A 57,136-nucleotide genomic window follows, 5' to 3' on the forward strand; every position below is an offset into this window, starting at 1 on the left:
CAGCATACCCGCGCGCTTTGTCGTGCTGTCCCGCCGCGCGGAATTTGTCCAATGTCACCGCGGACGTGGTCGCGATGTCGGTGTAGAGGCCGGTCCAGACGATGGGGAAGGCGGCGTTGGGTGGCTGGTAGGCGGGTTTGCGCAACCTCGTGTACCACGCGGGCACGCGTCGCGGGCTGGCAATGCCTCCGGTACCTGCGGCCACGGCCACGGCGAACGTCGTTGCGGCGAGAGTCGAGAGCTTCACAGCCTGCTCCGTTCTTGTTGTAATGGGTTACATTGCAGCTCAACGTCTTTAGTGTCGACCGGGCTGGCCGGCCACCAGATGCGATCGCCGATCAGGGCGAACAGCGCGGGGATGACAAGGGTGCGCACCACGAAGGTGTCGAGCAGGATTCCCAGGCCGACGATGATCCCGAGTTGGGTCATCACGATGAGCGGCAAGACGCCCAGCACGCAGAAGACCGCCGCCAGAACGATTCCCGCACTGGTGATCACACCGCCGGTCGCCGACACCGCACGGATCATGCCGTCGCGGGCCCCGTGCCGCGCCGCCTCTTCGCGGGCGCGGGTGACCAGGAAGATGGTGTAGTCCACGCCGAGCGCGGCCAGGAACAGGAACGCGAACAACGGAGTGCTGTTGTCTAATGCCGGGAATCCGAAGACGTGCAGGCTCGTCCAACCGCCGAGACCGAGCGCGGCCAGCGCGCCGAGAATCGTCGCGGACAGCAGGTTAGGTGGTGCGAGTACCGAGCGGAGCAGCACGAACAAGACGATGAGTATCACGGCAAAGATCGCCGGGATCAACGTCACCCGGTCGCGCACGGCGGCGTCGCGGACGTCGAGGGCTTGGGCGTCGGGTCCGCCGACCAGCGCGTCGGGTGAGGCGGATTTCGTCGAATTACGCAGTGCGGCAATGGTGGTGAATGCTCGGTCCGACGAAGGCGCGGCGCTGGTTACGACCGACCATTTCGTCTGGCCGGTGGCCGACTGACCTGCATCGGCCACCGAGACCACGCCGGGAGTAGCGACAATCGCCGCGCGCACCTGCGATGCCTGCGCGCTCGGCGCGACGACCAGGGTGGGGTTTGCCATGCCGGCCGGAAAGTGCGCGGCCACCACGTCGTAGCCCGACACCGAGTCCGCCTGCACCCGGAATTGTTCGGTCTGCGACAAGCCGATTCGAGTCCCCAGCAGGCCGCACGCCAGTGCCGCCAGCACCGCGATCGAGACCGTGGCGACGACGGCGGGATGACGGGCGACCCCGGTGGCGACGCGGCGCCATACTCCGGAATCCAGGGGGGCGGCGCCGTCGGGCTCAGGCACCAGCGGCCAGAACAGTCGCCGCCCGCACAAGGCGAGCAGTGGCGGCAGCACCACCAAGACGGACATCGCGGCGATCACCAGGCCACAGGCCGCCAGCGCGCCCAGGCTGCGAGTGCTGGGCGTCGATGCGAAGAGCAGGGTGAGCAGCGCCAGCACCACGGTGGCATTGCTGGCGACGATCGCCGGTCCGGCCCGGCGCACCGCGAGACGCAACGCGTCGCGGTGGTCGGGGTGGCTCCGAAGTTCTTGCCGGTAGCGGGAAATCAGCAGCAACGCGTAATTGGTGCCGGCTCCGAACACCAGCACACTGGTGATCCCCGAGGTCGCACCGTCGAAGCTCAATCCGGTCAGCGACGCGACCGCGGTACCCGCCGCAGCCGCGACGCGGTCGGCGAAGCCGATCACCAGCAGCGGTGCCAGCCAGAGCACCGGTGAGCGGTAGGTGGCGATCAGCAGCAGCGCCACCACGGATGCGGTGACTGCCAGCAGGGTGACGTTGGCGTTGGTGAACGCGTTGGCGATGTCGGCACCGAAGGCCGGGCCGCCGGTGACGTGTGCCCGCAGATCCGCGGGCAGGCCGGCGTCGGCTGCGGTGCGCAGCGCGGCAACTGCCTCGTTGAGCACCATGCCGGACAGGTCGGCACGGATAGGCACCACGCCGATGGCGGCCTTGCCGTCCGCCGACACTATCGGCGGCTGCATGTTGGCCGCCGCGAACGGTGCGACGACGCGCTGCATCCGCTCGCGGGCCGCCTGGGTTGCGCTCACGTCTGCGGAATCCAGCCGCGCGCCGTCGGCGCGACTGACCACCAGCAGCAGCGGGACCTGATCGCCCCCGGGAAATTGGCGGGCCACAGCGTCGAGTTTCGCGGAGTCCGAGTCAGTGGGCAGCGACAGCGGCGCCTGCCCGCCCGACGAGTTTGCGCCGATCAGCACGATGAAGCCGACACCCAGCAGCACAGTGGCCAATCCGATGCGCCACGAGCCCCGGCCGGTCACCAGAGCAGCCAGACGGTCGCACGACACGATCCCAAGCATTTCACTGACTTAACCATTAATCAAGTTAACAAGATGCGGTATGCTGCCAATCTGATGAACCCGAATCGGGGCTCCGACGAACGTGTGCGGCTTGAAGCGCTGATCGCGGCCGACGCACGTACCCTCAGCGCCGAATCCGATCAGATGGGTCGTGTGTTCGCGGCGGTACATGGGTTGTACCCCAGTGACTTTCGCGCCTTGTTGCATATCCTGGTCGCCGAAAGTTCCGGTGCACCGCTGACATCGGGCGAGTTGGGCCAAAAGATGGGCTTGTCCGCGGCGGCCATAACCTACCTCGTCGAGCGCATGATCAACTCCGGCCACATCACCCGCGATTCGGACGCCCAGGACCGTCGCAAGGTCATCCTGCGCTACTCCGATCCCGGTCTGGCGACCGCCGGCTCCTTCTTCAGCCCGTTGGGCATGCACACTCGTGCGGCGCTCGACGACTTACCCGACGCGGACTTGGCTGCGGCGCATCGGGTCTTCGTCGCACTTGTCGCCGCAATGCGCCACTTCCAGGCCGAGTTGAGCTCACCGGAGCCGTAGCTGCGTCGCATGGTCTCCAAGGGTTCGATGGTGCCATCGTGCCAGCGAAGCGGGCGCCCACCAGTTCAGGCCGCCCAGCACATGCATGAAGGCCGGCACCAGCAGCATGCGGACCACCGTCGCATCCATCAAGACGGCGATGGTCAGGCCTAAACCGAACATCCGCATGAACGACACCCCGGCCGAGATCAGTGCCGCGAACGAGATCGACATCAGCAGCGCCGCCGCGGTGATGATCCTGCCCGTACGGGCGAGGCCCCGCGCAATGCTTTCATCGTTGTCCGCCCGCGTCCGTGGTGAGTAGAGCCAATATTCGCGGACCCGGGCAAGCAGAAAGACCTCGTAGTCCATCGACAAGCCGAATGCGATGCAAAACATCAGCACCGGGACGTTCACCGGCAGCGTGCCGGTTGATGTTGTCCCTGCCGCGCCCAGGTGACCGTCCTGGAAGATCCACACCAGGGCGCCGAACGTCGCGGTCAGTGACAGCATATTGAGTAATAACGCCTTGACCGGAAGTATCACGCTGCCCGTGAGGAGGAAGAGCAGCACCATCGTGACGACGGCGATGAAGGCGAACACGAACGGCAACCGGGAGGTGATGCCCTTGATGCAATCACGATTCGTTTGTGCCAGCCCGGCGATCTGGACTGTTCGGTGTTGCGGCGGTGCGACCGCGTGTATGCGGGCCAATTGCGTCTCGGACGCGCGTGTGAAAAGCGGCGCCGTGCTTTCAACCGTCAGGTAGGCGCTGCCTGCCGCCATCCCGGCCGGCGCCGTGGGCGGCCCGGTGGGTTCACCGGCGACGAAGGTGGCGGTCGGTGAGGACACGGCAGAGACATCGATGACACGGGACAGCCGCATGGCGTAGTTGTCCAGATCGCTGGTGGTCAGACCGGCGGATTCGGGAAGGACGACCTTCACTCGGGTCTCAGAATTAGTGCCGAATTCGCTACGAACTCGGTCGTTGACGACGCGGGCTGACGACGATGTCGGCAGTACCCGGTCGTCGGGATAGCCCCATCTGACACCGAGGAATGGCGCCCCCAGTACAAGCAGGAATGCCGTGAGCACCATGGCGACCGGGATCGCTTGACGCATAACCAGTTTCGCCGTCCGATACCAGAAGCTCTGCTCCACGGACCGTTGTGCGGGCGTGCGGCGGCGGACGAACCGACCGCCGAATCGCCAGACGTTCAGCGCGTCGAGCCGGTCTCCGAGCAGCGCAATCGCTGCCGGCGCCACCAACACCGCTGCCACCGCGGCGAACCCGACCACTGCCGTCCCGGCGTACGCGAAGGACTTCAGGAAGTACATCGGGAACAGTGCCGTTGCGGCCAGTGCCAGGGCCACCGTGATCGCCGAAAACAACACCGTCCGGCCGGCCGTGGTCACAGTTTTCACCAACGCCTCGTCGCGGCCCTTCCCGTCGGCCCGCTCGTCGCGGTAGCGACTGATGATCAGCAACGTGTAGTCGATGGCCAGGGCGAACGCCAATGCCACGGTCACGTTGAGGGCGAAGACCGACACGTTGGTGACCAACGCGATCGCACGCAACACCGCCAGTGAACCCGCGATTGCCAGTGCGCCCACGGCCATGGGTAGTGCCGCCGCGGCTATCCCGCCGAACACCCAGACCAATGCGATAAAACTCAGCGGTATCGCTATGACCTCCATTCGCAGCAGGTCTTTTCCGGTCTGCTGGTTGATCTGTTCGAACACCATTCCCGATCCGCCCGCCCGCACGGTCACCCCTTGGAAGTCACGTGCGTACCGCTCTGCCAGTGTCTGGGCATGCTTGGGGGCGCTGTTTTCATCACCCTTGAGCGCGACGAGGATCATCGCGGTTTTTCCGTCGGCACTCACCAGGCCCGGCGCTGGACGGGTATCCCATGGGGATGCCACGGCGGACACGAAAGGAGATTGCGCAAGCTGCGCGACGATGTCGGAACCCACGACTCGCGCGGGACCGTTGCTGGCCCCGCTGGGCGAACTCACCAGCAGAATCAGTTCCAGCTCGCCCTGATTGAACTTTCCGGCGAGTATCGCGGCGGCGCGCGCCGATTCGGAGGTTGGATCCATGAATCCGCCTGCCGACAGGCTGGTGGCAGCGGATACGCCGAATATGCTCGTGCCAATTAGCACCAGAAGTGCTGCTGCAATAACCTGTTTCGGATACTGGACACAGAGTCGGGCCGCTTGTGCCAGGGGGCGACAGCCGGAGTCGATCCGCGGTCGGCGCCGACGGGCGGGCGCGCGCCGGATGCCCAATTGCTTCATCCGGCAACGCTTAACCGATTTCTTGCGCGGACGGGATGCGGATCCCACGGCGGGTGCGACCTCCAACCGTTGGTTCCCGCGGCTTCGGCGCCGACGATCGGTCTCCAGAATACTTTAAGTATCTGAACCATTCAAGGATTTAACTAAATCGGGGTTTTCGGTTAGGCTGGCGAGCAGATCGCCAAGGAATGAGGTACTTGTGTTGGGGTCGATTGCAAGAATTTTCGGGCAGGTACTCGAAGCGGCGGGTTCGGTTGTCGGTTACCGCCACGGCACCGAGGAGCCCGCCCATAGCGCCGAGAAGCTGACCAACAACGTGGAGATCCGCCGATATGGTGCGCGGATCGCCGCCGAGACGACGGTGTCCGCGGACGAAGAGGCTGCCAGGAACGCCGGCTTTCGGCGCCTTGCCCGCTACATATTCGGCGCCAATCGTGGCAGTCAAAAGATCGCCATGACGGCACCGGTGGCACAGCGCAGCGGCAAGGGCGAGAAGATCGCCATGACGGCACCGGTCGCGCAAAACCCAGCCGGTAAGGATGAATGGGTGATCCGGTTCTTCATGCCGGCCGACAAGACACTGGAGTCGTTGCCGGTGCCCGACGACGCGCAAGTCAGGCTGGTCACCGTGCCGCCGGAGACGATCGCAGTGCGCCGGTTCTCCGGCAGCCGCAGTGCCCGCGCTGTTGCCGCGCAGACCGCTGAGTTGTTAGAGACGTTGCGCGACAATGGATTCAAGCCCATGGATGCGCCGGCGGCGTGGTTTTACGATCCCCCGTGGACAGTTCCGCCGCTGCGTCGCAACGAAATTGCGGTGCCTGTCGAGCCGGCTGGATAACCGTGACGGCCGACCGCGCTGCGTTGAGGACCCGCAAACGCCGGCACATCGACGTTTGTCTGGACGGTGACGTGGGGTACCGGGGCATAACGACAGGGCTGGAACGCTACACGTTGCCCTACAACGCCTTGACCCAGACCAATCTCGGCGACATCGACTTGTCCACCGAATTTTTCGGGGTGCGGCTGCGGGCGCCCGTGCTGGTGGGTGCGATGACCGGCGGGGCGCAGTTATCGGGCACCATCAACCGAAATCTGGCCGCCGCCGCCCAGAAACTCGGCATCGGAATGATGCTGGGGTCCCAGCGGATCATGCTTGACAGCGCATTGGGCGAGCGAGCCGCTCCAAGCTTTACCGTGCGCGACGTCGCGCCCGATGTGTTGCTGTTCGGCAACATCGGGCTATCGCAGTTCACCAAGGATGCGATAGCCGACATCGCGCAAGCGCTTGACCGAGTGGGGGCGGACGTGCTTGCCGTGCACACCAATCCGCTGCAAGAGGCGCTGCAGTGCAACGGCGACACCGACTTCGCCGGAACTCTGGACCGGCTGCATGACCTCACCGACAAGCTGGGTTACCCGGTGCTGTTGAAAGAGGTCGGCCACGGGATCGGCGCCACAGCCGTCGCCGAACTGCTAAGGCTGACCGGTGAGGCGCCGGTGGCGGCCATCGATGTGGCCGGCGCGGGCGGCACATCGTGGGCGCGCGTGGAGCAGTTGGTCCGCTACGGCGAACTGCGCCACCCGGACTTGGCCGACTGGGGAATACCTACCGCGCAAGCCATTTTGGAAGTGCGGGCGGCACTGCCCGCCATCCCGTTAGTCGCGTCCGGGGGAATCCGTACCGGCATGGACGCGGCCAAAGCGCTGGCGTTAGGTGCCGACGTGGTGGCGATCGCCCGGCCGCTGTTGCGGGCGGCCATCGATTCCGCGGACGCGGCAACCGCCTGGTTGCAACAATTCATTGACGAACTGCGCATCTGTCTGCATGTCTGCGGCACGGCCGATCTGCGAGCCCTGCACGACGCGGGCGCGGCTCCCTTATAGGGGCCGGCCCGATGGCAGTAATCCTGGCTTACGGGTCGCCGGCGCTCGGCCACCTGTATCCGCTCGGCGCGCTGTTGCGGGAACTGGCCTCGCGCAAACACCAGATCCACCTGCGCACCATGGCTTCCGAAGTAGCCGCCATGCGCAGTCTCGGTATCCGCACCGAACCCGTCGATCCGCGGATCGAGGCCATCGCCGGGCAGGATTGGCTGGCGCGCAATGCGTTAGGAGTTCTCAGAACCACGGTGGACGTGTTGTGCCGGCGCGCGGTGATCGAAGTCGGCGACCTGCAGCGCGCGATAGCAGCGGCCAAGCCCGACGTGATCATCGTGGATGCCAACTGCTGGGGGGCTATGGCGATCGCCGAGGCCAGTAATCTGCCCTGGCTCGTGTTTTCGCCGTTTACCCCCTACTTGAGGTCGCGCTCCGCGCCGCCGTTCGGTCCCGGCCTGCGGCCACTGCCCGGCCTTGCCGGAACAGTGCGCGATGCGTCGATGCGCCCTTTCGTGAGCTTTCTCTTCGATCGCCGGATAGTGCCGCGGCTCAACGCTATTCGTGCGGACGTTGGAGTTCCCGCCGTCGCGTCGGTGGACGCGCTGATGCGCCGCGCACCGCTGGTGTTGTCGGTCGGCGGTGAGCCGTTCGAATATCCGCATCCGGATTGGGACGACTTGGTGCACTTCATCGGGGCGTGTGAGTTCGAGCCGTCGCCCGTGAGCGCGCCCGACTGGATAGGCGACATCGAAAGACCCATCGTGCTGGTGACCACATCCTCGATCGCCCAGGCAGATGCCGGTTTGGGCCGTATTGCCTTGCAGGCGTTGGCGGCAGAGCCCGTCCATGTGGTGGCGACATTTCCGGCGGGCGTGCCCCGCGGGCTGATGTCGACACCCAATGCCACAGTGTGCCGATTCGTGAATCATGGTGCGGTGCTTGACCGTGCGGTCTGTGCCATCACCCACGGGGGCATGGGCGCCACCGTAAAGGCGCTCAACCGCGGTGTCCCGGTTTGCGCGGTGCCGTACGCCCGCGATCAGGCCGAGGTCGCGCGTCGCGTGCAGGTCGCCGGCTGTGGCACGCGTCTGCCCGCGCGAAGGCTGACCCCCTCCCGGCTGCGCGCCGCGGTACTCATGACGACGGCCATGGCCGACGGCGCCCGGCGGGTAGCGGCTGGTTTCGCCGCAACCGGCGGGGTAGCGCGCGGTGCGGACCTGATCGAGCAGCGACTACTGCTGCGGGTTCTGGCGCCGCGCCTGTTGCCGCCGGGCTGCTGAGGCGCCGCGCCCAACACCGGCCGGCAATGGGCTGGGCTGGTTCGCGAGCTCGTCCTCGAACGTCGCCATTGCGTCGATCATCGCCAGGAACACTCGGTGCGCCGCGTCAAGGTCCTCGTCGCTGAGATCGGCCATCGCGGCGCTGAGATGAGCGCCCAGCGGCCTGAAGAAGGCGTGCGCCATCGTCATACCGCTCTGTTCGTAGCGCAGCAGCCACTTTCGTCGGTCATCGGGATCGGGCTCACGACGTATGTGTCCCGCCTCGATCATCCGATCGACCAGATAGGTGATCGCCGCCGGCGAGACATCCATGCGCTGCCGCAACTGGGCCAAAGTCAACGGTGCGCCGGCGGTTTCGCTGACCATGATATGCAGCAGGGCGTGGAAATCGCTGCTGGTGACGTCGTTCAGTCGCGCAAAGTATCGGCCGACCCGATCGGAGCGCGCCGTAATCGCTCGTATGTCGGCCGACAGCTGCCGTTCCAGCTCAGCGCGGTCCGGCGGTGAGCCGTTGCGGCGCTTGGTCACCTGCCTGCATCCTTCATGAGACACCAGGGTATCCGCGCACTCGGCAAAAGACCTACTAGACCCCGCCGCGCCGCGACGTGCAACTCATCGATCCGCCCGAATCACTCCCCGGTAGCGAGATTCGACCTAATGTCGCTCGTCACGATGACGCAGGTGGCAAATCCGCGTCAGCCACCCGCGCGGAGTCGATACCGGCGTTCGGCGTAGGCCAGATCGTCACGCCACAGCCGGTTGGCGGCATAGCGCATCAGCGGTGCGATCAGTGGGCCGGCGCGAAGGGCATTCTTGAAGCCGGGTCGCGGTGAAAACGCGATGACGGCTTCGATCACGGCGACACGCGGTCGTCCGTCCGGCCCGGGAGTCGTTGGTGTGGCGTGGGTTTCGACGACGCTTCCGGCTCCCTCCCCTTCGACGATGCGCATCACGACGGTGCGCGCATCGGGGGTAGTGAATTCGGCGATTACGGGCACTCCTAAGCGGCTCATCCGGAAGGTGACCGCGACCAGGAAGCGGTCGTCGTCCTCGGTCGGCGTGGTCAGCACCTCGAGCCGGGTGAACGAGTAAGGATGAAACCATGCGCCGTGCCAAGGGTCGAGCCGGTTGGCGATGATGTCAGACGTTTCGCAATTGCCGACCAAGCGGGTGACCGCCGTGACGGTGTCGCCGTCGGGCCGGGGCCCGAGCACCGGCACCTCTAGTGCAACTTCTTTGCCGACCGCGTCGAGACGTACCCATGCCAACACGCCGTCGTCGTAACAGGGCAGCGGCCTGAAGGGCAATTCGCATGTGTCGCCGTCGAAAGCCAGTCCGTGCCATCGGCAGTACAGCACCCCACGGCGCACGACTCCGGTCGCGAGGTCTGCACCCAAATGTGGGCAGGCTGCCGGAGCGACTCGCAGCCCGCGGTGCCTATCGCGCCAGGCGACCAGATCGACGCCGGCGACGCACGTCCCGAACGGGCGGTCCGTGCGCACGTCGCTGCTCGCGGCGAACACATACCAATTTCCGGTCGGTCGCCGTTGGGACCGATCCAGTGCGGCGTTGATGATGCCCGGCTGCGCGTCGCGGTAGGTCGGGCGCTGTTGCGTCCAGGGGACGCGCGGGATTGCACCGACAGGCCAGTCTTTCGGCCAGCGGCGGTGCAACGGATCGCCCAGGCTCATCGCCGGCGCCGCCCTTGCCGCTCGGCCAGAGATCGCAGGAGTGCGGATCGCCCACGGATGGGAACGGTGACCAACTCGTGCCCGGCGATGCCCCACGACCTCAGCAGGTGGTTAGCGGCCGAGAAGCCGGTGGTGGCCGCGCGTTCCATCAGCGCGACCGGCAGGTCGATGCGGATTCCGTCACCGGCCAGCACCAGCCCGTGCTGCGGAGTTGCCACCGTCGGTCGCCGTGCGTACATGCCAGGGGCGAACAGCGGGCAGTCACTTCGACGCAGCAAGCGCTCGTGAGCCACGCCCGCAGTGCCGGTCTCCTGGTAGAGCTGATGCAACTGTTCGATCGCCGCTTCCCGGCTTGTCTCGGAACTGGTTGCGTAAGAATGCAATTCGATGACCGAACCGTGATTTCGCCGCGCCCAACTGGCAGCTTCACGTTCGTAACGTTCGAGCACACTGATGTTGTCGAGGGGCTCGTGCCCGGCCGTGCCGAGGAAGGCGGGCCGACTCGAGTCCACGGGCCGGTCCAGCCACATCCGATGAACCACAAACGCCGGCGCGGTGCGCAGCTGTCGTATCCGGTCGCGCCACGGATCGTCTCCAAGACCGGGGGAGGCCGCCACCACCTGCTGCAGACCACCGACGTCGAGCGCCAGCACGACGCCGTCACCGTCCAGCACTTCGCCCGACTCGGTCTCTACGTGAAAGGTCTTGCTGGTGGGATCCGTTGCGATACGACGTGCGCTGGTGCCGAGGTGCACCCGGACACCATGGTCAATCAAGTACTGCCGCAACGGATTCCACAGGCTGACATCGAAATTCGCGGTGGCGACGTCGAAGATGAGGCCCTCGCTGGAGCCGAGGAAATAGATGTGAAACATCGTCGCCAGTTCCGCCGCGGACAGTTGTGCCGGCTCGGCGAAGAAGCTGCGCGAGAACACTTCGAACGCAAGGTGGCGCGCCGAGTCTGGGAAATTGAGGCTTTTGAGAAAGGTTTCGGCATCCATGTGGTCGAGCCGTCGATAGATGTCGGGCACCGATACCGCCGCCAGCGGCGCGGCGGCCAGGGCGTCGATGCGGGCGAGATCACCCAGCCGAAACGTGGGGCTGCGCAGAGCGAACGCCAGTGCGTTCCACGGTGGGGTGCGGGGCAATCCGCGGAAGCTGTCGCGCCGGCCGGCACCGTCGATCAGTGGGTAGTCCTCGACCGGCGCAAGCATGCGCAGCTCCGGATCGACCCGCCGCAGGAGCGCCCGCAGGTTGTAGTACTGACGAAAGAAGGCATGAAAGCCCCGATTCATCGCCAGCTCGGCGCCCCCCTCGCGTTCGGTCCAGCCGCCCACCCGGCCGCCGAGGTAATCCTCACGTTCCACCAGGTCCACGGCGATCCCGCGTTCGGCGAGTCCGGTCGCGGCGCTCAGGCCGGCGATCCCGCCCCCGATGACGACGGCGCGGGGCCGCGACGACAGCGCGGCGGCTTCGGGCAAACCCGGCGGAGCCGGGTGGACGTGGCGGCGGCGGTCGATCATTGCGGTGCTTCCCCTAGAAAGGTGTGGACAATGTTACGTTCCCAGCCGGACATGGTTTCGCCGCGCACCGCGTTGAAACCGGCGTCTTGCATCCGGCGCCGAAACCGCGCTGCCCCGTCGAAGGTCAGGGCGCTACGCCACAGATGCCGGTACAGCGTGCTGTCACGGGTCCGCCACCAGCCGGCCGGGATGATGATGCCCCAGCACACCGCATGCCAGATCAGGGTCGCGGCGCGGGAGTCCCGTACTGAGTACTCGTGTACCGCGAGGGTGCCACCGGGTCGAAGCAGCTCGCGGAAGTTGCGCAGCTGCGCCTCGGGGTCCGTGAGGTTGCGCAGCAGGTAGGCAGCCAGGATGGCGTCGAACGGTCCGGTGACGCCGTGCTCGTCCAGGTCCTCGACGCGGGCGTGCACGAACCGCACCGACGGCGGCCACGGTTTTGCCCGTGCGGCGTCGAGCATCCCGCGCGCGGCGTCGACGGCGATGATCTCGGCGTGGGGAGCCACCGCCAACAACGCGGCGGTGGACGCACCGGTGCCGCAACCGGCGTCGAGCAACCGCAGACCCCGGCCACCCCCGGGCAGGCGCATGCGGCGCGCCGACCGCCCGAGGTTTGTGTGGTAACCCGGGTTGGCGCCGACCAGCCGGTCGTATGCCGCGGCGCCGACGTCGAAGGCGTCGGGCACGTCGCGGCGGGGCAGGCCTGCTTTATCCATGGCTACCGATCCGCACGCTGTCGCTCCCAGAGCAGCAGCACGGCGGTAGCGAGAGCGAACCCGAACAAGAAATCCTCGACGGGGATGTCGAACGGAAAGCGGACACCGCTGGTCTGCTGCTCATCGTAGATGACGATCGGGGCGCTGCGTTTGGTCAGCCATCCATCGACCGGTATCTGGAAACCCAGGATGATCACCATCGACAGCCAGTAGGCGGGCCGCCGCAACAGCCCGGTGTGCAGCAGCGTGAATTCCAGCGCGCACACCACCACCACGGCCAGAATCGCCGGCACGGTGTAGCCGAGGCCGGTCATCGGCGCCGGGCCCGATCGAGGATGGCGGTCACCGCGTTGTAGGTCAGCAAGGCGCACAACGGAATCACCAGAAAGAACAGCGCCTCCTCGACCGGCACGCCGAACGGGAGGTCGATGCCGGTGATGTAGTCGCCGTTGTAGCCCCACACGCGGGCCGCGATGGCCACCGCATCCCAGACCAGGAACACCGCCGCGACCGGGATCACCGCGCCGATCACCCGCCGCGGCTGGCGGTACACACCTGCGCCGAACAACTCCAGCGGCGCGGTGATGGCCAGGCACAGGCCGAGCAGAATCAGATATTGCCACCGCTCACTCATGTGGCGGCGGCCCTTCGCGACTCGGATCTGGCCGTGCGCAGCCACCAGGAACGCAGCAGCCCGGCGCCGGCGACCTGAAGTCGCCGGGCTGTGCCGACGGTGGCGCGCCGGCTGAACACCGAGAAATCGCAGTCCTCGATGCGATCCAGGATGTCGGAGTAAAGCGTCAACGCCGTCGCTACGCACGGCCGTGAGCGCGGCTGCAGCAAGGCGATCCCGTCGGCGGCGAAACGGTAGATTTCCCGGGTGATTTCGTGCTGAGCTGCCAGCGCGTCACGCACGCGAGGGTCGGTGCGCCGATGAACATGGCACCACGTCATCAGGTCTCGGTCTACGCCGAAGGCAGCCAGTTCGTCGGCGGGCAGGTAGATCCTGTTGCGGGTCAGATCCTCGCCGACGTCGCGCAGAAAATTGGTCAGCTGAAATGCGCGGCCCAGCGCTGCCGCGTACGGGGCGGCATCTTCGGTGACGCCTACCGTGCCAAGTATCGGAAGCATTTGCAGACCAATGACTTCCGCTGAACCACGCATGTATCGATTGAGCGTCGCGCGATCGGGATAGTCGGTGACGGTGAGGTCCATGCGCATTGAAGCGAGAAAGTCCTCGAACAAGTCCGCGGCGATCCCGTAGCGACGAATGGTGTCGTCGACCGCGGCAAGGACGGGTTCGTCGCGATGGTCACCGCCGGCAAAGAAGCGGTCGGACAGGTTCTGAAGTCGTTCGGCCCGCGTGCGGACGTCCAGTGCCGGATTGAGCTCGTCGATGATGTCATCGGCGTGACGGGCGAAACCGTATAGCGCGTGCACCGCCGGGCGCTGGTCCGGCGCAAGCAGGCGGGTGGCCAGAAAATAGGTGCGCCCGTTCTCGGCGGCGATCTGCCGGCAGTGCCGATATGCCGCGCGCAGGCCCGGATCCGCGATTCCGGCGGCGTCCAATTCTGTGCGGATCATCGCGGGCCGGCTTTCAGGTCGAGGGTCGTGATCGTCTGGTCGACGCACCCGGTGATCCGGTCGGCGGCCAGCCGCCCGGAGATCAACGTTGTGGGCACGCCCACTCCGGGCAGGGTCGACGATCCGGCCAGCACCGCGTTGTCGATTCCGCGCACGGTGTTGGCCGGCCGAAAGGGTCCGGTCTGAGCGAAGTTGTGCGCCAAGGCAAACGGTGTGCCGGCCAGCATGCCCTGACGCGCCCAGTCGGCGGGCGTGTCCAGATGCAGCAGCTGCAGGTCGTCGCGGACGTCGGGTAACAACCTTTCCTGTACGACATCGAGCAGGGATTCGGCGTACGTATCACCGATGCGCGACCAGTCGATCTCACAGCCGGTCAGGTTCGGGGCGGGTGCCAGCACGTAGAGCAGGTCGCGTCCGGCAGGCGCCAGGTTGGGGTCACTGGCGGTCGGTCGGGTGACCAACAGTGAGGGGTCCGCCATGAGCCGGCGGTCGCGGATGATGTCGGTAAAAGTCCGATCCCACGAGTCTCCGAAAAGGATTGTGTGATGGGCGTTTCCCGACGGCACGGCGCGACAGCCCGCGTGCAGCACCACGGCCGAGGGCGCCGCGCGCAGCGGGATCACCCGGCGGGGTCGGCGTCCCAGCAGTCGGTACGTCTGGGGTAACTCGGTGGTCAGCACCACCGCGTCGCAAGCGATCCGCCCTTGTGCGTCGGTTCGCACCGCGGTGATCCGCTCGCCGGCGCGGTCGAGCGCAGTCACAGTCGACCCGTAATGGAAGCGCACTCCGGCGTCGGCGGCAGCCGCCGCCAACGCTTCCGGCAGTGCGCGCACGCCGCCGCGGGGAAAGAACACGCCCGAGACGGTGTCCATGTAAGCGATCACCGCGTAGACCGCCAGGGCGTCTTGCGGCGCGACGCCGGCGTAGAGCGACTGGAAGGTGAACACGCGTCGCAACCGGGGGTCGCTGATATGGCGCTTGACCATGGTTTCCCATCGGCGAAATCCGCCGAGCATGGCCAGTCTGACCAGCCCACCGTTTAGCAGGGACAGCGGGGAGTCGAAGTTCGACGCGATGAAGCCGTCGAATTCGGTGCGGTACAGCAGATTCAGCCACTCGCGCAGTCGCCGGTACCCGGCCTCTTGTTGCGGGCCGCCGAATTCCCGCACCGCGGCTGCCATCCGATCCGCGTCAGTGTGGACGTCGATTGAGCTGCCGTCGGCGAACACCGCCCGGTAAGCCGGGTCCACCGCGAGCAATTCGACTCGCCGGCTAAGGGTTTCACCCACCGCAGCGAACGCCTCGTCGATCAGGTCCGGCATGGTCAGCACGGTCGGACCGGTGTCGATCCGGTAGCCGCCGGAGTCGTGTCGTCCCGCACGGCCACCCGGCCACGCATGCCGTTCGACCACCGTTACCTGCCGGCCGCGCCCGGCCAAGTGCAACGCCGCGGCAAGACCCGCGAATCCCGCGCCGACCACGACGACGTGATCGGTTCGCCCCGGTACCGTACGGATGCTCATGCAGCACGCTGGGTGCACAGGCCGGCCATGTCGATCAGCGCGGCGGTCAGTGAATGATCGACCATGGAGCGATCCAGCGCCTTTCGCGCTTCCTCGACGCGGCTGCGAATCAGTTCTTCGATCCACTGCACCGCCCCGGTGGCGACAATCAGGGTCCGCCAGTGCTCAAGTGCAGCGTCGTCGAGCCGATCGCCGGTCATCAGCTGGCGCAGTTGCCGCCGGGTCGGCGCGTCGGCCAGCTCGTGCGCTGCCACCACCACACTGGTGGCCTTCCGCTCGATCAGATCCCCACTGTTGGGTTTGCCGGTCTGCGCGGGAGATCCGAAAATGCCGAGAATATCGTCGCGCAACTGAAACGCCTCACCGACGGCGCAACCGTATTCGCCGAGCGCGGCCAGCACCTGCTCGTCGCATCCGGCCATCGCGGCGCCGATCTCCAAAGGCCGGCGCACCGTGTAGTTCCCTGACTTGCGCCGCGCCACCTCGAGCACGGCCTCCAGCGAGGGCAGGTGGCGCACATCGATTGCCAGATCAGCGAATTGGCCCACCGCGAGCTCGGTACGCATGGCGTCGTAGCGTGGCCATGCCCGCGCCAGGTGGTGGCGCGGCAGGCCACAGTCGCGCAACATCTGTTCGGCCCAGATCAGGCACAGGTCGCCGAGCAGAATGGCAGCCGATTCACCGAATCGACGTGAGGACCCGGACAGCCCACGCTGTCGATGCCAGCGCTCGAATTGGATATGCGCCGCGGGGCGGCCCCGTCGCGACGCCGATTCATCCATCACGTCGTCGTGGAGCAGTGCGAACGCGTGCAACAGCTCCAGGCTCGCGGTGGCCGACAGCGCGGCATCGCTGGCCGGCGCTGCGCATAACCAGCCCAGGTACATGAACGTCGACCGCAGGCATTTACCGCCGTCGACGAACTTCACCAAGATGTCGCCGGCGACGTCGACGCCGCAGGGACCCAGTTCTGCGGCGCACCTTCCGGCGACGAATGTCGCAAGGCGTGCGAGAACCGACTCCCGCAGTTCGGCGTGCCAGATCGGAAATTGGTCCGCATCCGGTGGAAGTAAAACTGGGCTATCGGCGGCTCCGTCGAGGCGCAAGCCCGTGAACGTGTGCACGGTTGCCGCCTGAGGTTCAATCGCAATGTTGCTCAGCCGCTGGCTAGAACGCCTCAGATTCACGCGGTGGTACCCCTTTAACGAGAAAACAAGCTTAACGAGAAAACAAGCGCTATGCAGTAGCGGACGTGCTTCCGCAGTTCGCTCAGGTCAACGTGTAGCTCAGTTAAATTATTGAAACATTAATTTACTGAATGATCGAGCGATGCGCCAGCGGTATCGGCTGACGGCCGCCCGTAGTGGTGCGCACGGCAGGATCCGACCAGCTCACCGGCCGTGATGGATGGCGACAGCGCCGGCTAACAATCGGCAGGCGCGCCCGAACTCAACGGTTACGTCCGAGCAGGTGACGAAGAGCCGCGTCCAGGTCGGGCTGGCGGAACCGGTGCCCCGCTTCGACGAGCCGCTGCGGTGCCACGCGCTGACTCGCACAGGCCAGTTCGCGCGCGCCCTGTTCGCCGAGTAACAGCCGCGGCCCCACCGGCGGAACGGGAAGCACCGCGGGTCGGCGCAGTACGTGGGCCAGCGTTCGGGTGTATTCGGTGTTGCGAACCGGTTGCGGGGCAACGGCATTCACCGGACCGGACATCGTCGTGTCCCACAGCGCCCGGTGATAGATGTCGATCAGGTCGTCGATCCCTATCCAGGACAACCACTGTCGGCCATTGCCGAGCCGGCCACCCAGCCCGGCGGCGAACAGCGGTCGCATCAATTTCAGGGTGCCGCCGCGCGGGGATTGCACGATCCCGGTGCGCACCTGCACCACCCGCACTCCGGACTGCGCGGCCGGCGCGGTCGCGTCCTCCCAGTCGGCGACGACGTCGGCCAGGAAGCCGTCGCCACGATCGCTTGCCTCGGTGAGTTCTTCGTCGCCGCGGTCGTATCCGTAGTAGCCGATCGCCGAGGCCGAGATCAGGATGCCGGTCTTGGTGCGCGCCGCCAATTCGGCCAGCTGACGGGTCGGGCCGATCCGGCTGTCGCGCACCGCTTTGCGGTGCCCTTCGGTGAACCGGCCAGCGATCGATGCGCCCGCCAGGTGGATGACGGCGTCAACGCCGGCCAGCAGATCCGGATCCGGGTCGTCGGGATTCCATTGTCGTTCGTCGCTGCCGCGCGCGCTGTGGCGGACGAGTTGGACGACGCGATGCCCGCCGGTTCGCAAGAACGCCGACAGCGCAGAACCGACGAGTCCCGACGACCCGGTGACCGCCACGGTCAGGGCGGTCAGGCCGTTCCGGGCGGCCAGCTGGTGGGCGGCCAAATCGTCGGCCAACTGGCGATGCCGATAGATGAACATCGGGCGCAAGGCCGCGCCGGGCACAGGTGTCTGGACGCGGTCGATCACCACGGTCCGGTTGTCGCCGAGGTCCTCGAATTCGTGGATGTGTCGCCACCGCACCGCGATGCGGGCCGGCAGCGACGCCAGCCCGTCGCTGCCGATGGTGTCGACGAAGCGGCGCGGCGGGTCGTAGCCCTCGGCCCGGTGCTCGGCCACCCACCGCAGCCCGCCCGGCAGGGCGAGTTCGGCCCGCCCGTCTCGTAGCGACGAGGCTTCCGAGACCAGCCGCATCGGCGACCATGGCGGCGACAGCCGCTCGAAAGCACCCGGGCGTGCATACCAGGCGAACACGTCGTCGCGCGGCGCATCGACCACGCTCCTAAATTCCAGTCCCATCGTTCGATATGTACCCCATGACGACGAGAGCATGCCTCGCGCCGTGGTGGGTACCTACAGGCGCATGAGTATCAACACCCGCCTGCGGTCCCTGCTGGACACCGCTCTGGACCGGTCGATCGTCGCAGGCTATACCCGCGTCGGCTATCAACTGCGCAGCTGGGGATGGCCCGACGACCCGCAGCCGCACGCGCTGAAGGGAAAAACGGCGCTCGTCACCGGTGCGAACCGGGGCATCGGCAAGGCCATTGCGAAAGGTCTGGCGGAGTTGGGCGCGAGCGTGCTGTTGACGGTGCGCGACGAGGCGAGCGGCGAAGCGGCGCGCAAAGAGATCGTCGACGCCGATCCCGAGGCCGACGTGCAGGTGGAGGTGTGCGACGTCGCCGACCTCTCCGCGGTGCGCGCCTTCGCGGCCGACCTGTCCGCCCGGGTGTGGGAATTGGATGTGCTGATCCACAATGCCGGGGTGTTGCCCCCGGAGCGGGCCGAGACCGCCGATCGGCATGAGGTGACCCTGGCCACCCACGTACTGGGGCCGGTGCTGTTGACCGAGTGCTTGCTTCCCGTCCTGCGCGGCGCCGAGAACCCGCGGGTGATCTTCATGTCCTCGGGCGGGATGTACACGCAGTCGCTGCCCACCGACGACCCTGAGTACGTCGACGAGCCGTACAGCGGGGTCACCGCGTACGCGCGGACCAAACGCATGCAGGTGGCGTTGACGCCGATCCTGTGCCGCCACTGGGCCGACGACGGCATCCATGTCTACGCCATGCATCCCGGATGGGCCGATACTCCCGGGGTGGCCACGTCGCTTCCCGGTTTCCGGGCCCTCACCGGCCCGCTGCTGCGCACGCCTGAACAGGGCGCCGACACCGCGATCTGGCTGGCCGCCACCGAACCGGCGCCGCCCAGCGGGGGCTTCTGGCATGACCGGCGGCAACGCCCGGAGCATTACTTGCCGTTGACCAGACACGGCGAGCGTGAGCGGGAACGCCTGTGGCGCTATTGCGCCTATTCGGTCGGCATCGACAACGCGTGAGGCTCAGCGGTCGGGCAGCGCGTGCTCGGTGATCGGCAGCCTTGGCAACTGCTGACGCTCCCCGCGCTTGGCCGCCACATACACCTGCGCGGTCTGCCCGGCGACCGTGCGCCAATCGAAGTCCGAGGTGAGCCGCTCGCGGGCGGCGCGGGCGCGCAGCTGCGCAGCGTCAGGATCGTCGAGCACGGTGCGCACCGCCGCGGCCAGTCCGGCCACGTCGCGCGGCGGGCACGACACCCCGGTCTGCCCGTTGATCACCGCTTCGCCGAGGCCGCCGATGTTGGACGTCACCAGCGGAGCGCCGGCCGCGGCTGCCTCCAAGGCGACGAGCCCGAACGGTTCGTAGTGGCTGGGGAACACCGCGGCGTCGGCCCGGTGCAGCGCCGCCAACAGTTCGTCGTGATGCAGGTGCCCGACGAAGCGAGTTGCCTTGATTACCCGGTGTTTACGGGCCTGCTCGACGAGCCAGTCCTGCTGGGTTCCGTCGCCGGCGATGGTCAGGGTGGTGCCCGGGTTGGTGCGCCTGATCCGCGGCAGCGCGGCGATCAGGTCGTGCACCCCCTTCTCGTACTCCAGCCGCCCGACGTAGAGGAGTTCGGCGGGCCCGCCGCGGGGGCGCCGCGGCGCGAACGGCCAACGGGCCGCGTCGATTCCGTTGCGGATCACGGTGGTTTCGGCCAGGCCTGGACCGAACAGTTCGGTGATCTCGTCGCTCATCGACGCCGAACATGTGATCAGCGAATCAGATTCACGCACCAGCCACGATTCGACCGCGTGCACCTGACGGCTGATCGGTCCGGAGACCCAGCCCGAATGTCTGCCGGCCTCGGTCGCGTGGATCGTGGAAACCATTGGTACGTCGTAGTATTGGGCTAGTGTGATGGCGGGATGGGCAACCAGCCAATCGTGGGCGTGCACGACGTCGGGACGCCACAGTCGCTCAACGCCCGGTTTCTTAAGCGTGAGTCCGGCGCGAATCATCGCGTGCCCCATCGCCAGGGTCCAGGCCATCATGTCTGTGCCGAACGTGAATTCGTGCGGATCGTGGGCGGCGGCGATCACCCGCACGCCCTCGCTGATCTCGTCTGACGACGGGTGGGTGCTGGGGTCGGTGCCGGTGGGACGGCGAGACAGCACCACCACGTCGTGGCCGGCGGCGGCCAGCGCGGTCGACAGGTGATGCACGTGGCGCCCCAGCCCGCCGATCACGACTGGCGGGTACTCCCACGACACCATCAGGATTTTCATCGGGGCAGCCTTCGGGCATCCAGCGCGCCGAACAGACCGTCGGCGCGGTTCCACCCGTCGGCCAGCCGCTGTGCGGTGTCGCGGCGGCCCGAGGCCAGCGCCCCGGCGATCTCGCGGGTGGCGTGCGCGTGCAGGTGTGCGCGGTAGCGGGCGTAGTCGGCGGCGGAGTCCTTGCTGACCATGAACGGCCAGTCGCTGGACACGGTCAGCAGCGTCTCGCGCAGGATCTGGTCGGCGACGCGATCGCGCGGCGGCGAGCCGTTCAGGGAGGACGTGGCGTGTGACAGCGCCTTGTCCACGGTGCTCAGCGCGGTGTCGACGACCTCGGTGTTGAGCTGGACCAGGTCGGCCACCTGCTCGCCGGCCCACACCTGCCAGTCCTTGCCCGAGCCCCACGAACTGGGCGGCAGCGCCACCGACTCGCCGACGAATCCGCCGTCCAGCGCGTCGCTGAGCGTGCCGATCCGCACGCCGGCGGCGGGCAACGCCCGCAGCACCCGGGCCAGCCACGTCGGGCCCTCGTACCACCAGTGGCCGAACAGCTCGGTGTCGAAGGCGGCGATGACGTGAGCCGGGCGCCCGATGCGCTCGGACTCGCTCGCCAGCCGGTTGCGCACGACGTCGACGAAGTCGGCGACATGGACGTCGACCGCGCGGTCGGCGCGCTCGGGGTCGTACGGCGCCTTGGCGTCCGAGGACACGTTGCGCCCGGTGACCCGTGCCGGCTTGAGCCCGGTCAGGTGGTCGTAGGTGTGGAAGTCGCGGTACGCGGCATGTCCGGGGTAGCCGGATTTCGGCGACCACACCCGGTAGCTGACCTGCAGGTCGCGCCCGAACGCCACGACATTCGTGTCGCCGACGGGGCGTCCCAGCGCGGTGTCACCGTGCAGTGCGGGACCGTCGACCATGAAATGGGTGATCCCCGCGCCGGCGTAGTCGTGCTCCAGCCCCGGGGCGTAGGCGCACTCGGGCGCCCAGATGCCGCCGGGGCGATGCGCCAGCCGCAGCTGCGCGTCGGCCAGGCCCTCGCGCAGCGCGAATTCCCGCAACCGCGGGGCGAGCAACGGCTGGAAGGGGTGCGCCAGCGGGCCGCCGAGCAACTCCACGGTCCCGGCATCGATCAGGCTGCGCAGCAGCGGGCTGCCACCGTGCTGCCACAGCGTGGCGAAGTCCTCGAGCGACTGGTCCGCCTCGGCGCATTCGCGAATCCCGAACTCCCGCAACGCTTCCGGCGTGCAGGATTGGTAGCCGGCCGACTTCGACTTGGGGATCGACCGCACGCTGGCGGCCTCGGCCGCCCGCAGCCGCCAGTTCGCCAGCCAGTGGTGCATGCCGTCGAGGCAGTAGGGGTCGTCCAGTTGGGCATTGACGACCGGGGTGACGCCAAGGGTGATCAACCGGTGCCGATCCTCGTCCGCCAGCGCGCGCAGCACCTTGATCAGCGGCAGGTAAGCGGCCGCCCACGACTGGTAGAGCCATTCCTCACCGACCGGCCAGCGGCCGTGGTGGGCCAGCCACGGCAGATGGGTGTGCAACACCAGCGTGAACATGCCGGGTACCGGGGTCGCGGAATTGCTCACGGCCGCACCGCGATCGCGATCAGATCCAGGCTGTCCTCAATAGGATGCGTGTCGCGATCGCCGGCCGCGATCAGGTCGAAGTCGTCGGTCGTGACCGCGGCGACGTCCGCGGCCAGCTGCGGCGGCCACGGCACTGCCTCGTCGCCGGCCACCGCCAGTGCGATCTGCGCGTCGATGATCGAACCGCCGTGGCGGGCATCCATTTCACGCAGGCGCGGGCCGTGGAACAGGCCACTGACGGCGACGTCGGTGAAACCGGCGCCCACCAGCAGCTCGGTCAGCTCGTCGGCGTTCAATTCCCGGGTGTGAAACGGGTTGATCGGGGTGTCGCGGCCAGGAGAGAAGGTGATGCGGTTGGGCGTGGACATCATCAGCAGCCCCGAAGGACGCAGTACCCGCGCGCATTCCTTGACGAATTGGGTCTGATCCCACAGGTGCTCGATGACCTGGAAGTTCACCACGACGTCCATCGAGGCGTCCGGCAGCGGCAGCTCGGCCAGGTTGGCCCGCATGACTTCCACTCTCGGGTAGCGGCTGCGGACATGGGCCACCGCCGCCGCGTCGTAATCCACCGCGACCACCCGCCGGGCGTCCGCGGCGATCAAATCGGCGCCGTAACCTTCGCCACATCCGGCCTCGAGCACATCACGGCCCACACAGTGGGTTGCCAGTCGCTGGTACACCACTTGGTGGCGGCGGAACCAGTAGTTCTCGATGTCCAGGTCGGGGATCGTGCGCTCGCCCGTCAGCGTCAACACCGCTGGGACTGCCCGGGAGACCGCCGGTGACGTGCCGTCGGGGCTGCGGTGGGGAACGTCGGGGACGAATGTGCTCATTGCATAGGGAGGCTAACGCGAAGTGTCGGATTCGCGAACCGCTCAGCGGGTGGGCCCCGGTCGCGGGGGGAGGCGGGCCTGCAAGAACCTGCAGTATGACCCGCTATGGTGTGAAGGCAGGCCGCACAAAGTTACCGAGTAGTAACACGACCGTGCGCTGCAAAACGCGTACTGAAAGTCTTGTAGCCGACTGCTGCGAGACTCCTTCGAGGAGGACGAACCACACTCATGACGAACATCGTGGTCCTGATCAAGCAGGTCCCAGACACCTGGTCGGAGCGCAAGCTGACCGACGGCGATTTCACGCTGGATCGGGAGGCCGCCGACGCGGTGCTGGACGAGATCAACGAGCGCGCCGTCGAAGAGGCCCTGCAAATCCGTGAGCGCGAAGGCGGCGAGGGGTCGGTGACCGTGTTGACCGCCGGACCGGAGCGCGCCACCGAGGCCATCCGCAAGGCCCTGTCGATGGGCGCCGACAAGGCGGTCCACCTCAAGGACGACGGCCTGCACGGCTCGGACGTGATCCAGACCGGATGGGCGCTGGCGCGTGCCCTGGGCACCATCGAGGGCACCGAGCTGGTCATCGCCGGCAACGAGGCCACCGACGGCACCGGCGGTGCGGTCCCGGCCGTCATCGCCGAATACCTGGGTCTGCCGCAGCTGACCCACCTGCGCAAGCTGTCCATCGAGGGCGACAAGGTCACCGGCGAGCGCGAGACCGACGAGGGTGTCTTCACCTTGGAAGCGACCCTGCCCGCGGTCGTCAGCGTCACCGAGAAGATCAACGAGCCGCGCTTCCCGTCGTTCAAGGGCATCATGGCCGCCAAGAAGAAAGAGGTCACGGTGCTGACCCTGGCCGAGATCGGCGTAGAGCCTGACGAGGTCGGTCTGGCCAATGCCGGGTCGACCGTGCTGTCGTCGACACCGAAACCCCCGAAGACCGCGGGTGAGAAGGTCACCGACGAGGGTGAAGGCGGCAATGAGATCGCCAAGTACCTGGTCGGCCAGAAGATCATCTAAGACGAGCACAAACCCCATCCACGAGAAGAGCGATATAACCCATGGCTGAAGTATTGGTGCTCGTCGAGCACGCCGAAGGTGCGGTGAAGAAAGTCACCGCCGAATTGATCACTGCCGCCCGTGCTTTGGGCGAGCCGTCCGCCGTCGTGGTCGGTGCGCCGGGCACGGCCGCGCCGCTGGCCGACGCACTGAAGGAAGCCGGTGCCGCCAAGATCTACGTCGCCGAGTCCGACGACGTCGACAAGTACCTGATCACCCCCGTCGTCGATGTGCTGGCGTCGCTGGTCGAATCCGCTTCTCCGGCAGCGGTTTTGCTCTCCGCCAATGCCGACGGCAAGGAAATCGCCGGCCGGCTCGCGGCCCGGCTCGGTTCCGGACTGCTGGTCGACGTGGTAGAGGTCAAGGAAGGCAATAAGGCGATCTACTCCATCTTCGGTGGGGCGTTCACGGTCGAGGCGCAGGCCAACGGCGACACGCCGATCATCACGGTGCGCGCGGGTGCGGTCGACGCCGAGCCGCAGGCCGGTGCGGGTGAAGAGGTCACCGTCGAGGTGCCCGCGCCCGCCGAGAACGCCACCAAGATCACCGCGCGTGAGCCCGCGGTCGCCGGTGACCGCCCGGAACTGACCGAGGCCACCATCGTGGTCTCCGGTGGCCGTGGCGTCGGCAGCGCGGAGAACTTCAATGTGGTTGAGGCGCTGGCGGACTCGCTGGGCGCGGCCGTCGGTGCGTCCCGCGCCGCCGTCGACTCCGGCTACTACCCGGGCCAGTTCCAGGTCGGCCAGACCGGTAAGACGGTCTCGCCTCAGCTCTACATCGCGCTGGGCATCTCGGGCGCGATCCAGCACCGGGCGGGCATGCAGACCTCGAAGACCATCGTCGCGGTCAACAAGGACGAAGAGGCGCCGATCTTCGAGATCGCCGACTACGGCGTGGTGGGCGACCTGTTCAAGGTCGCCCCGCAGCTGACCGACGCGGTCAAGGCCCGCAAGGGCTGATCTTCGCTTAACGCAAACGCCCCCGCGTGCACGTCACGTTGGGGGCTTTTGCGTTGTCGCCCTTAATGTTTGGCTAGTCTGCTACCGCCTGGTCGGCGATGTTGGCGTTGACCCATTCGACGACCTCGCGCACCGTGTCGATCGGCGTCTCGGGGTCTTCGAGCCGCATCTTGAGGTGGCTTTCCAGGGTCGCGACGAGTTCCATTTTGCGGGCCGAGTCGTAGCCCAGGTCGTCGACGAGATGCGAGTCGCCGGTCACCGGAGCCATCCGGTCCGGAGCCAGCCGGGTGACGATCGACACGACGGAATCATTGACGCTACTCACAGTGCTTCAACCTCTCCTAAGACCTCTCCGAACATTTCTTTGGCCGCGACGTGGCGGATCTTGCCCGACGGGGTCTTCGGCACCTTGCCCTTGCCGACCAGCAGCACCGTCGGGCTCAATCCCGTTGCGCTGCGCACCTTTCGGCCGATTTGACGACGGATCTCGTGCGTGTTGTCGCCCGGATTCTCCTGCACGGTTTCGGCGACGATCCGGATCTCCTCGCGCTGATCGGCGAGCGTGACCCCGAACGCCACGACCCCACCGCGCCTGATGCCGTCGACCGAGGCGGCCAGTCGCTCGATGTCGGAGGGGAAGATGTTGCGGCCGGCGACGATGATGACGTTCTTGCGGCGCCCGCACACCACGATCTCGCCGTCGTCGGTGAGATAGCCGAGGTCGCCGGTGTAGAACCAGCCGTACGCGTCGACGGCGGCCACCTCGCCGTGCATCGTGAGGTAGTGCCGCGTCACGGCGTCGCCCCGGATGGCGACCTCGCCCAGGTGGCGCGCCGGCCGGGTGCCCCGGTCCTCATCGGCGATGCGGACCTCAACTCCGGACATCGGCCGCCCCAGCAGGACGAACTCCTTCTTGGGCGCCCCACAGACGCAGCCGGTGACCGCGCGGCCGTGGGTTTCCAGTTCGTCGGCGCACACGTTCTCGACCGCCAGCGGTCGATCCACCCGGGAGAACGACACCGCTACCGTCGCCTCCGCCAGACCGTAGGCCGCGCCGATCGCCGAAACCCGCATCCCGAAGCGCGCGGCCTGCTGGGCGAACTCGTACATCGTGAGCGGGTCGATGGGCTCGGCGCCGGAGACCACGCAGCGCAGCGCGCTCAGGTCGTAGGCGCCGTCGCTGACCGCCCTGAGCCTGCGGCTGACGATCGAATAGGCGAAATTGGGCGCCGCGGTGACGGTGGCCCGCTGCTCGGTGAGGATTTGCAGCCAGGCCAGCGGTGACCTGACGAACTCGGTCGGCGGAATGTAGACCGCCGCATTGCCCGCGAACATCGGCGACAGCAGGTAGGCGATCAGGCCCATGTCATGCGAGAGCGGAAGCCAGCTCATCGTGACGTCGACGTCGGGATCGATCTGCACCTCGGCCACCATGGCGGCGATGTCGGCGTAGAGGTTGCGGTGAGTGATCGCCACGGCCTTGGGGTCACCGGTCGATCCCGAGGTGAGTTGATAGATGGCGACGTCGTCTTCGTCTGTCGGTTCCTCGACCGCCTCGGCCCCGGTCCAGGTGTCGGGGACCTCGATGACGCGGTAACCCGACCCGCGTAGGGCGTCGGCGACGGCGACGAACGGCCGTCCCACCAGGACGCAGTGCGCGCCGAGCAGGCTCAGCGCGCGCAGGGTGCCCTCGTGCCACTCGCTGAGGTCGGCCTGCGAGGTGGGTTGCTGCAGCATCGTCATCACCGCGCCCAGCTTCCAGATGCCCTGGACGACCGGCGCGACGTCTTCGGCGTGGGCGGCCAGCACGCCCACCCGGCTGCCGCGGGTGACTCCTTCGGCGGCCAGCCGGCCCGCGACCTTGCCCGCCGACTGAAAGATGTCGTGCCAGCTCGCGAAATGCAGACTGCCGGCGGTGCCGAAGCGAAGGCCCAAGGTGGAATCCGCGGCCACCTTCGCGATGCGGTCAGTAAACCTACTCATAGCCGTGCGCTGTCCTCACTGCAGAACGAATCCGTAAATGTCGGCGCGCCAATAACATTCGAGATACTGCCGTCAATCGTCATTGGCGTTGTGCACGGCCGAGGCGATCACATCGATGGCACGGTCGATCTGCGCCGGCGAGTGGGTGGCGCACACACAGCAGCGCATCAGGGCATCGTTCTCACCGACCGCGGGTGCCACCGCCAGTGAGCAGAAGACGCCGTTGTCGAACGCGTCGTTCCAGGCCGCGATCGCGCGCGCCTCGGGACCGATCCACACCGAAACATGCGGGGCCACTGCGTGTGTGCCGTCGGCACGGACGATTCCCGCCCGCACCTGCAGGCCGTGGGACACCAGCCCGTCGCGCAGGGCGCGGGCGTTGGCCAGGACCGCTTCGGCACGCTGGGCCCCCTCGAGGCCGCGAATGATCTCGATCCCGGCGATGCTCGCGGCCATCGCCGAAGGAGCCCCGGTAGCGGTGAACATGTGCTGGTTGGACCGCAATCTGAGCACATCGATCAGGTCGCGCGATCCGACGATGAAGCCGCCGGTGGAGGCGATCGCTTTCGACATGCTGCCCATCAACACGTCGACGTCCTTGGCGCAGCCGAACTCCTCGGCGATCCCGGTTCGGTTGGGCCCGAAGACGCCGAGGCTGTGCGCTTCGTCGACGTAGAGGGCGATGTTGTATTTGTTGGCCAGCGCGACAATGCTTTCCATCGGCGCCACGTCGCCCTGCATCGAGTAGAGGCCGTCGATCACGATCAGCTTGGTGCCGCCACGCTCGGCGGTGCGGATCAGGTTGCGTTCCAGCGAGTCCAGGTCGTTGTGCCCGAAATACCGCGAACTGGCCCCGGAGAGCCGGATGCCGTCGTGCAGCGACATGTGGGCCTCGCTGTCGGGGAACGCGAGATCGGCCGCGCCCAATAAGGCAGTGATCGCACCGACATTGGCCAAGTAGCCACTGTTGAACACCAGCGCCGCCTCGGTGCCGTACCAGTCGGCCAGCAATTCTTCGAGCTCGACTTTGACCCGCAGCGTGCCGCAGTGTGGAGGTGCACCCCCACACGCCGGCCCGTACAGTTCGGTCGCCCGATTGGCCGCCTCGACCAACCGGCGATCGCCGCACAGCCCCAGAGAATTGTTCGACCCGAACATGATTCGGGTTTGTCCGTCGATGACGGACGTCGGTCCGGGAGCGGATTCGACGCTCCTGAAGAACGGCAGTCGGTTGCAGGCGGCGTAGTAGCGCAGGCTGGCCAGCCGGCTATCTTGTTGCGCGCGCGCTTGGATATTCAGCTTCGAGGTCTGCAGCACGCCTACATCAAACAGTGCGCCCGGGTCTGCGGCATCCGATTTGCTCTAAATTGGCGAGCACGTTAATAGTGATTAACGTGCGGGTGTTTATTGCGTTGCCGCTCTTACGAATACGCGGACCCAATCCGCTTAGCGCCGGATTGTGTTGACGCTATCTCGTGGGTATTACGTACGGGTGAGCGGCAGCGTTACGTACGACACACTTCACCGTGGGAACACATTTCGTCATCTTGCGTGCACCAACACGTCATAGCGCCGATGCCGATTCGCTCCTCGATTACGCCACGTTGTTTCCCATGAGCATTGCTTCTGTCCTGATCCCTAGTGATAAGCCGGACGGAGCCGCGACCAGCTCGTCTGGCCCGCGTTACTCGCTGTTGTTGTCCACCGACCCCAGTTTGGTCGAGGCGGCGCAACGGCTCCGGTACGACGTATTCACCAGTACGCCCGGTTTCGCGTTGCCGGAATCGGGTGCCGGGGACCGGGACGTGGACCGCTTCGACGAGTTCTGTGATCACCTGCTGGTTCGTGACGACGACACCGGCGAGCTGGTGGGGTGTTACCGCATGCTGGCGCCGGCGGGTGCGATCGCGGCCGGCGGCCTGTACACCGCGACCGAATTCGATCTCGGCGCGCTCGACCCGCTGCGGCCGTCGCTGGTGGAGATGGGCCGCGCCGTGGTCCGCGACGGGCACCGCAACGGTGGCGTCGTGCTGTTGATGTGGGCGGGGATCCTGGCCTACCTGGACCGCTATGGCTACGACTACGTGATCGGGTGTGTGTCGGTGCCGATCGGCAGCGCGTCAGACGAAGATGCGCCCGGCAGCCAGCTTCGGGGTGTGCGCGACTTCGTCCGCAGTCGCCACGCGGCGCCGCCGGAGTATCGGGTGTACCCGCATCGGTCGGTGGTCGTGGACGGCAAGACCCTCGACGAGATCGCGCCGCCGCCGCGCCCCTCGGTCCCGGCGCTGATGCGTGGTTACCTGCGGCTGGGTGCGAAATCCTGCGGCGAACCCGCGTTGGACCCGGACTTCGGTGTGGGCGACTTCTGCGTGCTGCTGGACAAACGCCAGGCCGATACCCGATACCTGCGAAGACTGCGGTCGGTATCGGCGGCCTCGCAGATGAGCAGCGAGATGGCGGGCGGCTCACGATGAACGCTCCCGCGGTCATCACCGACCACGCCTGGCTGCCGCGCGCGACGTGCGACAGCACCTGTGTGGGCGTGGGCGCCGCGTCGTCGCGGTGGGTGGTGGTGCTGCGGGTGGCGCTTCGTCTGATGCTGGTGTTGTTACTGCTGCTGGGGGCGCCGTTGGCGCTGGTGCCGTGGCCGGGGCAGCTGCGGGTGCGACAGTTCTACTGCCGGATGGTGCTGCGCGTTTTCGGGGTCCGGATCAGCGTGTCGGGCGCCCCGATCCGCAACCTGCGCGGGGTCCTGGTGGTCGGTCCGCACATGTCCTGGCTGGACGTCTTCTCCATCGGTGCGGTGCTGCCCGGCTGGTACGTCGCCCGCGCCGACATGTTCGGCGAGCTCGCCCAGCGGCTACTGAAGATCATTCCGATCGAACGGTCCAGCCTGCGGCGGCTGCCCGGGGTGGTGGAGACGGTCGCCGACCGGCTGCGTGACGGCGAAACGGTGGTGGCCTTTCCGGAGGGCACCACGTGGTGCGGGGTGGCCTGCGGCTCGTTCTACCCGGCGATGTTCCAGGCCGCGATCGACGCCGGTCGCCCGGTCCAGCCCCTCCGGCTGACATATCACCACGTCGACGGCCTGATTTCGACTGCTCCGGCCTTCGTCGGGGACGACACCCTGGTGGCGGCGATGGGCCGGATGATCACCCAGCGCCGCACCCTGGCGCACGTGCATGTGGAATCGCTGCAGCTACCGGGCAGCGATCGCCGCGCCCTGGCCCGCCGCTGCCAGTCGGCGGTGGGCGTCGGAGTGGCGCGGCGCCCAGGTCAGCGCCACATGCTGGCCGCTTAAGGGAACCGGGCGGCCCGGTATCCTGGGGCGCGTCATGGTCTACCTCGATCACGCTGCCACCACCCCGATGCACCCCGCCGCCATCGAGGCGATGACGGCCGTCTTCGGCACTGTCGGAAACGCCTCGTCACTGCACACCAGCGGCCGTACCGCCCGGCGCCGCATCGAGGAGTCCCGCGAGCTGATCGCGGACAAGCTGGGCGCGCGGCCGTCCGAGGTGATTTTCACCGCGGGCGGCACCGAAAGCGACAACCTGGCCGTCAAGGGCATCTATCGCGCCCGCCGCGACGCCGACCCGCGCCGGGTGCGCATCATCAGCAGTCAGGTCGAACACCACGCGGTGCTTGATTCGGTCGACTGGCTGGTCGAGCACGAGGGCGCCCAGGTGAGTTGGCTGCCCACCGCCGCCGACGGATCGGTTTCGGCGTCCGCGCTGCGGGAGCTGTTGGAGAGCCACGCTGACGTCGGCGACGTCGCGCTGGTATCGGTGATGTGGGCCAACAACGAGGTCGGCACCATCATGCCCGTGGCCGAACTTGCCGCCGTCGCAGCAGAATTCGGCGTCCCGATGCACAGCGACGCGGTACAGGCGATCGGACAGGTCCCCGTCGACTTCGCCGCCAGCGGGCTGTCGGCGATGAGCATCGCCGCGCACAAGTTCGGCGGCCCGCAGGCGGTCGGTGCGCTGTTGTTGCGCCGCGACGTGGCCTGTTCGCCGCTGCTGCACGGCGGTGGCCAGGAGCGCGACATCCGTTCCGGCACTCCGGATGTCGCCGGTGCCGTCGGAATGGCCGCCGCGATGCGGCTCGCCGTGGACGGCCTGGAGGCCAACAGCGCACGGCTGCGCGCACTGCGTGATCGTCTGGTCGTGGGTGTGCTCGACGAGATCGACGACGTCCGTTTCAACGGGTCGCGCGAGTCGCGGCTTCCGGGCAACGCCCACTTCACTTTTCGTGGCTGTGAAGGCGACGCTTTGTTGATGTTGTTGGATGCCAACGGAATCGAATGTTCGACCGGGTCGGCGTGCACCGCCGGCGTCCCGCAGGCTTCGCATGTGCTGATCGCGATGGGCGCCGACGCCGCCACCGCGCGGGGATCGCTGCGTCTGTCGTTGGGCCACACCAGTGTTGATGCCGACGTCGACGAGGTGCTGCGGGTGTTGCCGGCCGCGGTGGACCGGGCCAGGCGAGCGGCGCTGGCCGCTGCGGGGGCGTCGGGGTGAAAGTTCTTGCCGCAATGAGCGGAGGCGTCGATTCGTCGGTCGCCGCCGCTCGGATGGTCGATGCCGGGCACGACGTGGTCGGCGTGCACCTGGCGCTGTCGTCGGCACCCGGCACGCTGCGCACCGGTTCGCGGGGCTGCTGCTCGAAGGAGGACGCCTCCGATGCGCGCCGTGTGGCAGACGTCCTCGGAATCCCGTTTTATGTCTGGGATTTCGCGGAGAAGTTCGCCGAAGACGTGATCGACGATTTCGTCTCGTCGTACGCACGCGGCGAGACGCCCAACCCCTGCGTGCGCTGCAACCAGCGCATCAAGTTCGCGGCGCTTTCGGCGCGCGCCCTGGCATTGGGTTTCGACACGGTCGTCACCGGACACTACGCCCGGCTGTCGCAGGGTCGGCTGCGCCGCGCCGTCGACCACGACAAGGATCAGTCCTATGTGCTGGCCGTGCTGACCGCAGAGCAGTTGCGCCACGCCGCTTTTCCGATCGGGGACACCCCCAAGCCGCAGATCCGCGCGGAGGCGGCTCGTCGTGGCCTGGCCGTCGCCGACAAGCCGGACAGCCATGACATCTGCTTCATCCCGTCGGGGGACACTCGCGCTTTTCTGGGGGAGCGCATCGCCGTTCGCCGGGGGAACGTGGTGGGTGCCGACGGTGCGGTGCTGGCCAATCACGATGGCGTGCACGGTTTCACGATCGGTCAGCGCAAGGGTTTGGGCATCGCCGGTCCGGGGCCGGATGGTCTGCCGCGCTACGTGACGGCCATCGATGCCGACACCGCGACGGTGCATGTGGGCAGTGCCGCCGACCTCGAGGTGCATGCGCTGACGGGACGGGATCCGGTATTCACCGCCGGAGCCGAACCGCAGGGTCCCATCGAGTGCGTCGTGCAGGTGCGGGCCCACGGTGAAACCGCGAGTGCGGTCGCCGAACTGGTCGGCGAGCAGCTTTGCGTGCGGTTGCGCGTCCCGCTGCGTGGGGTGGCTTGCGGGCAGACCGTCGTGCTGTATCGCCCTGACTCGGCCGGCGACGAGGTACTCGGCAGCGCCACCATCGCCGGCACGTCGCGCTGATTCCCGCAGCTCAGCGACGTCGCCGCGGCTTCCAAGGATTCTCCAAGAGCTTGCGGAGAACATTCGTCTCGTAATCGGCTGACTACCGAGCGGGAAGGAATGAATGACGATGAACGAGAACCAGGTCGCACAGCAAGATGTGCGGACCAACGGCCTTGCCATTGCCGCTTTCGTGCTCAGCATCATGGGCATGTACGCCAGCCCGATCCTGAGCGGTATTCTCGCCCTCGTCGGAATGCGGCAGGTCAAGCAGCGCGGCGAGCAGGGTTTCGCGTTCGCGGTCACCGCGCTGGCGGTCTCGGCGGCCGTCACCGCCCTGCATGTCGCGATGTGGATCCAGTGCGGGCACGCGGACTTCGAATTGGAGACCACGGCACACTGGTGACGCGCGTTGCCGCACAAGCAGAGTCGCGAAATTTACCGCGGGAAGTTGGCGACTATGTTCGTCATCACGATGTCGGACACCGACTGCGGGAAGCCGCAGAAGGTGACCTCTAGCAGCGCCACCGACAACACCCGGTAGTCGCGGCCGCAGCCCCCCGGTCCCAGATGCAGCGAGGCGGCATCCGCTTTCCAGTCGCCGACGAACACCTGACCGGCCGAGCCATTGGCGCAGTCGGTGACGGTCGAGACCAAAGCGGTGAAGGCGCGCTGCGCGGTCGCGCCATCGCGATAGGCCGCGGCGCCCTCAGAGATCAGGGCGCCGTCGGGCGGATCCTGGAACGTGGTCTTGTGGAACTCTTCGATGTCGGGACCGAACGTCGCGGTCTCGGCGAACAGGAACCGGCAGGCGCGCGGCGTGGTGTCGGCGAGGGTGTCGATGTCGACCGGGGTGCGTCCGTCCATCGACGGAATGATCGACAGGTGCTCGCCGGCGCCGGTGATCGCCTGCATCCGCGACTGGTCCAGCAGGATGGTGTCGACATTGACCCCGTTGATGCCCTTGGCGCCGCCGGTAAACCCCGGCAGTGCCGTGCCGGCCACCACCCGAGTGCACGCCGCAGTCAGCACCACCGCGCCACACATCAGCAGCGGCCACGCGAATCTTGCCTTGCGCCACACCGTTTTGCACCCCTCTAAACCGTCGAGCCTAGCCGTGCTGACCGACCGCAACATACCCCTGGCCACCCGGCCGTGATGCGACGTCGAATACGGTTGCCGGGTGAGCATTTTCGCCTCTCCCTTCGCACAGGCCAGCGGCGTGGGTTCATGGCCCGGCACCGCGGTACGGCCGTCGACGGAGGTCGTCGTCGGTGAGTTGGCGGCCGCGATGGCTCACCTTGTCGAGCTGCCCGCCAGGGGAGTGGGCGCCGACCTGCTAGGGCGAGCCGGCGCGCTGCTGATCGATGTGGCGATCGACACCGTGCCGCGCGGTTACCGCATCACCGCCCGGCCCGGCGCGGTGACCCGCCGGGCCGTCAGTCTCCTCGATGAGGACATGGATGCCCTCGAGGAAGCCTGGGAGACAGCGGGCCTGCGCGGGGGCGGACGGGTGGTCAAGGTGCAGGCGCCGGGCCCGATCACGCTGGCCGCCGGGTTGGAACTGTCCAACGGCCACCGGGCAATCACCGACCCGGGCGCGGTGCGCGACCTGACGGCGTCGCTGGCCGAGGGCGTCGCCGCCCAGCGTGCCGTGTTGTCGCGCCGCCTCGACACACCGGTAGTCGTGCAACTCGACGAGCCGTCGTTGCCCGCCGCGCTGGGTGGGCAGCTGAGCGGCGTCACCGCGCTGAGTCCGGTTGCCGCGCTCGACGAGTCGGTGGCTCAAGGCCTGCTCGACACCTGCGCGCAGACGGTAGGCGCCGAGGTGGTGCTGCACAGTTGCGCGGCCGGACTACCGTGGGATCTCTTGGCGCGCAGCGCAATTAGCGCAATATCGGTCGACGCCGCAACACTGGGGACCGCCGACCTGGACGGGATCGCGGCGTTCGTCGAATCGGGTCGCGCGGTGATGCTCGGGGTGGTCGCTGCTACCGCTCCGGACCGCCCGCCCGCTGCCGAAGAGGTGGCCGCGGCCGTCGTCGCGGTGACCGATCGGCTCGGATTCGGCCGCTCGGCGCTGCGCGAGCGCATCGGCGTCACTCCGGCATGTGGTCTGGCCAACGCGACGCCGCAATGGGCCCGCACCGCGATCGAGCTGGCCCGCAAGGCCGCCGAGGCGTTCGCCCAGGACCCTGACGCCATCGAGGACTGAGCGCCCGGTGTGTCGGGCGCCTTCGATAGCCTGCCAAGGTGAGTTCGCCAGAAGCTGACCCGGTGCCGCCCGAGGTTCGGCGTCAATGGCGTGAGCTGGCCGACGAGGTGCGTGAGCACCAGTTCCGCTACTACGTGCGCGATGCGCCGGTCATCTCCGACGCCGATTTCGACGACCTCCTCAAGCGGCTGGGCGCTCTCGAGGAGCAGTATCCCGAGCTGCGCACGCCCGATTCGCCGACGCAGCTGGTCGGCGGCGCGGGATTTGCCACCGACTTCACCCCGGCCGAGCACCTGGAACGGATGCTGTCGCTGGACAACGTGTTCAGCACCGAGGAGTTCGACGGGTGGGCCGCCCGCGTCCACGCCGAGGTGGGCCTCCCCGGTTCGCAAGACGTGCCCTTCCTGTGCGAGCTCAAGATCGACGGCGTCGCGCTGGCTCTGGTGTACCGCGGTGGCCGGCTGGTCCGCGCTGCCACCCGCGGTGACGGCCGCACCGGCGAGGACGTCACGAACAACGCGCGCACCATCGAGGATGTCCCGGAACGGCTGACGGCCAGCGGCGAGTATCCGATCCCCGACGTCCTCGAGGTCCGCGGCGAGGTGTTCTTCCGGGTCGCCGACTTCGAGGCGCTCAACGCCGCGCTGGTCGAGGACGGCAAGGTCCCGTTCGCCAACCCGCGCAACAGCGCCGCGGGATCGCTGCGCCAGAAGGATCCCGCGGTCACCGCTCGCCGCAAGCTGCGGATGATCTGCCACGGCGTCGGGCACGCCGAGGGGTTTCGGCCGGCCAGCCTGCACGACGCCTACCTGGCACTCGGCGCCTGGGGACTGCCCGTCTCCGGCCACACCGCCCGGGTCCCCAACGTCGACGGTGCGCTGGAGCGGATCGCCTATTGGGGCGAGCACCGCCACGACGTCGATCACGAAATCGACGGTGTCGTGGTCAAAGTCGACGACTTCGCACTGCAGCGCAGGCTGGGGTCGACCTCGCGAGCGCCGCGTTGGGCGATCGCGTACAAGTACCCGCCGCAAGAGGTGCAAACCAAGCTACTCGATATCCGGGTGAACGTCGGGCGGACCGGACGCGTCACACCGTTCGCGGTCATGGTGCCGGTCAAGGTCGCGGGTTCGACGGTCGAAATGGCCACCCTGCACAACGCCGCCGAGGTCAAGCGCAAGGGCGTGCTGATCGGCGACACCGTGGTGATCCGCAAGGCCGGCGACGTGATTCCCGAAGTGCTCGGCCCGGTCGCCGATCTGCGCGACGGCACCGAACGCGAATTCGTGATGCCCACGCACTGTCCCGAATGCGGCACCGAGCTGGCCCCGGCCAAGGAGGGCGACGCCGACATCCGCTGCCCCAACTCCCGATCCTGCCCAGCGCAGTTGCGGGAGAGAGTATTTCACGTCGCCGGCCGCGGCGCCTTCGACATCGAAGGGCTTGGCTACGAGGCCGCTATCGCGTTGCTGGCCGCCGAGGTGATCACCGACGAGGGAGACCTGTTCACCCTCACCGAAGACGACCTTTTGCGCACCGAACTGTTCACCACCAAGGCCGGCACACTGTCGGCTAACGGTAAGCGGCTGCTGGCCAACCTCGACAAGGCCAAGGCGCAACCGCTGTGGCGAGTGCTGGTGGCGCTGTCGATCCGGCACGTCGGCCCGACCGCCGCGCGTGCCCTGGCAACCGAATTCGGCAGCCTCGACGCGATCACGTCGGCGTCGACCGAGGAGCTGGCCGCGGTCGAGGGCGTCGGGCCGACCATCGCCGCCGCGGTCACCGAATGGTTCACCGTCGACTGGCACCGCGCGATCGTCGACAAGTGGCGGGCGGCCGGCGTGCGGATGGCCGACGAGCGCGACGCGAGCACGCCGCGCACGCTGGCCGGGCTGAGCATCGTGGTCACCGGGTCGCTGAACGGGTTCTCGCGCGACGAGGCCAAGGAGGCGATCGTGGCCCGTGGCGGCAAGGCCGCGGGTTCGGTGTCGAAGAACACCGCCTACGTCGTGGCGGGTGATTCGCCGGGGTCGAAGTACGACAAGGCGGTCGAGCTGGGCGTGCCGATCCTCGACGAGGACGGCTTTCGCCGCCTGCTGGCCGACGGGCCGACGGCCGACAGCACACCCGATTAACAGCGCAGTACTGGTCCGTACCGGTGTTCCGGCTCTATGGTGGGCGCTATGACCCAGACGGCCGATCAGTACACGGAGCCATCGCCGTGGTCTCCGCGGGAGGCCGAACTGCTGGCGGTGACGTTGGAACTTCTGCAAGCACACGGCTATGACCAGTTGACCATCGACGCGGTCGCCAGTGCCGCCCACGCCAGCAAGGCCACGGTGTATCGGCGCTGGCCCTCGAAGGCCGAACTGGTGCTGGCCGCCTTCATCGAAGGTGTCCGTCAGGTCGCGGTCGTGCCGAATACCGGCAGCCTGCGCGGCGATTTGATCAGTCTCGGCGAGGTCTGCGGCGAGCACGGACGCCGGCACGCCAGCACCATTCGCGCGGTGATGGTCGAGGTATCGCGCCATCCGGCGCTCAACGAGGCCATGCAGGAGCAATTCCTCAAGCAACGCAAAGCCGCGATCAAACACGTCATGCAACGGGCCATCGATCGTGGCGAGATCGCCAAAGACGCCTTCGTTGACGAACTGTGGGACCTGCTACCCGGCTATCTCATCTTCCGGTCCCTCATTCCCGACCGGCCACCAACTCGTCACACGGTGCAGCTGCTGGTCGATCAGTTCCTGATGCCGGGTCTGACGAGGACCGCCGGGTAGCGCGGCAGCCACTTGCGCGCCGTCCGGTTGTTGAAAAATGTGTACGGTCGCGTCTCTTGTACAGTACGGTCCAGTACCGTACTGTGAAGTCCGTCCGTTCGCCGCTGGTGCGGGGCAACGGTGGTAGTCATAAAGTGATCGAGCACGCCCGACCATCGAAAGGCCGAGGGTGAAGGCGATTTCCATGTCCAACCTGCTTCGGCAGGGCTGGATAGTGTTGGTCGCGATACTCGTCGTCGCCGTCGCGGGATTCGGCATCTACCGCCTGCACGGAATCTTCGGCTCGAACTACAAGACCTCGGCCAACAGCGGCCTGTCCAACGAGATCGTGCCGTTCAACCCCAAGCAGGTGGTGCTCGAGGTCTTCGGCGCACCCGGCGCCACCGCAACCATCAACTACCTGGACGTCAACGCCCAGCCGCAACAAGTCAAGAACGCGCCGCTGCCGTGGTCGTTCACGATCACTTCGACGGAGCCGGCGGTCATCGGCAATGTCGTGGCGCAAGGTGACGGGGACACCCTCGGTTGCCGCATCACCGTCAACGGTCAAGTCAAAGACGAACGCACCGTCAACAAGGTCGACGCCTACACCTTCTGTCTGGATAAGTCGGGATGAGCAACCAAACCAACGAACAGCAGACGCGGCCCGCGGTGCCGCGCAACATCCGACGGCTCGCGCTGCCGATCCTGCTTTTCTGGGTGGCGCTGGCCGCGATCACGAACATTGCGGTACCGCAACTGGAAGAGGTGGGCAAGACCCACAATGTGGCGTTGAACTCTCCAGATGCCCCGTCGCTCAAGGCGATTAAGCGCATCGGCCAGGTATTCCATGAGTTCGACACCGACAGCTCGGCGATGATCGTGCTGGAAGGCGACAAGCCGCTCGGCGCGGACGCCCACCGCTTTTACGACGAAATGATCCGCAAGCTTCAGCAGGACAAGAAGCACGTTGAGCACGTTCAGGACTACTGGGGCGACACGCTGACCGCTGCGGGATCGCAAAGCACCGATGGCAAGGCCGCTTATGTTCAGGTGAACCTCGCCGGCAATCAGGGCTCCGCGTTGGCCAACGAGGGGGTCGGTGCCATCCGCGACATCATCGACCACATGAAGCCGCCACCGGGCGTCAAGACCTATGTGACCGGCGCGGCGCCGCTGATCTCCGATCAGTTCGACGTGGGCAGCAAGGGGACCGCGAAGGTCACCACGATCACCATCGGGGTGATCGCGCTGATGTTGTTCTTCGTGTACCGCTCGGTACTGACCACGTTGCTGGTTCTCGCCACGGTTTTGATCGAAATGTCAGCGGCCCGAGGCCTTGTCGCCTTCCTCGGCAACGAGGGAATCATCGGCCTGTCCACCTACGCGACGAACATATTGACGCTGTTGGTGATCGCCGCCGGAACGGACTACGCGATATTCTTCGTGGGCCGTTACCAGGAAGCGCGCGGGACCGGTGAGGACCGCGAAAAAGCCTTTTACACCATGTATCACGGCACCACTCACGTCGTGTTGGGATCCGGGCTCACCGTCGCCGGCGCGGTGGCCTGTCTGAGCTTCACCCGGCTGCCGTACTTCCAAAGTCTGGGAATCCCAGCCGCATTGGGCATCCTCGTGGCGCTGCTCGCGGCGTTGACACTGGGCCCCGCGATTCTCACCCTGGGGGCCAAGGCCGGCATCTTCGACCCCAAGCGGGCGATACAAACGCGCGGTTGGCGGCGGATCGGCACCGCCATCGTCCGCTGGCCCGGCGCGGTTCTCGCGGCCGCGAGCGCGCTGGCCCTGATCGGTCTGATCGCCCTGCCCGGATACAAGACCAGCTATGACACTCGGCCCTACATGCCCGCCGACGCTCCGGCCAATGTCGGTTACACCGCCGCCGAGAAGCACTTCTCGCGGGCCCGGCTGGAGCCGGAATTGCTGATGGTCGAATCGGACCACGACATGCGTAATCCGGCCAGCATGCTGATCCTGGACAAGGTGGCCAAGGCCGTGTTTCACGTCCCCGGGGTCGCGCAGGTGCAGACCATCACCCGGCCGTTGGGAACCCCGCTAGTCCACAGCTCACTGGCGTTCGTGGTCAGTAATTCCAGTGCTGCCCAACAGGAAAACCTGACCTACCAACGAGATCGGGCCGACGACGCACTCAAGCAAGCCAACGAACTATCGAAGACGATCGACATTTTGCGACAACAGTTCGTCCTGCAGCAGCAGTTGGCCGGCACCACCCACGACGAGACCGAAAGCTTCCGCGACACACTCGCCACGATCAAAGACCTGCGCGACAAGATCGCGAATTTCGACGACTTCTTCCGCCCGATTCGCAGCTATTTCTATTGGGAGAAGCACTGTTACGACATTCCTGCCTGCTTCGCGTTCAGGTCGCTGTTCGACGCGCTCGACGGCATCGACCAGCTGACCGAAAAATTCGAGAACCTGACGGCTTCGCTGGATAAGCTCGACGCACTGCAACCGAAGCTGGTGGCGTTGATACCGCCCCAGATTCAAAGCCAGGAGACCAATCGCGATCTGACACTGGCGAATTACGCCACGCTGTCCGGGATCTACGCGCAGAACGCGCGTGCGCTGGAGAACTCGACGGCGTTGGGACAGGCGTTTGACGCGGCCAAGAACGACGACACCTTCTATCTGCCGCCAGAGGTGTTCGACAACCCCGACTTCAAACGCGGGCTCAAACTGTTCCTCTCACCCGACGGCAAGGCCGCTCGCATGATCGTCACGCACGACGGCGATCCCGCTACCACCGAAGGTATTTCGCACATCGACCCGATCGCCAAGGCCGCGCACGAGGCCTTGAAGGGCACCCCGATGGCGAACGCGGGGATCTATCTGGGCGGCACCGCCGCGACGTACAAGGACATCCAGGAGGGCGCCAAGTACGACCTGATGATCGTGGCATTCGCCGCCTTGAGCCTCATCCTGCTGATCATGATGATCATCACGCGCAGCCTGATCGCCGCGCTCGTCATCGTGGGCACCGTCGCGCTATCCCTGGGCGCCTCGTTCGGTTTGTCAGTTCTGGTGTGGCAGTACATGTTTGGTATCGAGTTGTATTGGGTCGTGCTGGCACTGGCGGTGATCTTGCTGCTGGCAGTCGGTTCGGACTACAACCTGCTGTTGATTTCCCGGTTTAAGGAAGAAATCCACGCCGGCCTCAACACCGGCATCATCCGTGCGATGGCCGGCTCCGGCTCGGTGGTCACCTCGGCCGGCATCGTTTTCGCCGTCACCATGTGTGCGTTTGTTTTCAGTGGTTTTCAGGTGCTCGGCCAGATCGGGACGACGATCGGGCTGGGTTTGTTGTTCGACACGCTGATCGTGCGCTCATTCATGACGCCCTCCGTCGCAAGGCTGCTCGGGCGCTGGTTCTGGTGGCCGCAACGGGTGCGGCCGCGCCCGGCCAGCACGATGCTGCGGCCCTACGGTCCGCGCCCGGCGGTTCGTCAGCTGCTGCTGTGGGAAGACGGCGATGCGGCCGCGCCGAAGCCCACGGTGGCCGCGCATTGATTCAGCGCAGCATGGTGGCCACGATCCCGGACAGGTAGCCCAGGCGGGCCACCTCCGACGGCCGGAATTCGGGACCCGGCCGGCCCAGCACCACCGTGGTCTGCGGGTCGCCCAGCGGCGCGGCGACCATCGTGATGTCCATGTCGCGCCAGGCCTGCGGCACCCACTCGGCGGTGCCGTCCAGCGTCGCGGCCTCGTGCATCGGCAGCCAGGGAGCCGACACGGCGCGGGTTTCGGGCGCGCCCGGGCTGGCGGCGAGGCGCCGCAGCTCGCCCTCGGCGCCCTGCAACACCGTGCACCAGCTCACCCGCAGCACCCGGGGCGCCTCGTCGGCCAGCACCTGCAGCCGTGCCGCCTTGCCCTTGGCCGCCGCGACGTGGTCGAGAAGTTCCAGCTCGCGGTGCGCTTCCAACAGCCCGGTGTGCGGGCGAACGCTGTCCACCCGCACGCCGTTCAGCGATTCGGCCGCGGTGATCAAGGTGTCGGGCATCGCCCCGGCGGGCAGTTCGATGACCAGGTCGTCGGTCGCGTATCCCGCGCTGCGGTCGACGACGTCGAGCGACAGGATGTCGGCGCCCACCGAACCGAGCGCAACCGCCAGCGCGCCCAGGCTTCCCGGGCGGTCGACGAGCTCGATGCGCAACAGATACGACGGCACGCGCCCACTGTTGCACAGAGCCGCGCGTCCGGCATTTCCGCAGGGTGGGTGCCAGCTGCACGCGCGTGGCCGCAGCACCGATAGGCTTTTCGCTCGTGTCCCAGATCTCCCGCGACGAGGTCGCGCACCTGGCCAGGCTGGCCCGGCTGGCGTTGACCGATACCGAGTTGGACAGCTACGCCGGCCAACTCGACGCCATCCTGACCCACGTCAGCCAGATCCAGGCGGTCGACGTCACCGGCGTCGAGCCGACCGACAACCCGCTCAAGGACGTCAACGTCACCCGCCCGGACGAGATCAGGCCGTGCCTGACGCAGGAGGAAGCGCTGGCCGCGGCACCCGCAGCCGTGGATGGGCGCTTCGCCGTCCCGCAGATCCTCGGAGACAGCGAGTGAACGAGATCATCCGATCCGACGCCGCGACGCTGGCCGCCAAGGTCGCCGCCGGGGAGCTGTCGTCGGTCGAGATCACCCAGGCCTACTTGGACCGGATCGCGGCGACCGACGACCGGTACAGCGCGTTTCTGCACGTCGCGGCCGACGAGGCGCTGTCGGCGGCGGGCGCGGTCGACGACGCGGTGGCGGCCGGGGAGCGGCTGCCCTCGGCGCTGGCCGGCGTTCCGCTGGCGCTCAAAGACGTGTTCACGACCGTCGATATGCCCACCACCTGCGGATCCAAGATCCTCGAGGGCTGGCGGTCACCCTACGACGCCACCGTCACGACCCGGCTGCGCGCGGCGGGCATCCCGATCCTGGGCAAGACCAACATGGACGAGTTCGCGATGGGCTCGTCGACGGAGAACTCCGCCTACGGCCCCACCCGCAACCCGTGGGACCTCGAGCGGGTGCCCGGCGGCTCCGGCGGTGGCAGCGCCGCGGCCTTGGCCTCCTTCCAGGCGCCGCTGGCCATCGGCACCGACACCGGGGGCTCGATCCGCCAGCCGGCCGCGCTGACCGCGACCGTCGGAGTCAAGCCCACCTACGGCACGGTGTCGCGCTACGGCCTGGTGGCCTGCGCGTCGTCGCTGGACCAGGGCGGCCCCTGCGCGCGCACCGTGCTCGACACCGCGTTGCTGCATGCCGTGATCGCCGGCCACGACGAGATGGACTCGACCTCCATCGATGCCCCGGTGCCCGATGTGGTCGGCGCCGCGATCAGCGGTGCCGCAGGCGATCTGAGCGGCGTGCGGATCGGTGTGGTCCGCCAGCTGCGCGGCGAGGGCTATCAGCCCGGAGTGCTGTCATCGTTCGAGGGGGCGGTCAAGCAGCTGACCGCGCTGGGTGCGCAGGTGAGCGAAGTCGATTGCCCACACTTCGATTACGCTCTGGCGGCCTACTACCTGATCCTGCCGTCGGAGGTGTCGAGCAACCTGGCGCGCTTCGACGCGATGCGTTACGGACTGCGGGTCGGTGACGACGGCAACCACAGCGCCGAGGAAGTGATGGCGCTGACCCGGGCCGCCGGATTCGGTCCAGAAGTCAAGCGCCGCATCATGATTGGTGCGTACGCGCTCTCGGCCGGCTATTACGACGCCTACTACAACCAGGCGCAGAAGGTGCGCACCCTGATCGCCCGTGATCTCGACGAGGCATACAAATCCGTCGACGTGCTAGTGTCGCCGGCCACCCCGACCACCGCGTTCCGGCTCGGGGAGAAGGTCGACGATCCGCTGGCCATGTACCTGTTCGACTTGTGCACGCTGCCGTTGAACCTGGCCGGGCACTGCGGAATGTCGGTGCCGTCCGGGCTCTCGCCGGATGACCAGCTGCCGGTGGGCCTGCAGATCATGGCGCCCGCGCTGGCCGACGATCGCCTGTATCGCGTCGGTGCCGCCTACGAAGCGGCGCGCGGACCGTTGCCGGCCGCGCCGACCGTCTAGCCGCACACCGCCCCGAATTGCCCCGACGGCGGCCGGACCGGGCAAGATAAGAGGATGCGGATCGGAATTCTCACCGGGGGCGGTGACTGTCCGGGGCTCAACGCCGTCATCCGGGCGGTGGTACGCACCTGCGACGCCCGGTATGGCTCGTCGGTGGTCGGCTTCCAGGATGGGTGGCGCGGGTTGCTGGAGAACCGGCGCATCCAGTTGCAGAACGACGATCGCAATGACCGGCTGCTCGCCAAGGGCGGGACGGTGCTGGGCACCGCGCGCGTGCATCCGGACAAGTTGCGGGCCGGGCTGGACCAGATCAAGCAGACCCTCGACGACAACGGCATCGACGTGCTCATCCCGATCGGTGGCGAGGGCACGCTGACGGCGGCCAACTGGCTGTCGGAGGAGAACGTTCCCGTGGTCGGGGTGCCGAAGACGATCGACAACGACATCGACTGCACGGACGTGACTTTCGGTCACGACACCGCGCTGACCGTGGCCACCGACGCTATCGACCGTTTGCACAGCACCGCCGAGTCGCACCAGCGGGTGATGCTGGTGGAGGTGATGGGCCGCCACGCCGGCTGGATCGCGTTGAACGCCGGGCTGGCGTCCGGAGCGCACATGACGCTGATTCCCGAGCAGCCCTTCGATATCGAGGATGTGTGCCGGCTCGTCAAACGCCGCTTCCAGCGCGGGGATTCACACTTCATCTGTGTAGTGGCCGAAGGGGCCAAGCCGATCCCCGGCTCGATTCCCTTGCGGGAGGGCGGGATTGACGAATTTGGCCACGAGAAGTTCACGGGCGTCGCTCAGCAGTTGGCCGTCGCCGTGGAGAAGCGAATCAACAAGGACGTGCGAGTGACCGTGCTGGGCCACGTCCAGCGGGGCGGCACCCCGACGGCTTATGACCGGGTGCTGGCCACCCGGTTCGGTGTCAACGCCGCCGACGCCGCGCACGCCGGTGAATACGGCCAGATGGTGTCGTTGCGCGGTCAGGACATCGGCCGTGTCTCGCTGGCCGACGCCACGCGCCAGCTCAAGCTGGTGCCCGACGCACGCCACGATGAGGCCGCCGCCTTCTTCGGCTGAGGTCGCGGGCAAACCACCCGGCCCGCGCGTGCCGAACAATTTCGGCAGTTAACACGTTCCTAGCGAGCTCTAGTTGAGGCTCTAGCTGACACCACGGCATACGTCCGATGGCCGGAGCCTGACGACCGTCTGAATCTGCCAGCTCAACCGGCCAGCGCTGATGGGCGGGCGCAATTTCCTGGTTTAACTATCACATCGAAACGGCTACACCAGCCGTTATGAGCAACCGCGAGGGGGTTCGCGGAGTCAACGCCCTATCTGCTGCCCTGCCTGCTGCACCGGCACATCCGTCGAGTTCCGCCAAGCCCGCGTTTTCGGTGCCGAGCTGGCGGGCCAACGCCGACCCGACGGCGGCCACGGTGCCCGAGCCCCGCCTCCCCGCGAAACCGGACAGGTCAAGCGGGCCCGCGACGCCCAACCGACTGGCGCGGGCACGGCGAGCCGCCGCGCCATATCGTCGTGAGCTGACCCTGGGCGGGACCGCCCTCGACGGCCTGGACTTGCGGGAGGCCTCGGGGCCGAGCAGGTTCAACTGGCGAGAGGTGATCCGCCGGGTGACCGGAATCGACCTCGGCCCCGGCAAACGCGCCGCATACGAGCGGGAGCTGCGCGAGCGTATCGGTGCGCCGATCGGCGGTGCGTTTCCGATCGCGGTGCTGAACTTCAAGGGCGGCGTCGGCAAGACCGCGGTGGTCGAGGCGCTCGGCTCGACGCTGGCCGAGGCGCGCGGCGACCGGGTCATCGCCGTCGACATCGACGCCGGCGATCTGGCGGAGCGCCATGGTCGCCGCAACCCGCTGGGCCTGGCCGACCTGCTCGCGCGCGATTCGGTGACCCAGTATGCGCAGGTGCGAGCGCATACCCACATGAACAGCTTCGGCCTCGAAGTGCTCGGGCTGCCCGACTACGGCCGCACCGACTGGCGGCTGGAGCGCCAGGACATCGCCAAGACGTTTTCGATTCTGCGCAAACACTATTCGGTGGTGCTGGTGGATTGCGTCAAGGCGATCAACTCTCATGTGATGGACGCGGTGCTGCCTGAGGCGCGCGCTCTCGTCGTGGTCTCCGGCCCGTCGATCGACGCGGTGCGCAAGACCAGGACAACGCTGGAGTGGTTGTCCAACAACGGACATGGCCGCTTGTTGAAGTCGACGGTGCTTGCGCTGAACTACACCGAGCCGGCCAAGCTGGATGGTGTGGCGACCAAGGAACTCGAGGCGCTGTCGGCCCGCGTCGCCGCCACGGTGCTGCTGCCATTCGATCGGCACGTGCGCGAGGGCAAAGAGCTCGGGCTGGACCGGTTGAGCAAGGAAAGCCGGCGCGCCTACCTGGAGATGGCCGCCGCGCTGGGCGACATCGTCGCCGGGCGGCCGGTGGGGAGCCAGCAGCGCGAGGCCACGCCGCGGTCCTGGCGCTAACGCCGCGGAGCCTGGGCTGTTATGCCCGACCCGGCGGTTCGCTCGGCCACCGTTAGGATCGTTGCCATGACTGTTACTTCCGGAGCGGCCGAGCTGCTGGATTACGACGACGTCATCGCACGTTTCGATCCCGTGCTCGGGCTGGAAGTACATGTCGAGTTGTCCACCGCGACAAAGATGTTCTGCGGCTGCTCCACCACATTCGGTGCCGAACCCAACACCCAGGTATGCCCGGTGTGCCTGGGGCTGCCCGGTTCGCTGCCCGTGCTCAACCAGAAAGCGGTGGAGTCGGCGATCCGCATCGGACTGGCGCTGAATTGCGAGATCGTGCCGTGGTGCCGCTTCGCCCGGAAGAACTACTTCTATCCGGATATGCCGAAGAACTACCAGATCTCGCAGTACGACGAGCCGATCGCCATCAACGGCTACCTCGAGGCGCCGCTGGAGGACGGCACCACCTGGCGGGTCGAGATCGAACGTGCCCACATGGAAGAGGACACCGGCAAGCTCACCCACCTGGGCGGCGAGACGGGCCGCATCCACGGCGCGACGACGTCGCTGATCGACTACAACCGTGCCGGCGTGCCGCTGATCGAAATCGTCACCAAGCCCATCGAGGGAGCCGGGGCCCGGGCCCCGCAGATTGCCCGGGCTTACGTGACGGCATTGCGAGACTTGTTGCGCGCTTTGGAAGTATCCGATGTTCGGATGGACCAGGGCTCGATGCGGTGTGACTCCAACGTCTCGTTGAAGCCTAGGGGTGCGACCCAGTTCGGCACCCGGACCGAGACCAAGAACGTCAACTCGCTGAAAAGTGTTGAGGTCGCGGTGCGTTACGAAATGCAGCGCCAGGCCGCCGTTCTGGTTTCCGGTGGCTCAATCACACAGGAAACCAGGCACTTTCAGGAGGGGGCGGGCACTACCAGCGCGGGCCGCGCCAAAGAAACGGCGCAGGATTACCGCTATTTCCCCGAGCCCGACCTGGAACCCGTCGCGCCCAGCCGTGAGCTGGTCGAGCAATTGCGCCAGACCATCCCCGAGCTTCCCTGGTTGAGCCGCAAGCGGATTCAGGAAGAGTGGGGCGTTTCCGACGAGGTGATGCGCGATCTCGTCAACGCGGGCGCGGTCGAATTGGTCACCGCGACCATCAAACACGGCGCGTCCAGCACACAGGCGCGCTCCTGGTGGGGAAACTTCCTGGTGCAGAAGGCCAATGAGGCGAACATCGAATTGGACGAGCTGGCCATCACGCCCGCTCAGGTCGCCGCGGTGATCGTACTGGTCGACGAGGGCAAGCTGTCCAACAAGCTGGCCCGCCAGGTTGTCGAAGGTGTGCTGGCCGGAGAAGGCGAACCCGAGCAGGTGATGACCGCGCGTGGCCTGGCGCTGGTGCGCGACGACTCGGTCACCCAGGCCGCCGTCGACGAGGCCCTGGCCGCCAATCCCGATGTGGCGGAAAAGATCCGCGGTGGCAAGGTGCAAGCCGCCGGCGCGATCGTGGGCGCGGTCATGAAAGCCACCCGTGGTCAGGCGGACGCCGCCCGGGTGCGCGAGCTGGTGCTGGCCGCCTGCGGGCAGTCCTAGCCCGAATCAGCGGGACCGGCGCGCGCCGCCTATGCCTTGTCGTCGTTGTTGCGCGGGAAGCCGCCGCCCTGCGGGAACAGTGGGAACACCACGTCGTCAAGCTTTTCGGCGTCGCCGGCGGTCTTGTTGATCGTGGCGCCCCAGACGTTGCCGTCCGGCGACATCCGCAGCGCCCACGCGTGGGCGTGCGTGTCCTTGCGGACGACGTCGGGCTCACCGGTGACCGCGCCCGATTTCGGGTCAAGCCGCACCGCCACCGTCATTTTGGTGTTGACCAGATTGACCATCACGGTCCCATCCATCGCCGCGCATCCGGCCACGCCCGGCTTGTCCGGCCACGTCCACACCGTGGAGACCTCCGAGGCTTTGGTGATGCGCTGCAACCGGTCCGCGGTCGGGGTGCGGTCGGCGACATACAGCGAGCCGTCCACGGGATCGACGCACAGCCCGCCGCCCGAGCCGACGCCGGACAGCGCGGTGGTCGGTGGCGCCTGGCCGACCGTGGTCGGCTGCTCGATGCGCAGCACCTTGCCCGCCAACGACTTCGGATCGGCGGCCATAGCGGGGTTGCCCGCATCGCCGGTCAGCACCAGCAGCGTAGTCGGGCTGGTGAACAGCAGCGCTCCGCTGTTCCCGTTGGCGCCCTTGGGAATCCCGGTCAGGATGTCCTTGGGGATATCGCCGTCGGCGATGCGGATGACCCGGTTATCCGTCGGCGTGCTGATGTAGGCGTACATCAAGCGGTCCTGAGAGTAGGTCGGCGACAGCACGATATCCATCAAGCCGCCATCCCCGGATCCGTCGACGGGGATGACCAGCTTCACCTTCGGCTCGGCGCTGACGGAGATCTCCTTGACCGCGCCGGTGGTGCGCTCGGCGACCAACGCGGTTTTGCTGTCGGGCCCCATGATCAGGCCGCTGGTGCTCTCCAGGCAGCCCTGCATCACCCCGGGGGCGGGGCAGGCCTTGGGGAACGGCGTGGGCGGCAGCGGCGGCGGCGGGGGAGGCGTCGAACTCGGCTGTGGCTTGAGTTCGGGCGCGGTGGTGAACGGCGCGGAGGCGGCGTCGTTGAACCGCGCGCAGCCCGTCGCGACGAGCATGGCCGCGCACAGCGCAGCGAGCCCGCACCGAACCGGCCGCCCCAAATGCATGATCGACAGGCTACGGATAGGGCGGGCACCGGCGCCACAGGCGTGCCCGCGAGGGCGCCGCGACGTCGACCGCGTCGGCCGGCGGCGGGGCCCGTTTTCAGTCCGCGTTTACCATTTCGGAACCTCGCCGAGCCCATTTGGAGTCAATCTGGGCTCATTTCAGGGTTTGAGCGTCAATAACCAGGCGAAAGCGCCGCTCAAATCCCCAATTCGAGGCCCAAATACCCTTACCCTGGCACCCGTGACCGGTCAATCGAATGACGCACCTTGGCAGCGGCCCGGCGAAGCTCCGGAGCAGGTACCGGGACGCCCCGCCGCAGCGCGGTTGGTCGACCCTGAGGATGACCTGACCCCCGTCGGGTATCCGGGCGACTTCGGAACCACTTCCGTCATCCCTTACCAAGACCCGAATCAGGTCGCCAGCCCCGCCGGGCCGGCCTACAACGTTCTCGACCAGCAGGAGCCGCTGCCCTACGTGCAGCCGCAGCCGGCACCGCGTCACTTGGCGGCCGAACCCGCCGAGATCGATCCGAGCGAGGACTACGAACGGCAGCGTGCGATCGGCCGGCGCGGCACCCAGAATCTCGGTTTGCTGGTGCTGCGGGTCGGCCTCGGGGTGGTGCTCGGCGCGCACGGGCTGCAGAAGCTGTTCGGCTGGTGGGGCGGGCAGGGTCTGACCAGCTTCAAGAACTCACTGTCCGACGTCGGCTACCAGCACGCCGACATCCTGTCCTACGTCAGCGCCGGCGGCGAGATCGTCTCGGGCGTACTGCTGGTCCTGGGGTTGTTCACCCCGATCGCCGCCGCAGGGGCCCTGGCGTTCCTGATCAACGGCATGCTGGCCACCGTTTCGGCGCAGCCGCACACGTTCGCGTTCTTCCTGCCGCAGGGCCACGAATACCAGATCACGCTGATCGTGATGGCCGTCGCGGTCGTCCTGAGCGGGCCCGGCCGTTACGGCCTGGACGCCAACCGGGGATGGGCGCACCGGCCCTTCATCGGGTCGTTTGTGGCCCTGCTCGCCGGCATCGCCGCCGGTATCGCGGTGTGGGTGCTGCTCAACGGCGTCAACCCGATCGCCTGAACCGCCCGTCAGCGGTCACCGGTAGGGATTGGGCACTCGCCCCGAGCTGGCCGCCGTCAGCAGCGGCAGTGTCGCGAAAGTGACCGCCGGCAAGCGCAGTTCCGTTCCGCTCTTGAGCTTGGCGCGCGCCCACGAACCGCGGTGGAAGCGCAGCCCGTCGATGTCGTCCCAGCCGACTGTTTGGCTGCCCACCAGGTTTCGCACCGTCACGCCCTGGTGGTCGGCCACGGTGCGCAGCCGGACGACCAATGCGGACAACAGCACCGGGATCAGCAGCAGTGGGGTCGATAGCGGCCAGGCCAGCACCGGGATCAGCAGTCCGAGCGTCAGAAATCCCACGGCGAGGTGCGCCATCGGTGAGATCTTGATCACTACGGGCACGGGTGTCGGGGCAGCAGAACCAGAGGCCACCCCAGCATCATTTCACCCCGGGTCGCGCCGATGATTTCGCGTCGCCGCGGGCGGCTACCCGCATCGACATGATCGGTTCCCGCCGCACCGGATTTGACGGTTGAGCAGTGCGAAGGCTACCGTCGGGGACTATGGAGACCACCGGAAAGCCCGGGATGCTCGTAGTAATTAGCCGCGCGTCGGTGCGTGACTAGTTCCTTCAGTATGTGAAGCGATCCGGCACCAACGCGCAACCCTCGATCAGCGGGAGCTGACGGGGGTTTTTTCGTGCGTATCAACGAAACTTCCACAGCCAAATCACGACTAAGAGGACAATCACCAGAGTGAGCGCACCCACCAGGTCACAGACACCCAAGTCGCACAATGGCGACGACTGGGCGCCGGGCGCCGCGGAAGCCGCCGCAAAAGTTCCGGCCAAGGAAACGAAACATGTTGCACCGCAACAACTTACCGGTGCTCAGTCGGTAATCCGGTCGTTGGAGGAACTCGACGTCGAGATCATCTTCGGGATCCCGGGCGGCGCGGTGCTGCCGGTTTACGACCCGCTATTCGACTCGAAAAAGCTGCGGCACGTGCTGGTTCGGCACGAGCAGGGCGCGGGTCACGCGGCAAGTGGTTATGCGCACGCCACCGGCAAGGTCGGCGTCATGATGGCCACGTCGGGTCCCGGCGCCACCAATCTGGTGACTCCCCTGGCGGATGCGCAGATGGACTCGATCCCCGTGGTCGCCGTCACCGGGCAGGTCGGGCGGTCGCTGATCGGGACCGATGCCTTCCAGGAGGCCGACATCTCGGGCATCACAATGCCGATCACCAAGCACAACTTCCTGGTCCGCTCCGGTGACGAGATTCCGCGGGTGATGGCCGAGGCCTTCCACATCGCCGCCTCGGGACGTCCGGGAGCGGTGCTCGTCGACATCCCGAAGGACGTGCTGCAGGCTCAGTGCACGTTCAGCTGGCCGCCGAAAATGGATCTGCCCGGCTACAAGCCGAACACCAAGCCGCACAGCCGGCAGATCCGTGAGGCGGCCAAGCTGATCGCTCGGGCCCGCAAACCGGTGCTGTACGTCGGCGGCGGCGTCATCCGCGGCGAGGCGACCGAGCAACTGCGGGATTTGGCTGAGCTGACCGGGATTCCGGTGGTCACCACGCTGATGGCACGGGGCGCGTTCCCGGACAGCCACCGGCAGAACCTGGGCATGCCGGGCATGCACGGCACGGTCGCAGCGGTGGCGGCGCTGCAACGCAGCGATCTGCTGATCGCGCTGGGCACCCGCTTCGACGACCGGGTGACCGGAAAGCTGGATTCCTTTGCACCCGAGGCGAAGGTCATCCACGCCGACATCGACCCGGCCGAGATCGGCAAGAACCGGGTCGCCGACGTGCCGATCGTGGGCGACGTCAAGAACGTCATCACCGACCTGATCGCGATGCTGCGGCAGTACGAAACCCCGGGCAAGATCGACATGACCGCCTGGTGGGCATATCTGGACGAGGTGCAGTCGACGTATCCGCTGAGCTACGGCCCGCAGAGCGACGGCAGCCTGAGCCCGGAATATGTGATCGAGCAGCTCGGCAAGATCGCCGGGCCCGACGCGATCTACGTCGCCGGCGTGGGGCAGCACCAGATGTGGGCGGCCCAGTTCATCTCCTACGAGAAGCCGCGCACCTGGCTCAACTCCGGCGGGCTGGGCACCATGGGCTTCGCCATCCCAGCGGCCATGGGCGCGAAGGTCGCTCGCCCCGAGGCCGAGGTCTGGGCGATCGACGGTGACGGATGCTTCCAGATGACCAACCAGGAGTTGGCCACCTGCGCGATCGAGGGCGTGCCGATCAAGGTGGCGCTGATCAACAACGGCAACCTGGGCATGGTACGCCAATGGCAGAGCCTGTTCTACGAGGAGCGCTACTCGCAGACCAACCTGGCCACGCACTCGCACCGCATCCCTGACTTCGTGAAGCTGGCCGAGGCGCTGGGTTGTGTCGGAATCCGTTGTGAGCGTGAGGAAGACGTCATCGACGCGATCAACCAAGCGCGTGCGATCAACGACCGCCCGGTGGTGATCGACTTCATCGTCGGCGCGGACGCACAGGTGTGGCCGATGGTGGCCGCCGGAACGAGCAACGACGAGATTCAGCACGCCCGCGGAATTCGGCCGCTGTTCGACGACGAGACCGAAGGGCACGCCTGATGCGCGCCGGCGACGATGCAGTGGGGGCACCCCCCGGGGGAAAGGAGCGGCGCTAGATGTACGCCAAGACGCACACGCTTTCGGTGTTGGTCGAAGACAAGCCCGGTGTGCTCGCGCGCGTCGCGGCGCTGTTCTCGCGGCGTGGGTTCAACATCGAGTCGTTGGCTGTGGGTGCCACCGAGCAGAAAGACATGTCGCGGATGACCATCGTGGTTTCCGCCGAGGAGACTCCGCTCGAGCAGGTCACCAAGCAGCTCAACAAGCTGATCAATGTCATCAAAATCGTCGAGCAGGACGAGGATAACTCGGTGGCTCGCGAGCTGGCGCTGATCAAGGTGCGGGCCGATTCCGGTACCCGCAGCCAGGTAATCGAAGCGGCAAACCTGTTCCGCGCCAAGGTAGTCGACGTATCGCTGGATTCGCTGACCGTCGAGGCGACCGGCACCCGCGGCAAGCTCGAAGCGCTGCTGCGAGTGCTGGAACCGTTCGGGATCCGCGAGATCGTCCAATCCGGAGTGGTGTCGCTATCCCGTGGGCCGCGTGGAATCGGCACCGCCAAATAAGCGATACACATTCCAAATGTCGAATGAGAAAGAGAGATTCACCGTGCCATTAGAGATGTTCTACGACGACGACGCTGACCTGTCGATTATCCAGGGTCGCAAGGTCGGCGTGATCGGATACGGCAGCCAGGGGCATGCGCACTCGCTGAGCCTGCGCGACTCCGGTGTGCAGGTGCGCGTCGGACTCAAGGAGGGCTCCAAGTCGCGGGCCAAGGTCTCCGAGCAGGGTCTGCCGGTAGACACTCCCGCCGAGGTCGCCAAGTGGGCCGACGTCATCATGCTGCTGGCGCCCGACACCGCCCAGGCCGACATCTTCAAGAACGACATCGAGCCGAACCTGAACGACGGCGACGCACTGTTTTTCGGTCACGGCCTCAACATCCACTTCGATCTCATCAAGCCGCCCGGCAACGTCACGATCGCGATGGTCGCCCCGAAGGGGCCCGGGCACCTGGTGCGCCGGCAGTTCGTCGACGGCAAGGGCGTGCCGTGTCTGATCGCCGTCGACCAGGACCCGACCGGCGAGGGGGAGGCGCTGGCGCTGTCCTACGCCAAGGCCATCGGCGGCACCCGAGCCGGCGTCATCAAGACCACCTTCAAGGATGAGACCGAGACCGACCTGTTCGGTGAGCAGGCCGTGTTATGCGGTGGCACAGAGGAATTGGTGAAGACCGGTTTCGACGTGATGGTCGAGGCGGGCTACCCGCCGGAGATGGCGTACTTCGAGGTGCTGCACGAGCTCAAGCTGATCGTCGACCTGATGTACGAGGGCGGCATCGCCCGGATGAACTACTCGGTGTCCGACACCGCGGAGTTCGGCGGCTACCTGTCCGGCCCGCGGGTCATCGACGCCGGCACCAAGGAGCGGATGCGAGAGATCCTGCGCGACATCCAAAATGGCGACTTCACCAAGAAGCTGGTCGCCAATGTCGAGGGCGGCAACAAGCAGCTCGAGCAATTGCGCAAGGAGAATGCCGAGCACCCCATCGAGGTCATCGGTAAGAAGCTGCGCGACCTGATGAGCTGGGTGGACCGCCCGATCACCGAAACCGCGTAGTTCTCTCGCTCCCGCCGCCGAGCGTCACGCCAGAGTGGCGCTCGGCGACCAACGTCACGCTGGCGTGACGCTCGGCGGGCTAGCCTGCCGCGAGCCGGCCGGCGACCGTCACCACCCGGCGCGCCAGGTGGTCTAACGCGTTGCCGGTGACGTCGCCGATGTCCTCGATGTTGTCGTGCGTGGTGACCAGGCTGGCCCCGTATGGGTTGCCGTCGACGAACTTGCACGGATCGGTGTAGCCCGGCGGCACCAGGATCCCGCCGAAGTGCATCAGCGTGAGGTACAGCGCGACGAGCGTGGTCTCCTGGCCGCCGTGCACGGTGTTCGAGGACGTGAAGCCCGCGTACACCTTGTCGGCCAGCTTGCCGTTGGCCCACAGCCCGCCGAGCGAGTCCAGGAAGTTCCGCAGCTGCGACGCCGGTGAACCGAACCGGGTGGGCGAGCCGAAGATCACGGCGTCGGCCCACACGATGTCATCGCCGGTGGCCGCGGGCAGATCCTTGGTGGCGTTGTAGTTCGCCGTCCAGGCCGGGTTCTGCGCGAAGGATTCCGGATCGCGCGTCTCGGCGACGGGACGCACCCGGACCTCGGCGCCGGCGGCCTGCGCCGCCGCGGCGACACGGTTGGCCATCGTGGTGCCGTGGCCGGTGGCCGAGTAGTAGATGATCGCTAGTTTGGTCACGCGGTCAGCTTAGGCCCGCCAGCGGGCCCCAAAAAGGGCATCTCGGCGATGCCGAACTCGCGGCGCAACAGGCTACGCGCTGCGAAGTAACCGGCCATGCCGTGCACGCCGCCGCCCGGCGGGGTGGCCGCCGAACACAGGTACACCTTGGGAATCGGTGTGCGCCAAGGGTTTAACCGCGCGGTAGGGCCGACGATCGCGCGCCACGCCGAGTTTGCACCCATCCCGATGTCGCCGCCGACGTAGTTGGCGTTGTGGTCGCTCAGGTGGGCGGCGGGTATCGCGCGGGCAGCGACCACGACGTCGCGAAAGCCGGGGGCGAACCGCTCGATGGTCGCGGTGACGGCCTCGGTCGCATCGAGGGTCGAACCCGACGGGACGTGTGCATACGTCCAGAACGGACGGCGACCCTGGTGGTCGATGCGGCCGGGATCGGCGATGTGCGGTGCGGCGGCCAGCACCATCGGCCACTGCGCGTGACGGCCGGCCGCGATCTCCTTTTCGGCCAGCGCCATCTGCTCCCGGCTGCCGCCGAGATGCAGGGTAGGAGCCTGGCTCAGCCGCGGATCCGACCACGGGATCTCGTCGCCGAGCACGAAGTCGACCTTGGCGACCCCGGGCCCATAACGGTAGCGGCGCAATGCTTTTGCGTAGCGCTGCGGTAGCGCTGCACCGTATATCCGCAGCAGCGCGGTCGGTGCCGTATCGAACACGACGACCGAAGCCGGCGGCCCAGGCGGGGAAGTGATTTCGACGCTGGTGGTCACCTCGCCGCCGTGCGCGCGCAGGTCGGCGAGCAGCGCGTCGGTGATCGCCTGGCTGCCGCCCACCGGGATCGGCCAGCCGACCGCATGGCCGAGCGTCGCGAGCATCAACCCGGCCCCGGCCGCCGTCAAGGACGGCATCCGCGAAAGCACATGAGCGGCAACGCCGGTGAACAATGCGCGGGCATCCTCCCCGTGTAGCGACCCCCACGCCGGTGTGCCTTGACTCAGCATTCGCAGCCCCAGTCGCAGCCCAGCGGGCAACGACGGTGGTACGGAACGTTTGTCGCCGAGCAGCAGTGCCACGACGGCTTGCCAGTCGGTCACCAGCGGGCCCAGCAGCCGCCGCCAGGACGCACCGTCGGACAACTCGGCACAGGTGCGCTCGAGGTCGTGGTAGGCAATCGCCGCGGGGCGGCCCGGTAGCGGGTTGCCGTAGGCGATGTCGCAGACTTCCAGCCGCACGCCGCGCGCGGGCAGGTCGAACTCCGCGAAGAACGGCGACGCCAGCGCCAGCGGGTGCACCGCCGAGCAGATGTCGTGTTCGACTCCCGGAAATTCTGGGTCGGCTGCGGTGCGGGCACCGCCGCCCAAAGTGGGCTGCGCCTCGACGACCTGCACTTTGAGTCCGGCGCGGGCACAGATCACGGCGGCCGAAAGCCCGTTGGGACCGCTGCCGACGACGGTGACGTCCATCGGACAATTACAGCGCAGACGCCGGCCTATAACCTGGTCGGGTGAACTTGCCTGTTGTGTTAATCGCCGACAAACTCGCTCAATCAACTGTCGCCGCTCTGGGCGACCAGGTCGAGGTGCGCTGGGTAGACGGTCCAGACCGGGAGAAGCTGCTGGCAGCGGTGCCCGAGGCCGACGCGCTACTGGTGCGTTCCGCGACCACCGTCGACGCCGAGGTACTGGCGGCCGCCCCCAAACTCAAGATCGTCGCCCGCGCCGGGGTGGGTCTGGACAACGTTGACGTCGACGCGGCCACCGCGCGCGGGGTCCTGGTGGTCAACGCCCCGACGTCGAACATCCACAGCGCCGCCGAGCACGCTCTGGCGCTGTTGCTGTCGGCGGCCCGGCAGATCCCGGCGGCCGACGCGTCGCTGCGCGAACACGCGTGGAAGCGGTCGTCCTTCAACGGCACCGAGATTTTCGGCAAGACCGTCGGAGTGGTGGGGCTGGGGCGGATCGGCCAGCTGGTCGCCCAGCGGATCGCCGCGTTCGGCACCCACATCGTCGCGTACGACCCGTACGTGTCGCCGGCTCGTGCGGCGCAGCTCGGCATCGAATTGCTTTCCCTCGATGACCTGTTGGCCCGTGCCGACTTCATCTCGGTGCACCTGCCCAAGACCGCCGAGACGGCGGGTCTGATCGACAAGGAGGCGCTGGCCAAGACCAAGCCCGGTGTCATCATCGTCAATGCCGCGCGCGGCGGCCTGGTGGACGAGGCCGCGCTGGCCGAGGCGATCAGCAGCGGGCATGTGCGGGCGGCCGGTCTCGACGTGTACGCCAAGGAGCCGTGCACCGACAGCCCGCTGTTCGAGCTGCCGCAGGTGGTGGTGACGCCGCACCTGGGCGCCTCCACCACCGAGGCGCAGGACCGGGCCGGCACCGA

General features: G+C 67.1%; 52 protein-coding genes (2 of these 52 running past the window's edge). 27 read left to right on the plus strand and 25 right to left on the minus strand.

Going from position 1 to position 57,136, the window contains the following annotated elements; all coding sequences use genetic code 11:
- Positions 1–247, minus strand: partial view of a TspO/MBR family protein gene (locus tag MJO58_RS08300; protein WP_239722558.1) — the 5' portion only. It extends 233 nt beyond the left edge of the window; 247 of the gene's 480 nt are visible here — the first part of the coding sequence; it begins with the start codon at positions 245–247; its stop codon lies beyond the left edge, outside the window.
- The gene (locus MJO58_RS08305) at positions 244–2,364 is read right to left on the minus strand and encodes an MMPL family transporter (protein ID WP_434086317.1); all 2,121 of its coding nucleotides are present in this window, start codon (positions 2,362–2,364) and stop codon (positions 244–246) included. The genes MJO58_RS08300 and MJO58_RS08305 overlap by 4 nt, the downstream gene beginning before the upstream one ends.
- A gap of 54 nt (positions 2,365–2,418) precedes the next feature.
- Here MJO58_RS08305 and MJO58_RS08310 point away from each other — a divergent pair, with 54 nt between their 5' ends.
- Positions 2,419–2,913, plus strand: coding sequence for a MarR family winged helix-turn-helix transcriptional regulator (locus MJO58_RS08310; RefSeq protein ID WP_434086318.1), 495 nt, complete (start codon positions 2,419–2,421; stop codon positions 2,911–2,913).
- On the opposite strand, the gene MJO58_RS08315 is transcribed toward MJO58_RS08310, so the two are convergent.
- Positions 2,899–4,995 carry an MMPL family transporter gene (locus tag MJO58_RS08315; protein ID WP_239722561.1) on the minus strand — a complete coding sequence of 699 codons (2,097 nt, stop codon included), beginning with the start codon at positions 4,993–4,995 and terminating at the stop codon, positions 2,899–2,901. The two genes, MJO58_RS08310 and MJO58_RS08315, sit on opposite strands and share 15 nt — an antisense overlap.
- Positions 4,996–5,392: 397 nt before the next feature.
- Between MJO58_RS08315 and MJO58_RS08320 the strand changes: the two genes are divergently transcribed.
- The 3 genes from MJO58_RS08320 to MJO58_RS08330 are packed head-to-tail and all read left to right on the plus strand — an operon-like array spanning position 5,393 to position 8,351.
- Positions 5,393–6,031, plus strand: a complete 639-nt coding sequence (locus tag MJO58_RS08320; protein WP_239722562.1) for an SOUL family heme-binding protein — start codon at positions 5,393–5,395, stop codon at positions 6,029–6,031.
- A 2-nt stretch (positions 6,032–6,033) separates the two neighbouring features.
- Positions 6,034–7,077 (plus strand): type 2 isopentenyl-diphosphate Delta-isomerase, encoded by a 1,044-nt coding sequence (fni, locus tag MJO58_RS08325; protein WP_239722563.1) that lies wholly within the window; start codon positions 6,034–6,036, stop codon positions 7,075–7,077.
- Positions 7,078–7,088: 11 nt separating this feature from the next.
- Positions 7,089–8,351, plus strand: coding sequence for a glycosyltransferase (locus MJO58_RS08330; RefSeq protein ID WP_090601062.1), 1,263 nt, complete (start codon positions 7,089–7,091; stop codon positions 8,349–8,351).
- On the opposite strand, the gene MJO58_RS08335 is transcribed toward MJO58_RS08330, so the two are convergent.
- The 10 genes from MJO58_RS08335 to MJO58_RS08380 form a co-directional block, all read right to left on the minus strand.
- Positions 8,304–8,879, minus strand: a complete 576-nt coding sequence (locus MJO58_RS08335) for a MarR family winged helix-turn-helix transcriptional regulator (protein WP_175364383.1) — start codon at positions 8,877–8,879, stop codon at positions 8,304–8,306. The two genes, MJO58_RS08330 and MJO58_RS08335, sit on opposite strands and share 48 nt — an antisense overlap.
- Positions 8,880–9,046: 167 nt before the next feature.
- Positions 9,047–10,042: a Rieske (2Fe-2S) protein gene (locus MJO58_RS08340; protein WP_239722564.1), complete on the minus strand. Its 996-nt coding sequence runs from the start codon at positions 10,040–10,042 to the stop codon at positions 9,047–9,049.
- Entirely contained in the window at positions 10,039–11,565 is a 1,527-nt protein-coding gene (locus MJO58_RS08345) for an FAD-dependent oxidoreductase (protein WP_239722565.1), read from the minus strand. The genes MJO58_RS08340 and MJO58_RS08345 overlap by 4 nt, the downstream gene beginning before the upstream one ends.
- Positions 11,562–12,281: a class I SAM-dependent methyltransferase gene (locus MJO58_RS08350; protein WP_090601065.1), complete on the minus strand. Its 720-nt coding sequence runs from the start codon at positions 12,279–12,281 to the stop codon at positions 11,562–11,564. Before MJO58_RS08350 ends, MJO58_RS08345 begins: the two co-directional genes overlap by 4 nt.
- 2 nt (positions 12,282–12,283) lie before the next feature.
- Complete coding sequence (locus MJO58_RS08355; RefSeq protein WP_090601066.1) at positions 12,284–12,595, minus strand: lycopene cyclase domain-containing protein; 312 nt, start codon at positions 12,593–12,595, stop codon at positions 12,284–12,286.
- On the minus strand, positions 12,592–12,915 hold the full coding sequence (locus MJO58_RS08360) for a lycopene cyclase domain-containing protein (RefSeq protein WP_090601067.1): 324 nt from the start codon (positions 12,913–12,915) through the stop codon (positions 12,592–12,594). The genes MJO58_RS08355 and MJO58_RS08360 overlap by 4 nt, the downstream gene beginning before the upstream one ends.
- On the minus strand, positions 12,912–13,865 hold the full coding sequence (locus MJO58_RS08365) for a phytoene/squalene synthase family protein (protein ID WP_239722566.1): 954 nt from the start codon (positions 13,863–13,865) through the stop codon (positions 12,912–12,914). Before MJO58_RS08365 ends, MJO58_RS08360 begins: the two co-directional genes overlap by 4 nt.
- Entirely contained in the window at positions 13,862–15,388 is a 1,527-nt protein-coding gene (gene crtI, locus MJO58_RS08370) for a phytoene desaturase family protein (protein ID WP_175364384.1), read from the minus strand. Before crtI ends, MJO58_RS08365 begins: the two co-directional genes overlap by 4 nt.
- Positions 15,385–16,494: a polyprenyl synthetase family protein gene (locus tag MJO58_RS08375; RefSeq protein ID WP_434086364.1), complete on the minus strand. Its 1,110-nt coding sequence runs from the start codon at positions 16,492–16,494 to the stop codon at positions 15,385–15,387. Before MJO58_RS08375 ends, crtI begins: the two co-directional genes overlap by 4 nt.
- A gap of 343 nt (positions 16,495–16,837) precedes the next feature.
- On the minus strand, positions 16,838–18,187 hold the full coding sequence (locus MJO58_RS08380) for a TIGR01777 family oxidoreductase (RefSeq protein ID WP_239722567.1): 1,350 nt from the start codon (positions 18,185–18,187) through the stop codon (positions 16,838–16,840).
- Positions 18,188–18,251: 64 nt separating this feature from the next.
- Here MJO58_RS08380 and MJO58_RS08385 point away from each other — a divergent pair, with 64 nt between their 5' ends.
- Positions 18,252–19,226: an SDR family NAD(P)-dependent oxidoreductase gene (locus MJO58_RS08385; RefSeq protein ID WP_090608639.1), complete on the plus strand. Its 975-nt coding sequence runs from the start codon at positions 18,252–18,254 to the stop codon at positions 19,224–19,226.
- A 3-nt stretch (positions 19,227–19,229) separates the two neighbouring features.
- Here the strand turns inward: MJO58_RS08385 and MJO58_RS08390 are convergent, their stop codons facing one another.
- Genes MJO58_RS08390 through MJO58_RS08400 form a run of 3 tightly spaced genes read right to left on the minus strand, consistent with a single transcriptional unit; the run spans position 19,230 to position 22,890 of the window.
- The gene (locus MJO58_RS08390; RefSeq protein ID WP_239722568.1) at positions 19,230–20,474 is read right to left on the minus strand and encodes a glycosyltransferase family 4 protein; all 1,245 of its coding nucleotides are present in this window, start codon (positions 20,472–20,474) and stop codon (positions 19,230–19,232) included.
- Positions 20,471–22,054, minus strand: coding sequence for a 1,4-alpha-glucan branching protein domain-containing protein (locus MJO58_RS08395; RefSeq protein WP_090601071.1), 1,584 nt, complete (start codon positions 22,052–22,054; stop codon positions 20,471–20,473). Before MJO58_RS08395 ends, MJO58_RS08390 begins: the two co-directional genes overlap by 4 nt.
- Positions 22,051–22,890 carry a class I SAM-dependent methyltransferase gene (locus MJO58_RS08400; RefSeq protein ID WP_239722569.1) on the minus strand — a complete coding sequence of 280 codons (840 nt, stop codon included), beginning with the start codon at positions 22,888–22,890 and terminating at the stop codon, positions 22,051–22,053. Before MJO58_RS08400 ends, MJO58_RS08395 begins: the two co-directional genes overlap by 4 nt.
- Before the next feature lie 228 nt (positions 22,891–23,118).
- Here MJO58_RS08400 and MJO58_RS08405 point away from each other — a divergent pair, with 228 nt between their 5' ends.
- The gene (locus tag MJO58_RS08405; RefSeq protein WP_090601073.1) at positions 23,119–23,910 is read left to right on the plus strand and encodes an electron transfer flavoprotein subunit beta/FixA family protein; all 792 of its coding nucleotides are present in this window, start codon (positions 23,119–23,121) and stop codon (positions 23,908–23,910) included.
- Between the two features lie 41 nt (positions 23,911–23,951).
- Positions 23,952–24,908: an electron transfer flavoprotein subunit alpha/FixB family protein gene (locus MJO58_RS08410; protein ID WP_090601074.1), complete on the plus strand. Its 957-nt coding sequence runs from the start codon at positions 23,952–23,954 to the stop codon at positions 24,906–24,908.
- A 73-nt stretch (positions 24,909–24,981) separates the two neighbouring features.
- Here the strand turns inward: MJO58_RS08410 and MJO58_RS08415 are convergent, their stop codons facing one another.
- From MJO58_RS08415 to MJO58_RS08425, 3 genes are all read right to left on the minus strand, one after another.
- Positions 24,982–25,233, minus strand: coding sequence for an acyl carrier protein (locus tag MJO58_RS08415; protein ID WP_090601075.1), 252 nt, complete (start codon positions 25,231–25,233; stop codon positions 24,982–24,984).
- Entirely contained in the window at positions 25,230–26,891 is a 1,662-nt protein-coding gene (locus tag MJO58_RS08420; RefSeq protein ID WP_239722570.1) for a fatty acyl-AMP ligase, read from the minus strand. Before MJO58_RS08420 ends, MJO58_RS08415 begins: the two co-directional genes overlap by 4 nt.
- Before the next feature lie 72 nt (positions 26,892–26,963).
- Entirely contained in the window at positions 26,964–28,208 is a 1,245-nt protein-coding gene (locus MJO58_RS08425; protein WP_239722571.1) for an aminotransferase class I/II-fold pyridoxal phosphate-dependent enzyme, read from the minus strand.
- 296 nt (positions 28,209–28,504) lie between these two features.
- On the opposite strand from MJO58_RS08425, the gene MJO58_RS08430 reads away from it, so the two are divergent.
- From MJO58_RS08430 to MJO58_RS08450, 5 genes are all read left to right on the plus strand, one after another.
- Entirely contained in the window at positions 28,505–29,365 is an 861-nt protein-coding gene (locus MJO58_RS08430) for a GNAT family N-acetyltransferase (RefSeq protein WP_090601078.1), read from the plus strand.
- Entirely contained in the window at positions 29,362–30,192 is an 831-nt protein-coding gene (locus MJO58_RS08435; protein ID WP_239722572.1) for a lysophospholipid acyltransferase family protein, read from the plus strand. Before MJO58_RS08430 ends, MJO58_RS08435 begins: the two co-directional genes overlap by 4 nt.
- 34 nt (positions 30,193–30,226) lie before the next feature.
- Complete coding sequence (locus MJO58_RS08440; protein ID WP_239722573.1) at positions 30,227–31,414, plus strand: cysteine desulfurase family protein; 1,188 nt, start codon at positions 30,227–30,229, stop codon at positions 31,412–31,414.
- On the plus strand, positions 31,411–32,487 hold the full coding sequence (gene mnmA, locus MJO58_RS08445; protein WP_239722574.1) for a tRNA 2-thiouridine(34) synthase MnmA: 1,077 nt from the start codon (positions 31,411–31,413) through the stop codon (positions 32,485–32,487). Before MJO58_RS08440 ends, mnmA begins: the two co-directional genes overlap by 4 nt.
- Positions 32,488–32,596: 109 nt before the next feature.
- Positions 32,597–32,872 carry a DUF4190 domain-containing protein gene (locus MJO58_RS08450; protein ID WP_139043238.1) on the plus strand — a complete coding sequence of 92 codons (276 nt, stop codon included), beginning with the start codon at positions 32,597–32,599 and terminating at the stop codon, positions 32,870–32,872.
- Between the two features lie 32 nt (positions 32,873–32,904).
- On the opposite strand, the gene MJO58_RS08455 is transcribed toward MJO58_RS08450, so the two are convergent.
- Positions 32,905–33,513 carry a sensor domain-containing protein gene (locus MJO58_RS08455; RefSeq protein WP_239723197.1) on the minus strand — a complete coding sequence of 203 codons (609 nt, stop codon included), beginning with the start codon at positions 33,511–33,513 and terminating at the stop codon, positions 32,905–32,907.
- A gap of 136 nt (positions 33,514–33,649) precedes the next feature.
- Here MJO58_RS08455 and MJO58_RS08460 point away from each other — a divergent pair, with 136 nt between their 5' ends.
- From MJO58_RS08460 to MJO58_RS08480, 5 genes are all read left to right on the plus strand, one after another.
- On the plus strand, positions 33,650–34,681 hold the full coding sequence (locus MJO58_RS08460; protein WP_239722575.1) for a uroporphyrinogen decarboxylase/cobalamine-independent methonine synthase family protein: 1,032 nt from the start codon (positions 33,650–33,652) through the stop codon (positions 34,679–34,681).
- Positions 34,682–34,719: 38 nt separating this feature from the next.
- Complete coding sequence (gene ligA, locus MJO58_RS08465; protein ID WP_090601084.1) at positions 34,720–36,816, plus strand: NAD-dependent DNA ligase LigA; 2,097 nt, start codon at positions 34,720–34,722, stop codon at positions 36,814–36,816.
- A gap of 36 nt (positions 36,817–36,852) precedes the next feature.
- Complete coding sequence (locus tag MJO58_RS08470; protein WP_239722576.1) at positions 36,853–37,461, plus strand: TetR/AcrR family transcriptional regulator; 609 nt, start codon at positions 36,853–36,855, stop codon at positions 37,459–37,461.
- 184 nt (positions 37,462–37,645) lie between these two features.
- Entirely contained in the window at positions 37,646–38,077 is a 432-nt protein-coding gene (locus MJO58_RS08475) for an MmpS family transport accessory protein (protein WP_239722577.1), read from the plus strand.
- Positions 38,074–40,989, plus strand: a complete 2,916-nt coding sequence (locus tag MJO58_RS08480; RefSeq protein ID WP_239722578.1) for an MMPL/RND family transporter — start codon at positions 38,074–38,076, stop codon at positions 40,987–40,989. Before MJO58_RS08475 ends, MJO58_RS08480 begins: the two co-directional genes overlap by 4 nt.
- A gap of 1 nt (position 40,990) precedes the next feature.
- Here MJO58_RS08480 and MJO58_RS08485 read toward each other — a convergent pair whose 3' ends face one another.
- Positions 40,991–41,647: an ACT domain-containing protein gene (locus MJO58_RS08485; RefSeq protein WP_239722579.1), complete on the minus strand. Its 657-nt coding sequence runs from the start codon at positions 41,645–41,647 to the stop codon at positions 40,991–40,993.
- 95 nt (positions 41,648–41,742) lie between these two features.
- On the opposite strand from MJO58_RS08485, the gene gatC reads away from it, so the two are divergent.
- The 5 genes from gatC (at position 41,743) to gatB (ending at position 47,614) form a co-directional block, all read left to right on the plus strand.
- On the plus strand, positions 41,743–42,042 hold the full coding sequence (gene gatC / locus MJO58_RS08490) for an Asp-tRNA(Asn)/Glu-tRNA(Gln) amidotransferase subunit GatC (protein ID WP_239722580.1): 300 nt from the start codon (positions 41,743–41,745) through the stop codon (positions 42,040–42,042).
- The gene (gene gatA, locus MJO58_RS08495; protein ID WP_239722581.1) at positions 42,039–43,526 is read left to right on the plus strand and encodes an Asp-tRNA(Asn)/Glu-tRNA(Gln) amidotransferase subunit GatA; all 1,488 of its coding nucleotides are present in this window, start codon (positions 42,039–42,041) and stop codon (positions 43,524–43,526) included. Before gatC ends, gatA begins: the two co-directional genes overlap by 4 nt.
- Before the next feature lie 54 nt (positions 43,527–43,580).
- Positions 43,581–44,612, plus strand: a complete 1,032-nt coding sequence (locus MJO58_RS08500) for an ATP-dependent 6-phosphofructokinase (RefSeq protein WP_090601090.1) — start codon at positions 43,581–43,583, stop codon at positions 44,610–44,612.
- A 218-nt stretch (positions 44,613–44,830) separates the two neighbouring features.
- Positions 44,831–46,030, plus strand: coding sequence for a MinD/ParA family ATP-binding protein (locus tag MJO58_RS08505; RefSeq protein ID WP_239722582.1), 1,200 nt, complete (start codon positions 44,831–44,833; stop codon positions 46,028–46,030).
- Positions 46,031–46,096: 66 nt separating this feature from the next.
- The gene (gene gatB, locus MJO58_RS08510; RefSeq protein WP_239722583.1) at positions 46,097–47,614 is read left to right on the plus strand and encodes an Asp-tRNA(Asn)/Glu-tRNA(Gln) amidotransferase subunit GatB; all 1,518 of its coding nucleotides are present in this window, start codon (positions 46,097–46,099) and stop codon (positions 47,612–47,614) included.
- A 29-nt stretch (positions 47,615–47,643) separates the two neighbouring features.
- On the opposite strand, the gene MJO58_RS08515 is transcribed toward gatB, so the two are convergent.
- Positions 47,644–48,765 carry a PQQ-dependent sugar dehydrogenase gene (locus tag MJO58_RS08515; protein WP_239722584.1) on the minus strand — a complete coding sequence of 374 codons (1,122 nt, stop codon included), beginning with the start codon at positions 48,763–48,765 and terminating at the stop codon, positions 47,644–47,646.
- 241 nt (positions 48,766–49,006) lie between these two features.
- Here MJO58_RS08515 and MJO58_RS08520 point away from each other — a divergent pair, with 241 nt between their 5' ends.
- Entirely contained in the window at positions 49,007–49,849 is an 843-nt protein-coding gene (locus MJO58_RS08520) for a DoxX family protein (protein WP_090601094.1), read from the plus strand.
- Positions 49,850–49,864: 15 nt separating this feature from the next.
- On the opposite strand, the gene MJO58_RS08525 is transcribed toward MJO58_RS08520, so the two are convergent.
- Complete coding sequence (locus MJO58_RS08525; RefSeq protein ID WP_239722585.1) at positions 49,865–50,203, minus strand: PH domain-containing protein; 339 nt, start codon at positions 50,201–50,203, stop codon at positions 49,865–49,867.
- 380 nt (positions 50,204–50,583) lie between these two features.
- Here MJO58_RS08525 and MJO58_RS08530 point away from each other — a divergent pair, with 380 nt between their 5' ends.
- From MJO58_RS08530 to ilvC, 3 genes are read left to right on the plus strand one after another with little or no spacing between them, the layout of a single operon-like run.
- Positions 50,584–52,452: an acetolactate synthase large subunit gene (locus MJO58_RS08530; protein WP_090601095.1), complete on the plus strand. Its 1,869-nt coding sequence runs from the start codon at positions 50,584–50,586 to the stop codon at positions 52,450–52,452.
- Positions 52,453–52,508: 56 nt separating this feature from the next.
- Positions 52,509–53,015, plus strand: a complete 507-nt coding sequence (ilvN, locus tag MJO58_RS08535; protein WP_090601096.1) for an acetolactate synthase small subunit — start codon at positions 52,509–52,511, stop codon at positions 53,013–53,015.
- Between the two features lie 55 nt (positions 53,016–53,070).
- Positions 53,071–54,072, plus strand: a complete 1,002-nt coding sequence (gene ilvC, locus MJO58_RS08540) for a ketol-acid reductoisomerase (RefSeq protein ID WP_090601097.1) — start codon at positions 53,071–53,073, stop codon at positions 54,070–54,072.
- Positions 54,073–54,151: 79 nt separating this feature from the next.
- Here ilvC and wrbA read toward each other — a convergent pair whose 3' ends face one another.
- Both wrbA and MJO58_RS08550 read right to left on the minus strand, forming a co-directional pair.
- Positions 54,152–54,754: an NAD(P)H:quinone oxidoreductase gene (gene wrbA / locus MJO58_RS08545; RefSeq protein WP_239722586.1), complete on the minus strand. Its 603-nt coding sequence runs from the start codon at positions 54,752–54,754 to the stop codon at positions 54,152–54,154.
- Positions 54,751–56,214 carry a phytoene desaturase family protein gene (locus tag MJO58_RS08550; RefSeq protein ID WP_239722587.1) on the minus strand — a complete coding sequence of 488 codons (1,464 nt, stop codon included), beginning with the start codon at positions 56,212–56,214 and terminating at the stop codon, positions 54,751–54,753. The genes wrbA and MJO58_RS08550 overlap by 4 nt, the downstream gene beginning before the upstream one ends.
- A gap of 41 nt (positions 56,215–56,255) precedes the next feature.
- Here MJO58_RS08550 and serA point away from each other — a divergent pair, with 41 nt between their 5' ends.
- Positions 56,256–57,136 carry the 5' portion of a phosphoglycerate dehydrogenase gene (gene serA / locus MJO58_RS08555; RefSeq protein ID WP_090601100.1) on the plus strand. It continues 706 nt past the right edge of the window, so 881 of the gene's 1,587 nt are visible here — the first part of the coding sequence; it begins with the start codon at positions 56,256–56,258; its stop codon lies off the right edge, out of view.

This window comes from Mycobacterium lentiflavum (assembly GCF_022374895.2).
GTDB classification, from domain to species: Bacteria; Actinomycetota; Actinomycetes; order Mycobacteriales; family Mycobacteriaceae; genus Mycobacterium; species Mycobacterium lentiflavum.

Bases quoted from the DNA above. Each gene is read 5' to 3' on its own strand.
- gatB (WP_239722583.1), top strand. From the start codon at position 46,097: ATGACTGTTACTTCCGGAGCGGCCGAGCTGCTGGATTACGACGACGTC.
- MJO58_RS08440 (WP_239722573.1), top strand. From the start codon at position 30,227: ATGGTCTACCTCGATCACGCTGCCACCACCCCGATGCACCCCGCCGCC.
- MJO58_RS08330 (WP_090601062.1), top strand. From the start codon at position 7,089: ATGGCAGTAATCCTGGCTTACGGGTCGCCGGCGCTCGGCCACCTGTAT.
- MJO58_RS08450 (WP_139043238.1), top strand. From the start codon at position 32,597: ATGAACGAGAACCAGGTCGCACAGCAAGATGTGCGGACCAACGGCCTT.
- MJO58_RS08500 (WP_090601090.1), top strand. From the start codon at position 43,581: ATGCGGATCGGAATTCTCACCGGGGGCGGTGACTGTCCGGGGCTCAAC.
- MJO58_RS08400 (WP_239722569.1), bottom strand. From the start codon at position 22,890: ATGAGCACATTCGTCCCCGACGTTCCCCACCGCAGCCCCGACGGCACG.
- MJO58_RS08365 (WP_239722566.1), bottom strand. From the start codon at position 13,865: ATGATCCGCACAGAATTGGACGCCGCCGGAATCGCGGATCCGGGCCTG.
- MJO58_RS08385 (WP_090608639.1), top strand. From the start codon at position 18,252: ATGAGTATCAACACCCGCCTGCGGTCCCTGCTGGACACCGCTCTGGAC.
- MJO58_RS08405 (WP_090601073.1), top strand. From the start codon at position 23,119: ATGACGAACATCGTGGTCCTGATCAAGCAGGTCCCAGACACCTGGTCG.
- MJO58_RS08475 (WP_239722577.1), top strand. From the start codon at position 37,646: ATGTCCAACCTGCTTCGGCAGGGCTGGATAGTGTTGGTCGCGATACTC.
- MJO58_RS08430 (WP_090601078.1), top strand. From the start codon at position 28,505: ATGAGCATTGCTTCTGTCCTGATCCCTAGTGATAAGCCGGACGGAGCC.
- MJO58_RS08410 (WP_090601074.1), top strand. From the start codon at position 23,952: ATGGCTGAAGTATTGGTGCTCGTCGAGCACGCCGAAGGTGCGGTGAAG.
- MJO58_RS08420 (WP_239722570.1), bottom strand. From the start codon at position 26,891: ATGAGTAGGTTTACTGACCGCATCGCGAAGGTGGCCGCGGATTCCACC.
- MJO58_RS08550 (WP_239722587.1), bottom strand. From the start codon at position 56,214: ATGGACGTCACCGTCGTCGGCAGCGGTCCCAACGGGCTTTCGGCCGCC.
- MJO58_RS08305 (WP_434086317.1), bottom strand. From the start codon at position 2,364: ATGCTTGGGATCGTGTCGTGCGACCGTCTGGCTGCTCTGGTGACCGGC.
- MJO58_RS08340 (WP_239722564.1), bottom strand. From the start codon at position 10,042: ATGAGCCTGGGCGATCCGTTGCACCGCCGCTGGCCGAAAGACTGGCCT.
- MJO58_RS08435 (WP_239722572.1), top strand. From the start codon at position 29,362: ATGAACGCTCCCGCGGTCATCACCGACCACGCCTGGCTGCCGCGCGCG.
- MJO58_RS08455 (WP_239723197.1), bottom strand. From the start codon at position 33,513: ATGTGTGGCGCGGTGGTGCTGACTGCGGCGTGCACTCGGGTGGTGGCC.
- MJO58_RS08380 (WP_239722567.1), bottom strand. From the start codon at position 18,187: ATGGGACTGGAATTTAGGAGCGTGGTCGATGCGCCGCGCGACGACGTG.
- MJO58_RS08355 (WP_090601066.1), bottom strand. From the start codon at position 12,595: ATGACCGGCCTCGGCTACACCGTGCCGGCGATTCTGGCCGTGGTGGTG.
- MJO58_RS08525 (WP_239722585.1), bottom strand. From the start codon at position 50,203: ATGGCGCACCTCGCCGTGGGATTTCTGACGCTCGGACTGCTGATCCCG.
- MJO58_RS08310 (WP_434086318.1), top strand. From the start codon at position 2,419: ATGAACCCGAATCGGGGCTCCGACGAACGTGTGCGGCTTGAAGCGCTG.
- MJO58_RS08350 (WP_090601065.1), bottom strand. From the start codon at position 12,281: ATGGATAAAGCAGGCCTGCCCCGCCGCGACGTGCCCGACGCCTTCGAC.
- crtI (WP_175364384.1), bottom strand. From the start codon at position 15,388: ATGAGCATCCGTACGGTACCGGGGCGAACCGATCACGTCGTCGTGGTC.
- MJO58_RS08480 (WP_239722578.1), top strand. From the start codon at position 38,074: ATGAGCAACCAAACCAACGAACAGCAGACGCGGCCCGCGGTGCCGCGC.
- MJO58_RS08505 (WP_239722582.1), top strand. From the start codon at position 44,831: ATGAGCAACCGCGAGGGGGTTCGCGGAGTCAACGCCCTATCTGCTGCC.
- ilvN (WP_090601096.1), top strand. From the start codon at position 52,509: ATGTACGCCAAGACGCACACGCTTTCGGTGTTGGTCGAAGACAAGCCC.
- ilvC (WP_090601097.1), top strand. From the start codon at position 53,071: ATGTTCTACGACGACGACGCTGACCTGTCGATTATCCAGGGTCGCAAG.
- MJO58_RS08390 (WP_239722568.1), bottom strand. From the start codon at position 20,474: ATGAAAATCCTGATGGTGTCGTGGGAGTACCCGCCAGTCGTGATCGGC.
- MJO58_RS08515 (WP_239722584.1), bottom strand. From the start codon at position 48,765: ATGCATTTGGGGCGGCCGGTTCGGTGCGGGCTCGCTGCGCTGTGCGCG.
- MJO58_RS08345 (WP_239722565.1), bottom strand. From the start codon at position 11,565: ATGATCGACCGCCGCCGCCACGTCCACCCGGCTCCGCCGGGTTTGCCC.
- MJO58_RS08360 (WP_090601067.1), bottom strand. From the start codon at position 12,915: ATGAGTGAGCGGTGGCAATATCTGATTCTGCTCGGCCTGTGCCTGGCC.
- MJO58_RS08470 (WP_239722576.1), top strand. From the start codon at position 36,853: ATGGTGGGCGCTATGACCCAGACGGCCGATCAGTACACGGAGCCATCG.
- MJO58_RS08315 (WP_239722561.1), bottom strand. From the start codon at position 4,995: ATGGATCCAACCTCCGAATCGGCGCGCGCCGCCGCGATACTCGCCGGA.